Source organism: Streptomyces sp. NBC_01092 (assembly GCF_045039535.1).
In the GTDB taxonomy this organism is placed as follows: Bacteria; Actinomycetota; Actinomycetes; order Streptomycetales; family Streptomycetaceae; genus Streptomyces.
Window position 1 is genome coordinate 2624496 of record NZ_CP108659.1, and the last position, 56842, is coordinate 2681337.

Annotated in this window: 52 protein-coding genes and 2 pseudogenes (2 of these 54 only partly in view); 32 read left to right on the plus strand and 22 right to left on the minus strand. The window is 71.1% G+C overall.

The genetic code is table 11. The annotated features are described in order from the left end of the window. The 11 genes from cobN to cobC form a co-directional block, all read left to right on the plus strand. A protein-coding gene (cobN, locus tag OG254_RS11585; RefSeq protein WP_405580267.1) for a cobaltochelatase subunit CobN crosses the window boundary here: on the plus strand, positions 1–1552 show its final stretch. It extends 2105 nt beyond the left edge of the window; 1552 of the gene's 3657 nt are visible here — the last part of the coding sequence; its start codon lies beyond the left edge, outside the window; it ends in the stop codon at positions 1550–1552. Beyond that, entirely contained in the window at positions 1549–3534 is a 1986-nt protein-coding gene (locus OG254_RS11590) for a putative cobaltochelatase (protein WP_405580270.1), read from the plus strand. Before cobN ends, OG254_RS11590 begins: the two co-directional genes overlap by 4 nt. Continuing rightward, positions 3534–4133, plus strand: coding sequence for a cob(I)yrinic acid a,c-diamide adenosyltransferase (gene cobO, locus OG254_RS11595; RefSeq protein ID WP_280852287.1), 600 nt, complete (start codon positions 3534–3536; stop codon positions 4131–4133). The genes OG254_RS11590 and cobO overlap by 1 nt, the downstream gene beginning before the upstream one ends. Then, the gene (locus OG254_RS11600; protein ID WP_405580272.1) at positions 4130–5620 is read left to right on the plus strand and encodes a cobyrinate a,c-diamide synthase; all 1491 of its coding nucleotides are present in this window, start codon (positions 4130–4132) and stop codon (positions 5618–5620) included. The genes cobO and OG254_RS11600 overlap by 4 nt, the downstream gene beginning before the upstream one ends. Further along, positions 5605–6351, plus strand: a complete 747-nt coding sequence (cobI, locus tag OG254_RS11605; RefSeq protein WP_405580275.1) for a precorrin-2 C(20)-methyltransferase — start codon at positions 5605–5607, stop codon at positions 6349–6351. Before OG254_RS11600 ends, cobI begins: the two co-directional genes overlap by 16 nt. Positions 6352–6416: 65 nt before the next feature. Next, positions 6417–7235, plus strand: coding sequence for a precorrin-4 C(11)-methyltransferase (gene cobM, locus OG254_RS11610; protein ID WP_405580277.1), 819 nt, complete (start codon positions 6417–6419; stop codon positions 7233–7235). Next, positions 7232–8470: a precorrin-6y C5,15-methyltransferase (decarboxylating) subunit CbiE gene (gene cbiE, locus OG254_RS11615; protein WP_405580280.1), complete on the plus strand. Its 1239-nt coding sequence runs from the start codon at positions 7232–7234 to the stop codon at positions 8468–8470. The genes cobM and cbiE overlap by 4 nt, the downstream gene beginning before the upstream one ends. Then, positions 8467–10167 carry a precorrin-3B C(17)-methyltransferase gene (gene cobJ, locus OG254_RS11620; protein ID WP_405580284.1) on the plus strand — a complete coding sequence of 567 codons (1701 nt, stop codon included), beginning with the start codon at positions 8467–8469 and terminating at the stop codon, positions 10165–10167. Before cbiE ends, cobJ begins: the two co-directional genes overlap by 4 nt. Then, positions 10164–10778: a precorrin-8X methylmutase gene (locus tag OG254_RS11625; RefSeq protein ID WP_405580287.1), complete on the plus strand. Its 615-nt coding sequence runs from the start codon at positions 10164–10166 to the stop codon at positions 10776–10778. Before cobJ ends, OG254_RS11625 begins: the two co-directional genes overlap by 4 nt. Further along, positions 10775–11716: a sirohydrochlorin chelatase gene (locus tag OG254_RS11630; RefSeq protein WP_405580289.1), complete on the plus strand. Its 942-nt coding sequence runs from the start codon at positions 10775–10777 to the stop codon at positions 11714–11716. The genes OG254_RS11625 and OG254_RS11630 overlap by 4 nt, the downstream gene beginning before the upstream one ends. Beyond that, positions 11706–12764 carry an Rv2231c family pyridoxal phosphate-dependent protein CobC gene (cobC, locus tag OG254_RS11635; RefSeq protein ID WP_405580292.1) on the plus strand — a complete coding sequence of 353 codons (1059 nt, stop codon included), beginning with the start codon at positions 11706–11708 and terminating at the stop codon, positions 12762–12764. The genes OG254_RS11630 and cobC overlap by 11 nt, the downstream gene beginning before the upstream one ends. 33 nt (positions 12765–12797) lie before the next feature. Here the strand turns inward: cobC and OG254_RS11640 are convergent, their stop codons facing one another. After that, the gene (locus tag OG254_RS11640; protein WP_405580294.1) at positions 12798–13706 is read right to left on the minus strand and encodes an SCO1860 family LAETG-anchored protein; all 909 of its coding nucleotides are present in this window, start codon (positions 13704–13706) and stop codon (positions 12798–12800) included. 273 nt (positions 13707–13979) lie between these two features. Here OG254_RS11640 and OG254_RS11645 point away from each other — a divergent pair, with 273 nt between their 5' ends. Then, positions 13980–14384 carry a carboxymuconolactone decarboxylase family protein gene (locus tag OG254_RS11645; protein ID WP_405580296.1) on the plus strand — a complete coding sequence of 135 codons (405 nt, stop codon included), beginning with the start codon at positions 13980–13982 and terminating at the stop codon, positions 14382–14384. On the opposite strand, the gene OG254_RS11650 is transcribed toward OG254_RS11645, so the two are convergent. Genes OG254_RS11650 through OG254_RS11665 form a run of 4 tightly spaced genes read right to left on the minus strand, consistent with a single transcriptional unit; the run spans position 14381 to position 17986 of the window. Continuing rightward, positions 14381–15472 carry an amidohydrolase family protein gene (locus OG254_RS11650; RefSeq protein ID WP_405580298.1) on the minus strand — a complete coding sequence of 364 codons (1092 nt, stop codon included), beginning with the start codon at positions 15470–15472 and terminating at the stop codon, positions 14381–14383. The genes OG254_RS11645 and OG254_RS11650 overlap by 4 nt on opposite strands. 21 nt (positions 15473–15493) lie before the next feature. Beyond that, on the minus strand, positions 15494–16303 hold the full coding sequence (locus tag OG254_RS11655; RefSeq protein ID WP_405580300.1) for an amino acid ABC transporter ATP-binding protein: 810 nt from the start codon (positions 16301–16303) through the stop codon (positions 15494–15496). Beyond that, on the minus strand, positions 16300–17133 hold the full coding sequence (locus OG254_RS11660) for an amino acid ABC transporter permease (protein WP_405580302.1): 834 nt from the start codon (positions 17131–17133) through the stop codon (positions 16300–16302). Before OG254_RS11660 ends, OG254_RS11655 begins: the two co-directional genes overlap by 4 nt. Positions 17134–17137: 4 nt before the next feature. Beyond that, positions 17138–17986, minus strand: a complete 849-nt coding sequence (locus tag OG254_RS11665) for a transporter substrate-binding domain-containing protein (protein ID WP_405580305.1) — start codon at positions 17984–17986, stop codon at positions 17138–17140. Between the two features lie 137 nt (positions 17987–18123). On the opposite strand from OG254_RS11665, the gene OG254_RS11670 reads away from it, so the two are divergent. The 5 genes from OG254_RS11670 (at position 18124) to thpD (ending at position 22742) form a co-directional block, all read left to right on the plus strand. Further along, the gene (locus OG254_RS11670) at positions 18124–19227 is read left to right on the plus strand and encodes a pyridoxal-phosphate-dependent aminotransferase family protein (protein ID WP_405580308.1); all 1104 of its coding nucleotides are present in this window, start codon (positions 18124–18126) and stop codon (positions 19225–19227) included. A 355-nt stretch (positions 19228–19582) separates the two neighbouring features. Further along, on the plus strand, positions 19583–20089 hold the full coding sequence (ectA, locus tag OG254_RS11675; RefSeq protein ID WP_147996784.1) for a diaminobutyrate acetyltransferase: 507 nt from the start codon (positions 19583–19585) through the stop codon (positions 20087–20089). 31 nt (positions 20090–20120) lie between these two features. Then, positions 20121–21392: a diaminobutyrate--2-oxoglutarate transaminase gene (ectB, locus tag OG254_RS11680; RefSeq protein WP_351195060.1), complete on the plus strand. Its 1272-nt coding sequence runs from the start codon at positions 20121–20123 to the stop codon at positions 21390–21392. A gap of 51 nt (positions 21393–21443) precedes the next feature. Then, positions 21444–21848: an ectoine synthase gene (locus tag OG254_RS11685; RefSeq protein WP_351195061.1), complete on the plus strand. Its 405-nt coding sequence runs from the start codon at positions 21444–21446 to the stop codon at positions 21846–21848. Between the two features lie 15 nt (positions 21849–21863). Continuing rightward, entirely contained in the window at positions 21864–22742 is an 879-nt protein-coding gene (gene thpD, locus OG254_RS11690) for an ectoine hydroxylase (protein WP_405594948.1), read from the plus strand. Between the two features lie 3 nt (positions 22743–22745). On the opposite strand, the gene OG254_RS11695 is transcribed toward thpD, so the two are convergent. Then, entirely contained in the window at positions 22746–23747 is a 1002-nt protein-coding gene (locus OG254_RS11695) for a maleylpyruvate isomerase family mycothiol-dependent enzyme (protein ID WP_405580313.1), read from the minus strand. A 102-nt stretch (positions 23748–23849) separates the two neighbouring features. Then, positions 23850–24455 (minus strand): RNA polymerase sigma factor, encoded by a 606-nt coding sequence (locus OG254_RS11700; RefSeq protein ID WP_405580316.1) that lies wholly within the window; start codon positions 24453–24455, stop codon positions 23850–23852. Between the two features lie 58 nt (positions 24456–24513). Between OG254_RS11700 and OG254_RS11705 the strand changes: the two genes are divergently transcribed. Next, on the plus strand, positions 24514–25857 hold the full coding sequence (locus OG254_RS11705; RefSeq protein WP_405580318.1) for an IS630 family transposase: 1344 nt from the start codon (positions 24514–24516) through the stop codon (positions 25855–25857). Positions 25858–25913: 56 nt separating this feature from the next. Here OG254_RS11705 and OG254_RS11710 read toward each other — a convergent pair whose 3' ends face one another. The 4 genes from OG254_RS11710 to OG254_RS11725 form a co-directional block, all read right to left on the minus strand. Next, positions 25914–26963 carry an aminotransferase class V-fold PLP-dependent enzyme gene (locus OG254_RS11710; protein ID WP_405580321.1) on the minus strand — a complete coding sequence of 350 codons (1050 nt, stop codon included), beginning with the start codon at positions 26961–26963 and terminating at the stop codon, positions 25914–25916. Between the two features lie 96 nt (positions 26964–27059). Beyond that, positions 27060–27776: a DsbA family oxidoreductase gene (locus tag OG254_RS11715; protein ID WP_405580324.1), complete on the minus strand. Its 717-nt coding sequence runs from the start codon at positions 27774–27776 to the stop codon at positions 27060–27062. A gap of 75 nt (positions 27777–27851) precedes the next feature. Continuing rightward, on the minus strand, positions 27852–28355 hold the full coding sequence (locus tag OG254_RS11720) for a GNAT family N-acetyltransferase (RefSeq protein WP_405580327.1): 504 nt from the start codon (positions 28353–28355) through the stop codon (positions 27852–27854). Then, positions 28352–29347: a GlxA family transcriptional regulator gene (locus OG254_RS11725; protein WP_405580329.1), complete on the minus strand. Its 996-nt coding sequence runs from the start codon at positions 29345–29347 to the stop codon at positions 28352–28354. The genes OG254_RS11720 and OG254_RS11725 overlap by 4 nt, the downstream gene beginning before the upstream one ends. A 70-nt stretch (positions 29348–29417) precedes the next feature. On the opposite strand from OG254_RS11725, the gene OG254_RS11730 reads away from it, so the two are divergent. Then, a complete protein-coding gene (locus OG254_RS11730) occupies positions 29418–30821 on the plus strand; it encodes an MFS transporter (protein WP_405580332.1) in 1404 nt (467 codons plus the stop codon). Here OG254_RS11730 and OG254_RS11735 read toward each other — a convergent pair. Both OG254_RS11735 and OG254_RS11740 read right to left on the minus strand, forming a co-directional pair. Beyond that, entirely contained in the window at positions 30781–31392 is a 612-nt protein-coding gene (locus OG254_RS11735) for a DUF1349 domain-containing protein (protein WP_351195071.1), read from the minus strand. The two genes, OG254_RS11730 and OG254_RS11735, sit on opposite strands and share 41 nt — an antisense overlap. 53 nt (positions 31393–31445) lie before the next feature. Beyond that, complete coding sequence (locus OG254_RS11740; RefSeq protein ID WP_405580334.1) at positions 31446–32042, minus strand: hypothetical protein; 597 nt, start codon at positions 32040–32042, stop codon at positions 31446–31448. Between the two features lie 219 nt (positions 32043–32261). Between OG254_RS11740 and OG254_RS11745 the strand changes: the two genes are divergently transcribed. Together OG254_RS11745 and OG254_RS11750 are read left to right on the plus strand one after the other, a co-directional pair. Next, complete coding sequence (locus OG254_RS11745) at positions 32262–33986, plus strand: sensor histidine kinase (protein ID WP_405580337.1); 1725 nt, start codon at positions 32262–32264, stop codon at positions 33984–33986. Between the two features lie 92 nt (positions 33987–34078). Continuing rightward, a complete protein-coding gene (locus OG254_RS11750; RefSeq protein WP_405580340.1) occupies positions 34079–34741 on the plus strand; it encodes a response regulator in 663 nt (220 codons plus the stop codon). Between the two features lie 6 nt (positions 34742–34747). Here OG254_RS11750 and OG254_RS11755 read toward each other — a convergent pair whose 3' ends face one another. Beyond that, on the minus strand, positions 34748–36277 hold the full coding sequence (locus tag OG254_RS11755; RefSeq protein WP_405580342.1) for an aldehyde dehydrogenase (NADP(+)): 1530 nt from the start codon (positions 36275–36277) through the stop codon (positions 34748–34750). A gap of 131 nt (positions 36278–36408) precedes the next feature. Here OG254_RS11755 and OG254_RS11760 point away from each other — a divergent pair, with 131 nt between their 5' ends. The 6 genes from OG254_RS11760 to OG254_RS11785 all read left to right on the plus strand — a co-directional run bounded on the left by OG254_RS11760 (position 36409) and on the right by OG254_RS11785 (position 42185). Beyond that, positions 36409–37182, plus strand: coding sequence for an IclR family transcriptional regulator (locus OG254_RS11760; protein ID WP_030956770.1), 774 nt, complete (start codon positions 36409–36411; stop codon positions 37180–37182). A gap of 4 nt (positions 37183–37186) precedes the next feature. After that, positions 37187–37657, plus strand: a complete 471-nt coding sequence (locus OG254_RS11765) for a GNAT family N-acetyltransferase (RefSeq protein WP_405580346.1) — start codon at positions 37187–37189, stop codon at positions 37655–37657. 80 nt (positions 37658–37737) lie between these two features. Beyond that, the gene (locus OG254_RS11770) at positions 37738–38739 is read left to right on the plus strand and encodes a hypothetical protein (protein ID WP_405580349.1); all 1002 of its coding nucleotides are present in this window, start codon (positions 37738–37740) and stop codon (positions 38737–38739) included. Continuing rightward, a complete protein-coding gene (locus OG254_RS11775; RefSeq protein ID WP_405580351.1) occupies positions 38736–40025 on the plus strand; it encodes a sensor histidine kinase in 1290 nt (429 codons plus the stop codon). Before OG254_RS11770 ends, OG254_RS11775 begins: the two co-directional genes overlap by 4 nt. Next, entirely contained in the window at positions 40022–40684 is a 663-nt protein-coding gene (locus tag OG254_RS11780) for a response regulator (protein WP_405580354.1), read from the plus strand. Before OG254_RS11775 ends, OG254_RS11780 begins: the two co-directional genes overlap by 4 nt. A gap of 55 nt (positions 40685–40739) precedes the next feature. After that, a complete protein-coding gene (locus OG254_RS11785; protein ID WP_405580357.1) occupies positions 40740–42185 on the plus strand; it encodes a peptidoglycan D,D-transpeptidase FtsI family protein in 1446 nt (481 codons plus the stop codon). 4 nt (positions 42186–42189) lie between these two features. Here OG254_RS11785 and OG254_RS11790 read toward each other — a convergent pair whose 3' ends face one another. Beyond that, complete coding sequence (locus OG254_RS11790; RefSeq protein ID WP_405580360.1) at positions 42190–43641, minus strand: NCS2 family permease; 1452 nt, start codon at positions 43639–43641, stop codon at positions 42190–42192. A 258-nt stretch (positions 43642–43899) separates the two neighbouring features. Here OG254_RS11790 and OG254_RS11795 point away from each other — a divergent pair, with 258 nt between their 5' ends. The 3 genes from OG254_RS11795 to OG254_RS11805 all read left to right on the plus strand — a co-directional run bounded on the left by OG254_RS11795 (position 43900) and on the right by OG254_RS11805 (position 46251). Beyond that, entirely contained in the window at positions 43900–44469 is a 570-nt protein-coding gene (locus OG254_RS11795; protein WP_405580363.1) for a SigE family RNA polymerase sigma factor, read from the plus strand. Further along, a complete protein-coding gene (locus OG254_RS11800; RefSeq protein ID WP_405580365.1) occupies positions 44466–45323 on the plus strand; it encodes a hypothetical protein in 858 nt (285 codons plus the stop codon). The genes OG254_RS11795 and OG254_RS11800 overlap by 4 nt, the downstream gene beginning before the upstream one ends. A 97-nt stretch (positions 45324–45420) precedes the next feature. Beyond that, positions 45421–46251, plus strand: a complete 831-nt coding sequence (locus tag OG254_RS11805) for a pectate lyase (protein ID WP_405580367.1) — start codon at positions 45421–45423, stop codon at positions 46249–46251. A 113-nt stretch (positions 46252–46364) separates the two neighbouring features. Here OG254_RS11805 and OG254_RS11810 read toward each other — a convergent pair whose 3' ends face one another. Then, on the minus strand, positions 46365–47519 hold the full coding sequence (locus OG254_RS11810; RefSeq protein ID WP_405580370.1) for a right-handed parallel beta-helix repeat-containing protein: 1155 nt from the start codon (positions 47517–47519) through the stop codon (positions 46365–46367). A gap of 330 nt (positions 47520–47849) precedes the next feature. Here OG254_RS11810 and OG254_RS11815 point away from each other — a divergent pair, with 330 nt between their 5' ends. Both OG254_RS11815 and OG254_RS11820 read left to right on the plus strand, forming a co-directional pair. Next, positions 47850–48470 carry an ABC transporter ATP-binding protein gene (locus OG254_RS11815; RefSeq protein ID WP_405580373.1) on the plus strand — a complete coding sequence of 207 codons (621 nt, stop codon included), beginning with the start codon at positions 47850–47852 and terminating at the stop codon, positions 48468–48470. Beyond that, on the plus strand, positions 48467–50734 hold the full coding sequence (locus OG254_RS11820; protein ID WP_405580375.1) for an ABC transporter permease: 2268 nt from the start codon (positions 48467–48469) through the stop codon (positions 50732–50734). The genes OG254_RS11815 and OG254_RS11820 overlap by 4 nt, the downstream gene beginning before the upstream one ends. A gap of 162 nt (positions 50735–50896) precedes the next feature. Here OG254_RS11820 and OG254_RS11825 read toward each other — a convergent pair. The 6 genes and pseudogenes from OG254_RS11825 to OG254_RS11850 form a co-directional block, all read right to left on the minus strand. After that, positions 50897–51370: pseudogene (locus tag OG254_RS11825) on the minus strand (pectin esterase); the annotation flags it as partial. A 1-nt stretch (position 51371) separates the two neighbouring features. Next, a complete protein-coding gene (locus tag OG254_RS11830; RefSeq protein ID WP_405580378.1) occupies positions 51372–52511 on the minus strand; it encodes a pectinesterase family protein in 1140 nt (379 codons plus the stop codon). Between the two features lie 86 nt (positions 52512–52597). Continuing rightward, the gene (locus tag OG254_RS11835; RefSeq protein ID WP_405580380.1) at positions 52598–53911 is read right to left on the minus strand and encodes a polysaccharide lyase family 1 protein; all 1314 of its coding nucleotides are present in this window, start codon (positions 53909–53911) and stop codon (positions 52598–52600) included. Positions 53912–53941: 30 nt separating this feature from the next. Next, entirely contained in the window at positions 53942–54742 is an 801-nt protein-coding gene (locus tag OG254_RS11840) for a rhamnogalacturonan acetylesterase (protein WP_405594950.1), read from the minus strand. A 29-nt stretch (positions 54743–54771) separates the two neighbouring features. Further along, a complete protein-coding gene (locus OG254_RS11845) occupies positions 54772–56121 on the minus strand; it encodes an ABC transporter substrate-binding protein (protein WP_405580383.1) in 1350 nt (449 codons plus the stop codon). A 123-nt stretch (positions 56122–56244) separates the two neighbouring features. Next, a pseudogene (locus tag OG254_RS11850) lies at positions 56245–56842 on the minus strand (pectinesterase family protein) (its annotated part continues 692 nt past the right edge of the window); the annotation flags it as partial.

The window sequence follows — 56842 nt, forward strand, 5'->3', positions numbered from 1 at the left end:
GTTGCTCGCCGAGCCGGGTGCGCCGCTGAAGGTGCCGGTCGAGCTGAGCGACCTGGTCGAGGGCCCGTCCCGGACGGCCGCCGACGCGATCGACCTGCTGGAGCAGCTGTGCCGGCGGATCGCGGAGGGGATGGAGTCCCGTGCCTGGGCGGCCGACGACAGCCGTGCTCTCATCCGTGACGTCCTCGGCTTCGAACTCCCCGAAGCGGTGGCCGTGTTGGAGTTCGCCTGCAACGAGGTCGTGCCGCGGCTCGCGCGGACCACCGACGAGATCGGCCACATCCTCAAGGCACTCGACGGCGGTTACGTTCCGGCGGGCCCGTCCGGGTCGCCGACCCGCGGACTGGTGAACGTTCTCCCCACCGGCCGGAACTTCTACTCCGTCGACCCCAAGGCCATCCCGTCCCGGCTGAGCTGGGAGGTCGGGCAGTCGCTCGCCGACTCGCTGGTGCAGCGGTACCTCCAGGACACGGGTGAGTACCCGAAGTCCGTCGGCCTCACCGTCTGGGGTACGTCCGCGATGCGCACCCAGGGCGACGACATCGCCGAGATCCTCGCGCTGCTGGGCTGCCGCCCGGTGTGGGACGACGCCTCGCGCCGGGTGACCGGCTTCGAGATCATCGGCCTGGAAGAGCTCGGGCGCCCGCGCATCGACGTCACCGTCCGTATCTCCGGCTTCTTCCGGGACGCGTTCCCGCATGTCGTCGGCCTGATCGACGACGCCGTGCGCAAGGTCGCCGAGCTGGACGAGCCCGCCGAGCAGAACTTCGTGAAGGCCCACGCCGACGCGGACACCGCCGAGCACGGTGACCGGCGGCGCGCGACGGCCCGTATCTTCGGCTCCAAGCCGGGCGCGTACGGCGCCGGTCTGCTGCCGCTGATCGACGCCCGCAACTGGCGCTCGGACGCCGACTTGGCCGAGGTGTACGCCGTCTGGGGCGGCTACGCCTACGGGCGCGGGCTCGACGGGCGGGCGGCGCGCGGGGACATGGAGACGGCGTTCAAGCGGATCGCGGTCGCCGCGAAGAACGTCGACACGCGCGAGCACGACCTCGTCGACGCCGACGACTACTTCCAGTACCACGGCGGCATGGTCGCCATGGTGCGGCACCTGACCGGCACCAACCCCGAGGCGTACGTGGGTGACTCCGCCGTACCGGACCAGGTGAAGACCCGCACGCTTGGCGAGGAGACGCACCGCGTGTTCCGCGCCCGGGTGGTCAACCCGCGCTGGATGGCGGCCATGCGCCGGCACGGCTACAAGGGCGCTTTCGAGATGGCGGCGACCGTGGACTACCTGTTCGGGTACGACGCCACGGCGGGCGTGGTCGACGACTGGATGTACGAGAAGCTCAGCGCCGAGTACGTCTTCGACCCGGAGAACCGGGACTTCATGAAGAAGTCCAATCCATGGGCGCTGCGCGGCGTCACCGAGCGGCTCCTGGAGGCCGCCGACCGCGGGCTGTGGGCCGAGCCGGACGCCGACACGCTGGAGCGGCTGCGCGCCACGTACCTGGAGCTGGAAGGCGACTTGGAGGGCGACGACAAGTGACAACTCCCTTCCCTTTTACGGCCGTTGTCGGCCAGGACGACCTGCGGCTCGCGCTGCTGCTGAACGCCGTGTCACCGGCGGTCGGCGGTGTGCTGGTGCGCGGCGAGAAGGGCACGGCCAAGTCGACGGCCGTACGGGCGCTGTCGGCGCTGATGCCCCAGGTCCCTGTGGTCGCCGGATGCCGCTTCTCCTGTGACCCCGCCTCTCCCGACCCCGCGTGCCCGGACGGGCCGCACGAGTCCGGGCCGGGCACGGCACGCCCCGCCCGCATGGTCGAACTCCCCGTCGGTGCCTCCGAGGACCGGTTGGTCGGCGCCCTGGACATCGAGCGCGCGCTCGCCGAGGGCGTCAAGGCCTTCGAGCCGGGACTGCTCGCCGACGCCCACCGCGGGATCCTCTACGTCGACGAGGTCAACCTCCTCCACGACCACCTGGTCGACCTGCTGCTGGACGCGGCGGCGATGGGCGCGTCGTATGTGGAGCGCGAGGGTGTGTCGGTCCGGCACGCCGCCCGCTTCCTGCTCGTCGGGACGATGAACCCCGAGGAGGGCGAGCTGCGGCCGCAGTTGCTCGACCGGTTCGGGCTGACCGTCGAGGTCGCGGCCTCGCGGGAGCCCGACCAGCGGGTGGAGGTCGTGCGGCGGCGGCTCGCGTACGACGACGATCCGGGCGCCTTCGCCGCGCGGTGGGCGGACGAGGAAGCCGCCGTACGTGCGCGGATCGTGGCGGCGCGGGAGCTGTTGCCGTCGGTGCGGCTCGGTGACGGGGCGCTGCGGCAGATCGCGGCGACCTGCGCCGCCTTCGAGGTGGACGGGATGCGGGCCGACATCGTGATGGCCCGTACGGCCACCGCGCTGGCCGCGTGGGCCGGGCGGACGGATGTGCTCGCCGAGGACGTGCGGCAGGCGGCCCTGCTCGCGCTGCCGCACCGCAGGCGCCGCAATCCCTTCGACGCGCCGGGTCTGGACGAGGACAAGCTCGACGAGACGCTGGAGGAGTTCAGCGGCGAGGGCGACGAGGATCCCGACCCGGACGGGCCCGGTGGAGGTGGCGGGCAGCCGCCGTCCGACGGGCCGGACAGCAGTGGTGGTGGATCCGGTGCGCGTCCGGAGGCCGGCGAGGACGGGGAGCCGCAGGCTTCCGGGGCCGGGGAGCAGACTCCCGTACGGGCCGCCGAACCTTTCCGGACGAAGGTGCTGAGCGTGCCGGGTATCGGTGAGGGTGCCGCCGGGCGGCGTTCGCGGGCGCGGACCGAGCACGGTCGGACGACGGGCGCGCGGCGGCCCCGGGGGGCGCTCACCAAGCTGCACCTGGCGGCCACCGTGCAGGCGGCGGCGCCGCATCAGCGGGCCCGGGGGCGGTCGGGGCGCGGCCTTGTGGTGCGCCGGGACGATCTGCGGCAGGCGGTGCGGGAGGGGCGCGAGGGCAATCTCGTGCTGTTCGTCGTGGACGCCTCCGGGTCGATGGCGGCCCGGCAGCGGATGAGCGCCGTGAAGGGGGCCGTGCTGTCGCTGCTGCTGGACGCGTATCAGCGGCGGGACAAGGTGGGCCTGGTGACGTTCCGGGGGTCGGCCGCCGATGTGGCGCTGCCGCCGACGTCGTCGGTGGATGCGGCGGCGGCTCGGCTGGAGTCACTGCCGACCGGGGGGCGTACGCCGCTCGCGGCCGGGCTGTTGAAGGCCCATGAGGTGCTGCGGGTCGAGCGGCTCCGGGATCCGGCTCGGCGGGCCCTGGTGGTGCTGGTGACCGACGGGCGGGCCACGGGTGGGCCCGAGCCGGTGGCGCTCGCGGGGCGGGCGGCTCGGTTGTTCGCGGCCGAGGAGGTCGCCTCCGTGGTCGTGGACTGCGAGTCCGGGCCCGTGCGGCTGGGGCTGGCCGGGCAGCTCGCGGGTGAGCTCGGGGGTACGGCTGTGACGTTGGACGAGTTGCGGGCGGACTCGATTGCCGGGCTGGTGAAGGACGTACAGAGGAGGGCCGCGTAATGCCTCAGGGGCAGCCGAGTGTGGTGCCGGACGATGGGCTGACGACTCGTCAGCGGCGTAATCGGCCTCTGGTGGTCGTGCACACGGGGATCGGCAAGGGCAAGTCGACCGCCGCGTTCGGGCTTGCGCTGAGGGCCTGGAATCAGGGCTGGCCCATCGGGGTGTTCCAGTTCGTGAAGTCGGCCAAGTGGAAGGTCGGCGAGGAGAACGCGCTGCGGGTGCTCGGGGCCAGTGGTGAGGGCGGGTCCGTCGACTGGCACAAGATGGGTGAGGGGTGGTCCTGGGTCCAGCGGGATGCCCAGATGGACAACGAGGAGAAGGCTCGCGAGGGCTGGGAGCAGGTCAAGCGGGATCTGGCGGCCGAGACGTACAAGCTGTATGTGCTCGATGAGTTCGCCTATCCGATGCACTGGGGGTGGGTGGACACCGATGAGGTCGTCGACGTGTTGCGGAATCGGCCGGGGACGCAGCATGTCGTGATCACCGGGCGGAACGCGCCCGAGAAGCTTGTCGACCTCGCCGATCTCGTGACCGACATGTCCAAGGTCAAGCACCCGATGGATGCCGGTCAGAAGGGCCAGAGAGGCATCGAGTGGTGAGTGCTTCCGTCCCTCGGCTGGTCATTGCCGCGCCCTCGTCGGGGAGCGGCAAGACCACCGTTGCCACGGGGTTGATGGCCGCGTTCGCCGCGCGGGGGCTTGCCGTGTCTCCGCACAAGGTCGGGCCGGACTACATCGATCCCGGGTATCACGCGCTCGCGAGCGGGCGGGTGGGGCGGAATCTCGACGCGTATCTGTGTGGGCCGGAGCTGATCGGGCCGTTGTTCTCGCACGGGGCTCGTGGGTGCGACATCGCCGTCGTCGAAGGTGTCATGGGGATGTACGACGGGGCTGCGGGGGAAGGTGAACTGGCTTCCACCGCTCACGTGGCGAAGTTGCTGCGGGCGCCGGTGGTGTTGGTGGTCGATGCCTCGTCGCAGTCGCGGTCTGTGGCTGCGCTGGTGCACGGGTTCGCGTCCTGGGATCCGGAGGTGCGGGTCGGTGGCGTGATCCTGAACAAGGTCGCGTCCGATCGGCATGAGGAGTTGCTGCGGGAGGCGTTGGACTCGGCCGGGGTGCCTGTGCTGGGGGTCCTGCGGCGGGTGGCTCAGGTGGATACGCCGTCTCGGCATCTGGGGTTGGTGCCGGTTGCGGAGCGGCACGCTGCCGCTGTCGAGGCCGTGGCGGCGATGAGGGCGCAGGTCGAGGCCGGGTGTGATCTGGAGGGGTTGCTGGGGCTGGCGCGGAGTGCGGGTGTGGTGTCGGGTGCGGCTTGGGATGTGGCTGAGGTCTTGGCTCCCGCGGCGGAGCCGCTGATGGATGCAGCGCCCCCGCCGCCCCTTCCCGTCCCGACCCTGGGGGCTGCGCCCCCAGACCCCCGCTTTCGGCCCGAAGGGCCTCGTCCTCAAACTCCCCCAGAGGGGGGACCCCCAGACGGGCTGGATGGTGTGAGAGTTGCTGTCGCCGGCGGGCCCGCCTTCACCTTCTCCTACGCCGAGCACTCCGAGCTGCTTGCCGCCGCCGGTGCCGAGGTCGTCGTCTTTGATCCGCTTCGGGACGAGCAACTGCCCGACGGTACGAGCGGGTTGGTCATCGGGGGCGGTTTCCCCGAGGTGTACGCGTCCGAACTGTCCGCCAACGAACCCCTGCGCAAGGCCGTCGCCGCCCTCGCGGAGAGCGGGGCTCCCGTCGCCGCCGAGTGTGCGGGGCTGCTGTATCTGTGCCGGGAGCTGGACGGGCAGCCCATGTGCGGAGTGCTCGACGCGAGCGCGCGGATGAGCGAACGGCTCACGCTCGGGTACCGGGACGCGGTCGCCGTCAGCGACAGTTCCCTCGCCGCCGCCGGAACGCGGATGCGCGGACACGAGTTTCATCGGACCGTCGTCGAGCCGGGCTCGGGGGCGGCGCCTGCCTGGGGTGTGCGTACGCCCCCTCGGCGGGTCGAAGGTTTTGTACAGCAGGGCGTGCACGCGAGTTATCTGCATACGCACTGGGCCTCGGAGCCCGGTGTCGCCCGTCGGTTCGTCGAGAGGTGCCGGACGTCATGAGCAGCAGCAGGTTGATCGGAGTCGGGGTCGGTCCCGGCGATCCGGAGCTGGTGACCGTCAAGGGCGTCAATGCTCTGCGGGCCGCCGATGTCGTGGTCGTGCCGGTCATGGACACCGGAGAGCGCGGGCGGGCCGAGGCGACCGTGCTGCACTACGTGCCCGCGGAGAAGGTCGTACGGATCGTGTTCGCGCTCAATGAGCGCACCGACCGTGCTCGGCGCGAGGCCGCCTGGGACGCGGCGGGTGAGCGGGTCGCCCAGCTGCTGGAGGTGCATGACGTCGTCGCCTTCGCCACCATCGGTGACCCCAACGTGTACTCCACCTTCACGTATCTTGCGCAGACCATCGGCGAGTCGGCTCCCGGCACCCTCGTGGAGACCGTCCCGGGCATCACCGCCATGCAGGACCTCGCCGCCCGTTCGGGGGCCGTGCTCACCGAGGGGACCGAGCCGCTCACGCTCGTGCCCGTCACCGCCGGATCGGCCGTGCTCAAGGACGCGCTCGCCGGGCCCGGCACGGTCGTCGCCTACAAGTTCGGGCGGCAGGCGGCCGAGGTCGCCGAGGCGTTGCGGGAGACCGGGCGGATCGGCGACGCGGTGTGGGGGTCGGCGCTGGGGCTGGCGGAGGAGTCCATCCGGCCTGCCTCCGAGCTCGACGACGCCCCCCTGCCGTACCTCTCGACGCTCATCGCACCCGCCCGGCGTGAGGGCGGACGTGGCGGCAAGCTCTGACGCCTGCCCGCCCCACGCCCGGACACCAACCCCCGCTCGCCCCCTGTAGGAGAGGACCGATCCCCATGGCCGAAGCCCCCACCGGCAAAGTGACGTTCGTCGGTGCCGGCCCCGGCGCCGCCGATCTGCTGACGTTCCGTGCCGCGCGTGCCATCGCCGAGGCCGACGTCGTGATCTGGGCGGCCAGCCTGGTCCAGGCGGAGGTCCTCCAGCACGCCCGCGAGGACGCCGAGATCCTCGACTCGGCGACCATGTCCCTGGAGGACGTCGTGGCCGTCTACGAGCGAGCCCGCGATGAAGGGCGCAGTGTCGCCCGTATCCACTCCGGTGACCCCGCCCTCTGGGGCGGCACCCAGGAGCAGCTCGACCGGTGTGCCTCGATCGGCATCGAGACCGAGATCGTGCCCGGTGTCTCCGCCTTCTCCGCGGTCGCCGCGCTCGCCCAGCGGGAGCTGACCATCCCCGAGGTCGCCCAGTCGGTCGTGCTCACCCGGCTCGGTGGCGGCAAGACGCCGATGCCGCCCGGCGAGGAGGTGCGGGAGTTCGCCAAGCACGGGACGACCATGGCAATCTTCCTGTCGGCGGCCCGCAGCGGACAGCTCGTGCGGGAGCTGCTGGAGGGCGGGTATCCGACGTCCACACCGGTCGTCGTCGCCTACCAGGCGACCTGGCCGGAGGAGCTCGTGGTGCGGTGCACCATCGAGACCCTGGAGGAGACCGTCAAGGAGCACAAGCTCTGGAAGCACACCCTGTTCCTGGTCGGCCCGGCCCTCGACGCCCACGGCACGCGTTCGCACCTGTACCACCCCGGCCACTTCCACGGGTACCGCAAGGCCGACCCCGAGGCGCGCAAGGCCCTGCGGGAGCGGGGGGCCAGTACGTGATCACCGTCGTCGGTACGGGCACGGGGGCGCCGCTGCCCGAGGACGTCCTCGCCGGGGCCGAGCTGGTCGTCGGCGGGCGGCGGCATCTGGACGCCGTACGGCCGGCCGAGGGCGTGGAGCAGGTTGTGCTCGGGGCGCTGGCTCCCGCCCTCGACACCATCGCGGAGTACGTCGAGAAGGACCGGCGCGTGGTCGTGCTGGCCTCCGGCGACCCGGGGTTCTTCGGGATCGTGCGGGTGCTGGCCGAGCGGTTCGGGTCGGAGCGGCTCCAGGTGCGGCCGGGGGTGTCCTCCGTCGCCTCCGCGTTCGCGCGGATCGGGCTGCCGTGGGACGACGCGGTCGTCGTCAGCGCGCACGGGCGGGAGCTGCGTACTGCGGTGAACGTCTGCCGGGCGCGGCCGAAGGTGGCGGTGCTGACCGGGCCGGGTGCCGGGCCCGCCGAGCTGGGCGCCGCGCTCGCCCGCAAGGCGGACGCGCGGGTGCTCGTCGTCGCCTCCGCGCTGGGCTCGGAGGATGAGCGGCTGGAGCGGGTCACGCCCGCGGAGGCCGCCGCCCGTGACTGGGGTCCGTCCGTGAACGTGGTGCTGTGCCTGGACCCGGCGCGGGCGCTCGGTGGTGTGCGTACGGTCGCCGGGGTGGGCGTCGGGCCCGCCGCGTGGGCACTGGACGAGGGCGAGTTCGCCCACCGCGACTCGATGATCACCAAGTTCGAGGTACGGGCGCTCGCGCTGGCCCGTCTCGGGCCGCGGCTGGGCGAGCTCGTCTGGGACGTCGGCGCGGGCTCCGGGTCCGTGGCCGTGGAGTGCGCGCGGCTCGGTGCCGCCGTCACCGCGGTCGAGAAGACCCGGGACGGAGTCGAGCGGATCCGTGCCAACGCCGTCGCGCACGGCGTCGATGTGCGCGTCGTGCACGGGGCGGCGCCCACCGTCCTGTCCGACCTCGACGATCCGGACGCCGTGTTCATCGGGGGCGGCGGGCGCGAGCTGCCGGCCATCGTCACCGCGTGCGCGCGGCGCGCCCGGCGTGCGGTCGTCATCGCCATGGCGGCGCTGGACCGGGTGCCGGCCGCCCGCGAGGCGCTCATCGGCGCCGGGTTCGAGTGCGACGGCGTGCTGCTGCACTCGTCGCGGCTCGCGCCGCTGCCGGGGGATGTGACGCGGCTCGCGTCGACGAATCCGGTGTTCCTGTTGTGGGGTGTCAGAAAGCCCCTGGACCGTGAGGGAGTTGCTCAGTGATCGGCCTCATTTCCGCCACCTCTGCGGGGGCGGCGGCGCGGGACCGGCTGGCCGCGGCGTGGCCGGAGCGCGTGCGCGTGTACGACGGGCCCGTCGGGGACGCCGTACGGCGGGCGTTCGCGGAGTGCGAGCAGCTCGTGTGCTTCCTGGCGACGGGGGCCGTCGTACGGCTCGTCGCACCGCTGCTGGGCGACAAGACGTCCGACCCGGGTGTGGTGTGCGTCGACGAGGGCGGGCGGTTCGCCGTGTCGCTGGTCGGCGGGCACGGCGGCGGGGCCAATGAACTCGCCCGGGAGGTCGGGGAGTTGCTGGGCGCCGCGCCCGTGGTGACGACGGCGACCGATGCCGTGGGGGTGCCCGGTCTGGACACGCTCGGGTTTCCCGTGGCGGGCGACGTGGCCGGGGTCTCGCGGGCGCTGCTGGATGGTGAGCCGGTGGCGCTCAGGGCGGAGCTCGACTGGCCCTTGCCGCCCCTGCGGGTCGGCGCCGAGGGGGCGTACACGATCCGCCTGACGGACCGGCTGGTCGAGCCCGCCGAGCGTGAGGTCGTCCTGCGTCCGCCGTCGCTCGTCGTCGGTGTCGGGGCGTCCAAGGGCGCGCCGGTCGAGGAGGTGCTCACGCTCGTCACGGAGGCCCTCCGCGACGCCGGCCTCTCCCCCGAGTCCCTCGCCGAACTCGCCACCGTCGACGCCAAGGCCGACGAGCCCGGCATCGTCGAGGCCGCCGAGCGCCTGGGCGTGCCTCTTGTGACGCACTCAGCCGACGCGTTGGCCGCCGTGGAGGTCCCCAACCCCTCCGACGCGCCCCTCGCCGCCGTGGGCACCCCCTCGGTCGCCGAGGCCGCGGCGCTCGTCGGCGGTGGTGAACTCCTCGTACCGAAGCGGAAGTCGCAGCGCGCCGACGGGCAGCCGGCGATGGTGACCTGTGCCGTCGTACGGCGGCCCGGGCGCGGGCGGCTCGCGGTCGTCGGGCTCGGGCCCGGTGCCCGTGACCTGCTGACGCCGCGCGCGAAGGCGGAGCTGCGGCGGGCCTCCGTGCTGGTCGGGCTCGATCAGTACGTCGACCAGATCCGCGATCTGCTGCGGCCCGGCACCCGGGTCCTGGAGTCGGGGCTCGGCGCCGAGGAGGAGCGGGCGCGCACGGCCGTGGCGGAGGCCCGCAAGGGTCAGGCCGTCGCGCTGATCGGCAGCGGGGACGCGGGCGTGTACGCCATGGCCTCCCCCGCGCTCGCCGAGGCGTCCGACGACATCGACGTGATCGGAGTGCCCGGTGTGACGGCCGCCCTCGCGGCCGCCGCCATCCTGGGTGCGCCGCTCGGGCACGACCATGTGTCGATCAGCCTCTCCGACCTGCACACTCCGTGGGAGGTCATCGAGCGGCGGGTGCGGGCGGCGGCCGAGGCGGACATCGTGGTCACCTTCTACAACCCGCGTTCGCGGGGCCGCGACTGGCAGCTGCCGAAGGCGCTCGCGATCCTCGCCGAGCACCGGCAGCCCTCGACGCCGGTCGGTGTCGTCCGCAACGCGTCGCGGCCGGACGAGTCCAGTCGGCTCACGACTCTGGGTGCCCTGGACCCGGCGACGGTCGACATGATGACGGTCGTGACGGTCGGCAACACCGCGACCCGGGACATCGCCGGGCGCATGGTGACGCCGCGCGGCTACCGGTGGCAGGCATCGCAGGAGGACGCGAAGTGAACCGAGTCGTCCATCCGATCGAGGAGGAGTCCTACCGGCGGCTGCGCGCCCGGCTGGACACCTCGCACTTCCCGCCGCTGACCCGGGCGGTCGTGGAGCGGGTCATCCACTCGGCCGCCGACCTCGACTACGCCACCGACCTCGTCATGGAGGAGGGTTCCCTCCAGAAGGCGCACGCGGCGCTGCACTCCGGGGCGCCCGTGGTCGTCGACGTCGAGATGGTGGCCGCCGGGATCACCCGGCGCGAGACCGTCTGCCGGCTGAAGGACGCCGTGGCCGGCCCGGGGCTGACCCGGTCGGCGCACGCGATCCGGCTCGCGTACGAGCAGGTCGGCCCGGGTGCCCTGTGGGTGATCGGCAACGCGCCGACCGCGCTGGAGGAACTGCTGACCCTGGACGCCGCTCCCACCCTCGTCATCGGCCTGCCGGTCGGCTTCGTCGGTGCGGTCGAGTCCAAGGCCGCGTTGCGCGAGAGCGGGCTGCCCGCCGTGAGCAACGTGTCCGAGAAGGGCGGTTCGGCGGTCGCCTCCGCCGCGCTCAACGCCCTGCTGTACCACCCCCTTTCGCACCCTGTTCCACACCCTGATCTGCATTCCGAGGAGAAATCGTGACCACCCCGCCGCCCGCCCTGCTCATCGCCGGTCATGGCACCCGGGACGAGGCCGGAGCCGAGGCGTTCCGCGACTTCGTACGGGAGTTGGGGCGCCGCCACCCCGAACTGCCCGTCGCGGGCGGCTTCATCGAGCTCTCCCCGCCGCCGCTGGGCGAGGCCGTCACCGAGCTGGTCGACAAGGGCGTGCGGCGGTTCGCCGCGGTGCCGCTGATGCTGGTGTCCGCCGGGCACGCCAAGGGCGACATCCCGGCCGCGCTGGCCCGCGAGAAGGAGCGCCACCCCGGGGTCTCCTACACCTACGGCCGTCCGCTGGGCCCGCATCCGTCGCTGCTGTCCGTCCTGGAGCGGCGGCTCGACGAGGCCCTCGGCGCGCAAGGCAAGCGCACGCCCGGGGACCGGGCCGATGTGACCGTCCTGCTGGTCGGGCGCGGCTCGACCGACCCGGACGCCAACGCCGAGGTGCACAAGGCGGCCCGGCTGCTGTGGGAGGGGCGTGGTTACGCGGGCGTGGAGACGGCGTTCGTGTCGCTGGCGGCGCCGGACGTGCCGAGCGGCCTGGACCGGTGCGTGAAGCTGGGGGCGCGCAGGATCGTCGTCCTCCCCTACTTCCTGTTCACCGGCATCCTGCCGGATCGCGTACGCCAGCAGACGGAGGGCTGGGCGGCCGCGCACCCGGAGATCGACGTGCGCTCGGCGGACGTCATCGGTCCGGAGCCGGAGCTGCTCGATCTGGTGATGGAGCGCTACGAGGAGGCCGTGAAGGGCGATCTGCGGATGAACTGCGACTCGTGCGTGTACCGCATCGCGCTGCCCGGCTTCGAGGACAAGGTCGGCCTGCCGCAGCAGCCGCACTTCCACCCGGACGACGACGACCATCACCACGGACACGGCCACGGCCACGGCCACCACCATGGCGCCCATTCCCATGCACACTGAGGCGCACGACCTTCGCCACCACGGCGACGCCGAGGTCCGTGACGACGGCTCGGCGCTCGTCGACCTCGCCGTGAACGTCCGCGCGGACACTCCGCCCGTGTGGCTGCGCGAGCGCATCGCCGGGTCGCTGGGCTCGCTCGCGGCCTACCCGGACGGGCGGGCCGCGCGGGCGGCGGTGGCGGCGCGGCACGGGCTGCCGGCGGAGCGGGTGCTGCTGACGGCCGGAGCGGCGGAGGCGTTCGTGCTGCTGGCCCGCGCGCTGAAGGTGCTCCGGCCGGTCGTCGTGCACCCGCAGTTCACGGAGCCGGAGGCGGCGCTGCGGGACGCCGGGCACACCGTCGACCGGGTGCTGCTGCGGGAGGAGGACGGCTTCCGGCTCGACCCGGCGGCCGTCCCGGAGGACGCCGACCTGGTGGTGATCGGCAACCCGACGAATCCCACCTCGGTGCTGCACCCGGCCGCGTCCCTCGCCGAACTGGCCCGTCCTGGGCGGACGTTGGTCGTGGACGAGGCCTTCATGGACGCGGTGCCGGGCGAGCGGGAGGCGCTGGCCGGGCGGACGGACGTGCCGGGCCTGGTGGTGCTGCGCAGCCTGACGAAGACCTGGGGTCTGGCCGGGCTGCGGATCGGCTACGTCCTGGCCGCCCCGGAGACCGTGGCCGACCTGGAGCGCGCCCAGCCCCTGTGGCCGGTCTCCACGCCGGCGCTGGCCGCCGCCGAGGCCTGCGTGTCCTCCCAGGCGCTGGCGGAGGCGGCTCACGCGGCTCACCGCATCGCCGCGGACCGGGCCCATCTCGTCGCCGGGCTGGGCGCGTTCGCCTCGGCCGGGCTCCGGGTCGTCGGGCCGGCCGAGGGGCCGTTCGTCCTCGTACGGCTGCCGGAGGCGACCGCGGTGCGCCGGCGCCTGCGCGACCTCGGGTACGCGGTCCGGCGCGGGGACACCTTCCCCGGCCTTGGCGAGGAGTGGCTGCGGCTGGCGGTGCGGGACCGGGGGACGGTCAGCGGGTTCCTGCGGGCGCTGGAGCGGGCGGTGGAACCGGCGGGCTGAGCCGGCCCCGCCGGTCCCGGGGCGCGTCCGCGATCAGCTCCTGCGACGCCGCGCCAGCGCCACCGCGCCGCCGCCCGCGACGAGCAGGGCCACCGCGCCGCCCGCGATGTACGGCGTCATGGAGTTGCCGCCGGTCTCGGCGAGGCCTTCGTCGGCGGGCTCGCCCTGGGGCTTCACGTCGCCGACCGGTTCCGTGCTCGGCTCGGCCTGCTGGGCGGGCTCGGCCGGAGTCTCACAGGTCGCCTTCGCCAGGGTCAGGGTGCCCTCGACCTCGGCGACGTTCAGCTTCAACGGGTTGACGGAGACCTTGAGTTCGAGGGCGGTGGCGGCGGCCGTACGCGAGGTCTGCTCCGTCTTGGAGTAGTCGAGGCGCACCTCACCCACGCCCGGCACGTCGACGTTCGTGGTCCCGCCGGCGGTCAGCGTGACCTTCTTGCCCAGTACGGTGACATCGCCGAGCAGGTTGGACGAGGCGGTGGGCTCCTTGCCGGCCTCGCAGGTCGCCTTGGAGGTGACCTTGCCGACCTCGATGAGCGACAGCAGCGGCAGGCCGGGGATGTGGACCTTGGCGTGGGCGAGGTTGGTGTACCCCTCGGCCTTGCCGCCTTCGACCGTCGCCTTCGACGTGGCGACCTCGGCGTTCAGGACGCTGAAGGGCTGTCCGCCGTCGACACCGTTCAACTGCGCCGTCAGCGTGGCCTTCTCGGCGCTCTGCGGCGCCTGTACCTCGTTCAGGGAGACCGCGAGCGGGACGTTCACGGTCTTGTTGAGCAGGGAGACGTCGAGCCCGGTGCGCAGCACGACCGCGCTCGCGCGACCCTCGTCGCCGGTCGCGTGCGCGGGGCCGGCGGCGGACAGCAGCGCGGGACCCGCGGTCAGTGCGGTGGCCGTCGCGACGGTGGCGAGACGGCGTGCGGGCATACGGAATTTCTTGCCGTTCAAGGTGGGGACCCCCAGAGGAGACTTGCTCGGGACCCGGCAAGAATTGCGCACTGAGAGTGAACAGTCAGCATTCCGGTGCGACTTCACTCCAACGTGAGTTTCCCGTGAACCTTTTCGAATTACCGGGCACGGATGTTCCTCGAAGTCACCGCTGTACCCCCTCCTGTGCGAGCGCGCACGTGGAGGCGTCGGCGCGCACGAGGGGGGCGGGCAACGATACGGGTTCCCCCGCGGTTACGCTGCGTCAACCGGCTGCCCGACGCGAGGGGAAGCATGATGACCGACCACGACGAAGAGCGGGACTACAGCGCGGCGCTGCGCACGGCCGAGGAGCTGCTCGGCATGCCGCTGGAGCGGTTCCTGGAGCCCGGCGCCGGGGAACCCGCCAACGGGGCGGACTTCAAGCGGCTCGCCACGGTGCACACCTTCGGTGACGCGTGGCCGCGCACCGACGTCCTCGACACCCGTACCCGGGCCCTGGTGTCCGTGACGATCGCCGCGACCCTGGGCACCCTCGAACCGCTGCGCGGCCAGCTGCGCATCGCGCTGAACAACGGGGTCACCCCGGAGGAGATCGTGGAGACGTTCATCCACATCGAGGCGTACGCCGGTGCCGCGCGCGCCTTCGACAGCTACCAGGTCGCCCTGCAGGTGTTCGCGGAGCGGGCGGGCGGTTAGCCGACGATCCGCCCGTTGAGCACGATCCGGCGGGGCGCCGCCAGGACGCGGACGTCCGTGCGCGGGTCGGACTCGTACACCACGAGGTCCGCCGCGGCTCCCTCCTCAAGTCCCGGGCGGCCGAGCCAGGTCCGGGCCGCCCAGGTCGCCGCCGCGAGGGCGTCGAGGGCGGGGATGCCGGCGGTGACCAGTTCCGCCACCTCGGCCGCCGCGAGGCCGTGCGGCAGGGTGCCGCCCGCGTCGGTGCCGACGAAGACCGGGATGCCGGCGTCGTAGGCGGAGCGGACCGTGTCGTAGCGGCGTTCGTGGAGCCGGCGCATATGGGCCGACCAGCGGGGGTACTTCTCCTCGCCGCCGTCGGCCAGCTTCGGGAAGGTCGCGATGTTCACGAGGGTGGGGACGATCGCCACGCCGCGCTCGGCGAACAGGGGGATCAGGTCGTCGTTGAGGCCCGTGGCGTGCTCGATGCAGTCGATGCCGGCCTCGACCAGGTCCTTCAGGGAGTCCTCGGCGAAGCAGTGCGCGGTGACGCGGGCGCCCAGGCGGTGGGCCTCCGCGATGCCCGCCTCGACCGCCTCGCGCGGCCAGGTGGGCGCCAGGTCCCCGAGGTCGCGGTCGATCCAGTCGCCGACGAGCTTGACCCAGCCGTCGCCGCGCCGGGCCTCCTGGGCGACGTAGGCGACGAGGTCCTCCGGTTCGATCTCGTGCGCGTAGCCGCGGATGTAGCGCCGGGTGCGGGCGATGTGGCGGCCCGCCCTGATGATCTTCGGCAGGTCCTCGCGGTCGTCGACCCAGCGGGTGTCGGAGGGTGACCCGGCGTCACGGATCAGCAGGGTGCCGATGTCGCGGTCGGCCAGCGCCTGCTTCTCCGCGACGTCGTCGCCGACCGGGCCGTGCGCGCCGAGGCCGACATGGCAGTGCGCGTCCACGAGGCCGGGCAGGGCCCAGCCCTCCACGGTGCGGACGTCGTGGGCGCCGACGGGGCGGTCGTAGGAGATCCGTCCGCCGACGACCCACAGTTCGTCCCGGACGTCGTCCGGTCCGACGAGGACCCGGCCCTTCACGTGCAGCACCGCGCGTTCGCTCATGCCCTGCACCTTAGTGAGGGGCTAGTCGCCCTTGCCCAGCTGGTCGGAGGTCTCCTCCTCGACTTCGGCCATCGCGGGGTCCAGGAGCCGGGAGAGGAAGTGGCGGGTCCGGTCGTGGGCCGGGTTGCCGATGACCTGGTCGGGGGTGCCGTCCTCGACGATCACTCCGCCGTCCATGAAGACGACCCGGTCGGCGACCTCACGCGCGAAGGTCATCTCGTGCGTGACGACCATCATGGTCATGCCTTCGTTGGCGAGCATGCGCATGACTGCCAGGACATCCCCCACCAGCTCGGGGTCGAGCGCGGAGGTCGGCTCGTCGAAGAGCATCACCTGCGGGCCCATGGCGAGGGCGCGGGCGATGGCGACGCGCTGCTGCTGGCCGCCGGAGAGGGAGGCCGGGTATGCCGTCGCCTTCTCCGACAGCCCGACCCGCTCCAGGTTCTCGGCGGCGATCTTCGCGGCCGTCGCCTTGTCGCGCCGCAGGACCCGGCGCTGCGGCAGGCTGAGGTTCTCGGTCACCGTGAGGTGCGGGAACAGGTTGAACTGCTGGAAGACCATGCCGATACCGCGGCGTACGGCGTCGATGTCGACGTCCGGGTCGGTGAGCTCCGCGCCGCCGACGAAGACCTGGCCCTTGGTGGGCTCTTCGAGCAGGTTCACACAGCGCAGCAGCGTCGACTTGCCCGAGCCGGACGGGCCGATGACGCACACGACCTCGCCCTGGTTGATCCGCAGGTCGATGCCGCGCAGCACCTCGTTGTCGCCGAAGGACTTGTGCAGGCCGCGGACTTCGATCTCCGGGCCGGCCTTGAGATGGCTCTCGCTCATTTCACGGCCTCCTGGGCCTTCGCCTCCATACGGCGTACGACGAAGCCGAGCGGGATCGTGACCAGCAGATAGCACAGGCCGGCGACGAGGATCGGCGTGGAGTTGGCGGTCGTGCTGGCCAGGTCGCGGCCGTACTTGGACAGTTCGCGCTCCTCAAGGGTGACACCGAGGAGCAGCACCAGCGAGGAGTCCTTGAAGAGGATCACGAACTCGTTGGTCAGCGGAGGGAGGATGATCCGGAACGCCTGCGGGATGATGATCGAGATCATGGCCCTGGCGGGCGAGAAGCCGAGCGAGCGTGCCGCCTCCATCTGCCCCTTGGGTACCGCCTGGATGCCGGCGCGGAAGGTCTCCGCCAGGTACGCGGCCCCGACCAGGCCCAGTGCGATGGCGGCCTTGCCGTACGTCCCACCGACGATCTCCGTGCCGGGGAAGGCCAGCGGAACGGCCACACCGATGAAGATGAAGATCAGCAGGGCGGGCAGACCGCGGAAGATCTCGATGTAGACGCCGGCGACCCAGCGGTACGGGGCGACGGACGACAGCCGCATCAGCGCGACCACCAGACCGAGCACCAGGGCGAAGACGAACCCGGACACGGTGTACAGCACGGTGTTCTTCAGCGCGAGGGTGATGACGTCCGGGAACATCTCCCGGGCGATCTCCCACTGCGCGAACTGGTTCTTCAGCCGGCCCCAGTCGGCCGCGACCGCGAAGGCGATCACGGCCGCGACGAAGACGACGTACTGGATGCCGCGCGACAGACGGCGCTTCTGGCGCCGGGTCAGGCCCTTTTTCTTCGGCTGGAGTTGTACGTCCGTGTCGGCCATGGGATCAGGCGGCGGGCGACGCAGAGGCGGCGGACTCGTCGTACGGGCCGATCCACTGCTCGTACAGCTTCTTGTACGTGCCGTCGGCCTTCGCGTCCTTGATCGCCTTGTTGATGGCCTCGCGGAGCTTGTCGTTGCCCTTCTTCACCGTGACGCCGTACTGCTCACCGGTGTTGACCTGCTCGGCGACCTCGAAGGCGGCCGCGTTGGCCTTGTCCTTCAGCCAGCCCTGGACGACCGGGTAGTCGATCACGACGGCCTCGACCTGGCCGGTGCGCAGGCCGTTGAGGACGGCGTCGGAGGACTCGAAGGAGACCGGGTCCAGGCCCTTGCTCTTGGCGTAGTCCTCGCCGGTGGTCTGCGCCTGGGCGCCGACCTTCTTGCCCTTGAGGTCCGCGAAGGAGGAGATGCCGCTCTTCTTGTCGACCAGGACGGCCTGGGTGGCCTCGAAGTACGGGTCGGAGAAGTCGACGTTCTTCTTGCGCTCGTCGGTGATGGTCATGCCGGCGGCGGCGAGGTCGCACTCACCGGCGTTGAGGAAGGCGCCCGTCTTGAAGTTCTCGAAGGGCGTGTCGAGGATCTCCTGCTTCACGCCCAGGTCCTTGGCGACCAGGTCGATCAGGGAGACGTCGAAGCCCTGCACCTTGCCGTCGATCTCCGACTGGAAGGGCGGGTACGGCAGGTGGGTGCAGGTGGTGAGCTGGCCCGCCTTGACGAGCTCGACACCGCCGGCCGCCGTCTTCGTACCGCTGCCGCCGTCGTCGTCGGAGGAGCAGCCGGCCACGAGCACCAGCCCGGCCGTCGCGGTGGTGGCGGCCAGAATGCGGGTCCGGCGACCGAGGGTCGTCTTCACGGGGAGCCTCCTGTGCGGGAACTTTGAGTTCCGATTATAAGGATGAGTTTGAGCTACCCAAACCAAACCGATGGCTGTGGGGTCCCTCAACCTAAGATCGGCGGAGTAGACCTCCACAGAATGAAGCGAGCACGCCCATGACGCACCCCTTCCTGGACCTGGCCCCGCTGAGCGCCGCCCGATTCGCCGCCATCGAGGACCGTGTGGCACGGCTGCTCGGCACCCGGCAGGACGTCGTGATCATGCAGGGTGAGGCGCTGTTGCCGCTGGAGGGGGCGATCCGGGGGACGGCCGGGCCCGGCACGACCGCGCTGAACGTGATCACCGGCCCGTACGGGCAGACCTTCGGGGACTGGCTGCGGGACTGCGGGGCGCGGGTGATCGATCTGGCGGTGCCCTTCCATACGGCGGTCACGGCGGACCAGATCCGGGAGGCCTTCGCCGAGCATCCGGAGATCGACTTCGTGTCCCTGGTGCATGCCGAGGCGGCCACCGGCAACACCAATCCCGTTGCGGAGATCGGCGAGGTCGTGCGGGAGCACGGGGCGCTGTTCTACCTGGACGCGGTGGCGTCGATCGGGGCCGAGCCGGTGCTGCCGGACGCGTGGGGCGTGGACCTGTGCGTCATCGGGGCGCAGAAAGCGATGGGCGGGCCGGCCGGGGTGTCGGCGGTGTCGGTGAGCGCGCGGGCGTGGGCCCGGATGGCGGCGAATCCGCGGGCGCCGCGACGGTCGTATCTGTCGCTCCTCGACTGGAAGGAGCGGTGGATCGACGGCGGGCGGGGGGCGCTGCTGCATGCGCCCGCGCAGCTGGAGATGCTGGCGCTGGAGGCCTGCGTGGAGCGGATCGAGGCGGACGGGCCGGAGGCGGTGATGGACCGCCATCGAGCCGCCGCGCTCGCCACTCGGGCCGCCGCGGTGGCACTGGGCGCGGGGCTTGAGCCGTACGTGCACGACGTCCGGGACGCGGCGCCGGTCGCCACGACGCTGAGGGTGCCGGCGGGGGTGGTGGCGTCGGAGGTCGTGGCGCGTGCACTGACGTCGGATCCGGCGTTGCCGCTGGCCGCGGGGGGCGGGGCGTTGGCCAAGGAGATGGTCCGGGTCAATCACTACGGGGCGGATGCGACCGTGGGGGCCGTGCGGGGGTCTCTTGCCGCGCTGGGTTCCGCGCTGGCGGAGCAGGGGCTGGATGTGGATGTGGAGGCGGCGTTGCGGGCGGTGGACGGTGGTGGCATGCGGTAGGGGTCCCGATATCTCTGCGAGAGCACATCGGCAGCGTTACCGGAGCTTGAATTCGGCGTAATTCTGGAATTCATTCCGAGGGCAGCTTCCCCCAGTCTTCTGCCCGCTTTCTTCGAACCTAAACGCAAAGATTCCGCGAACACCAACCAGACTAATTCGGGCAGGTCTCGTGAGAGTTACATGGCTGTGACGCGTTCCACATCACGTCCGGTTTGTGTGGTATTAAGGGGGCAAATGGGGTGTTTCGCAGGGCCTCAACCGCTTTCCTCACGCCCGCGTGATAACACGTCCCGGCCCTACACGTAACCCCTGACGGCCATGCAATTTCGAATTTCCCTCGGTAAATTCAATTCGCATGACTGCCGCACAAGCAGACCTGCAAATCGACCGTCCGGCGGTGGCCGACGGGGCCGCGCTGTGGCGGATTGCCAGAGACTCCAAAGCCCTCGACCTCAACTCGTCGTACAGCTATCTGCTGTGGTGCCGCGACTTCGCCGGCACGTCGGCCGTCGCCCGCGACGAGCGCGGGGAGCCGGTCGGCTTCGTCACCGGATACGTCCGGCCGGACCGCCCGCGCACCCTGCTCGTCTGGCAGGTCGCCGTGGACGACGCCTACCGCGGCCGCGGCATCGCCGCCGCGCTGCTCGACGGGCTCGTCGCACGAGTCGGCGGCGAGTACGGCATCACAAGCGTCGAGACCACCATCACCCCCGGCAACACCGCATCCGATCGGCTGTTCGACTCCTTCGCCGAGCGGCACGGGGCCGCGCTGGAGCGCGAGGTGCTCTTCCCCACCAGCCTGTTCCCGGACGGGCCGCACGACCCCGAGGTCCTGTACCGCATCGGCCCCCTGTCCGTCTGACTTCCCCCCACGCAACGAGGAGCGATTCGTCGTGACCATCACCCAGCCCGACCTCAGCGTCTTCGAGACCCTGGAGTCCGAGGTGCGCAGCTACTGCCGCGGCTGGCCCACCGTCTTCGACCGTGCCCGGGGCAGCCGCATGTACGACGAGGACGGCCACGAGTATCTGGACTTCTTCGCCGGCGCCGGTTCGCTGAACTACGGGCACAACAACCCCGTCCTCAAACGGGCGTTGATCGACTACCTGGAGCGCGACGGCGTCACCCACGGGCTCGACATGTCCACGGGTGCCAAGCGTGCCTTCCTCCAGACCTTCCAGGACCTGGTGCTGCGGCCGCGCGACCTGCCGTACAAGGTCATGTTCCCTGGGCCCACCGGCACGAACGCCGTGGAGTCGGCGCTGAAGCTGGCCCGGAAGGTGAAGGGGCGCGAGGCCATCGTGTCCTTCACCAACGCCTTCCACGGGATGTCCCTGGGGTCGCTGGCCGTCACCGGCAACGCCTTCAAGCGCGCCGGCGCCGGCATCCCGCTGGTGCACGGCACGCCCATGCCGTTCGACAACTACTTCGACGGCACCGTCGAGGACTTCCTGTGGTTCGAGCGGCTCCTGGAGGACCAGGGCTCCGGGCTCAACAAGCCGGCCGCCGTGATCGTGGAGACCGTGCAGGGCGAGGGCGGCATCAACGTCGCCCGCCCGGAGTGGCTGCGCGCGCTCGCCGAGCTGTGCGAGCGCCAGGACATGCTGCTCATCGTCGACGACATCCAGATGGGCTGCGGCCGTACCGGTGCCTTCTTCTCCTTCGAGGAGGCGGGCATCACCCCGGACATCGTCACCGTGTCCAAGTCCATCAGCGGCTACGGACTGCCCATGTCGCTGTGCCTGTTCAAGCCCGAGCTGGACATCTGGGAGCCGGGCGAGCACAACGGCACGTTCCGCGGCAACAACCCCGCCTTCGTCACGGCGACCGCCGCGCTGGAGATGTACTGGGCCGACGGCAGCGCGATGGAGAAGCAGACCCGGGCGCGCGGCGAGCAGGTCGAGCAGGGGCTGATCGCCATCTGCGAGGAGAACCTCGCCGACGTCAAGGAGTACCGGGGCCGCGGCCTGGTGTGGGGCATGGAGTTCCACGACAAGGAGCGGGCCGGCCGGGTCGCGGCGCGCGCCTTCGAGCTCGGGCTGCTCGTGGAGACGTCCGGCCCGGAGAGCGAGGTCATCAAGCTGCTCCCCGCCCTCACCATCACCCCGGAAGAGCTCGACGAGGGACTGCGCGTCCTGGCCCGCGCCGTCACCGAGACCGCCTGACCGGCGCGGCCAGATCCCTGAACACCCCCACCTAGGAGGCATCGCAACACCGTGATCGTCCGTTCGTTCAAGGACATCGAAGGCACCGACCGCCATGTGAAATCGGCGTCCGGCACCTGGGAGAGCAAGCGCATCGTCCTCGCGAAGGAGAAGGTCGGCTTCTCGCTGCACGAGACGGTCCTGTACGCGGGTACGGAGACGTCGATGTGGTACGCCAACCACATCGAGGCCGTCGTCTGCGTCGAGGGCGAGGCCGAGTTGACCGACCACGAGACCGGGCGGACGCACACGATCACGCCCGGGACCATGTACCTCCTGGACGGCCACGAGAGGCACACGCTGCGGATCAAGAAGGACTTCCGCTGCATCTGTGTCTTCAACCCGCCCGTGACCGGCCGCGAGGACCACGACGAGAACGGGGTGTACCCGCTGCTCACCGAGCCCGAGGAGGTGTGAGACATCGTGACCACGATGACTGACCTGTACCCCAGCCGCGGCGCCACCGAGGTGTCGACCCCGCGCCAGGACCCCGTTGTGTGGGGCTCCCCCGACACGCCGGGCCCGATCCCGGCCGGCGACCTCCAGTCGTTCGAGCGCGACGGCTTCCTGGCCATCGACCAGCTCATCGCCCCGGACGAAGTGGCCGTCTACCACCGGGAGTTGGAGCGGCTCGTCACCGATCCGGCGATCCGAGCCGACGAGCGGTCGATCATCGAGCCGAAGTCCAAGGAGATCCGCTCCGTCTTCGAAGTGCACAGGATCAGCGAGGTGTTCGCTGCTCTGGTGCGCGACGAGCGGGTCGTCGGCCGGGCGCGGCAGATCCTCGGCTCGGACGTGTACGTCCACCAGTCGCGGATCAACGTCAAGCCGGGCTTCGGGGCGAGCGGCTTCTACTGGCACTCGGACTTCGAGACCTGGCACGCCGAGGACGGGCTGCCGAACATGCGGACGGTGTCCGTCTCGATCGCGCTGACCGAGAACCACGACACCAACGGCGGGCTGATGATCATGCCCGGCTCGCACCGCACCTTCCTCGGATGTGCGGGGGCCACGCCGAAGGACAACTACAAGCAGTCCCTCCAGATGCAGGACGCGGGCACGCCGTCCGACGAGGCGCTGACGAAGATGGCGTCCGAGTACGGCATCAAGCTCTTCACGGGCAAGGCCGGTTCGGCGACCTGGTTCGACTGCAACTGCATGCACGGCTCCGGCGACAACATCACGCCGTTCCCGCGCAGCAACGTGTTCATCGTGTTCAACAGCGTGGAGAACGCGGCCGTGGAGCCCTTCGCGGCTCCGATACGGCGGCCGGAGTTCATCGGCGCACGGGACTTCACTCCTGTGAAGTGACCCTCACAGCCACGCCAGCGACGCGGCCCGCTCCAGTACGTTCCGTACGGCGGCCGCGTCGCCCGTGGCGCCCCTGGGCACCGTCCGGGGGGTGTACCGCCCGCCGACCAGCAGACAGAAGTCGTAGGGATCGAGGCTGAGTTCGGCCCGTACGGGCTCGGCCTCGGAGCCCAGCACCCATTCCTCGCCCCCGGTGACCGAGAACAGCACCGGGGGCGCGGTCGGTCCCAGGGCCAGGCCGAGGATGCGGACGGCGAGGCGGACCAGCCGGTCCAGGTGCTCCGGCGGCGGCAGCGGGACGGCGAGGCCGAGGGCGCGGCCGATGTCGTCGGTGTGGATCCACGTCTCGAAGCCGCGCACCAGGAAGTGGTCGGCGACGGGCAGCCGCAGCCCCATCAACATCACGGCCCGCGCGGCGAGTTCGGCGTCCCGGGCCTCGGTCGTCGCGAGCAGCGCGTCCGCCTGCGCGGCCCAGTCGGCCACGGTCTCCTCGGGCGTACGGCCGTGCTCATGGGCGATGACGTCGGCGCTACGGCGGTTCCAGGCGTCCTCCCAGTGCGCGCCCTGCTCGATCCGCGAGGGCGGTACGCGCGCGTCGACGCCGAGCCGGCCGGCCAGGTGCTCGTCGGCGGCGAGGAGGTGGGCGACGGTGGCGTGCGCGTCCCAGTCGTGCACGACCGGTGTGGTCCAGCGGCCGGCGAGCTCGGGCAGCAGCGCCTTGAGCCCGGCGACGGCGGCGGCGTAGGGGGCGGCGTGCCCGGCGACGCGGGAGGCGGCCGGCCGGGTGCGCAGGGCGAGGGAGAGCACACCGTCGGCCGAGCCTGCGGGAGCGTGGAGCGGCGGCCCGTCGAGCAGCCGTACCGTTTCCTTCAGTCTGGCCGCCTCGGCGGCGCAGCTCTCGCACCGGGCCAGGTGCGCCCGGACCGTCTTCTCCTCGGCCGGGTCGAGGGCGCCGAAGGCCCAGGCGGCCAGCAGGTCACGTACGGCCTCGTGCCCGTCGGTCATCGCGCACCTCCTCTGCGTGCCCGCTCTCTGCGTGCCTGCTCTGTGCGTGCCTGCTCTCTGCGGACACTTTTCCCGCCTGACCGGCGAGTACCCCTCTCGCCATCATGCGCCCCTTTCGAGCGCCGGGTCCGGCGGGTCGGCCAAAGTTTCCGCCAAGGAGCGCAGGGCGCTGCGCAGCCGGGTCTTGGCCGTGCCCTCCGGTATCCCCAGTTCCACGGCGGCCTGCCGATAGGTGCGGCCGGCGAAGTAGGCGAGGTGCACGACCTCGCGTTGCGGCTGCGGGAGTTCGGCGAGGGCGGAGTGCAGCAGCAGGGAGCGCTCGCGGTCGACGACCGTCTCGTCGGGGCCGGGACCGGCGTCCGGGATGGCCTGGAGCGTGGTGTCGTCGGCGCCGGCGGCCTTGCGGTGCCGGGCCTCGCTGCGCACCCAGTCCACGGCGCGCCGGTGGGCGACCACGGACAGCCAGGTGCGCAGCGAGCCACGGCGCGCGTCGTAGGTGTACGGCCGGCTCCACAGCTGCGCGAAGACCTCCTGCGCCACGTCCTCGGCGGCGGCCGGTGAGCGCGTGACCCGCACGGCCACCCGCCGCACCAGCCCGCCGTACGTCGCGTACACCTCGGCCAGCGCCGACTCGTCGCCGTACACCAGCCGTCGGTGCACCTCCGCGTCGGCAGGCGGCGGTGCGGAGGTACCGCCCGTGGACTCCACGTGACCTTCCTAGTGTGATGCGCCAGAAATCCTGAGGTTAAGTCGCTAGCCTGATTTCATGTCGCCGGGTCCTCCAGCTGTTGAAGTCACTCTGTCCGCTCAGGAGCGGGCGGAGTTGTCCCGTTGGGTAAGTGGGGTGGTGGCGCCGCGTTTTGTGGAGCGGGCGCGCATTGTGCTGGCGTGCGCGGACGGTGCGCCGAATGCTCGTGTGGCGGCAGAGGTCGGCGTGACGGTGGCGACGGTGAGGAAGTGGCGCGGGAAGTTCGCCGCTGAGCGGCTGGCCGGGCTTGAGGATGCCGCTCGTATCGGTCGGCCGAAGGCTGACCTGGTCCTGAGTAGGGCTGAGCGGGATCAGCTCACCCGGTGGGCGAGGCGGGCGAAGACCGCCCAGTATCTGGCGTTGCGCGCAAAGATCGTGCTGCGCTGCGCGGAGGGCGGGACCAACAGGCAGGCCGCGATCGACCTCGGTGTTGACGAGTCGACGGTGGAACGCTGGCGGGCCAGGTTCGTCGCGAAACGCCTCGACGGCTTGTCCGACGAACCCCGGGTGGGAAGGCCGCCCTCGATCCTGCTCGAACAGGTCGAGGACGTCATCGTGGCGACATTGGAGTCCAGTCCGGGCAAGGACACGCACTGGTCGCGGGCCTCGATGGCCGAGCGGACCGGCCTGTCGAAATCGACGATCGGGCGGATCTGGAAGCGGTTTGACCTCAAGCCACACCTTCAGGATTCCTTCAAGCTCTCCACCGATCCGCAGTTCGTCGCCAAGGTCGTCGATGTCGTCGGCCTGTATCACCACCCGCCTGAGAAGGCGGTGGTGTTGTGCGTGGACGAGAAGTCCCAGATTCAGGCTCTGGACCGGTCACAGCTGGTGCTGCCCATAATGCCCGGCATGCCCGAGCGGCGTACCCACGACTACTACCGGCACGGCATCACCAGCCTGTTCGCGGCCTTCAACATCGCCGACGGCACGGTCATATCGGCACTGCACCGCCGCCACCGGGCCATCGAGTTCAAGAAGTTCCTGGTCACGATCGACAAAGCGGTGCCGGCCGAACTCGACGTCCATCTGGTCTGTGACAACTACGCCACCCACAACACCGCCGAGATCAAGACGTGGCTGGGCAAGCACCCCCGCTTCCACGTCCACTTCACCCCGACCGGCTCCTCCTGGATGAACCAAGTCGAGCGGTGGTTCGGCCTGTTGACCGACAAGCTCATCCGACGGGGCGTCCACACATCGGTCAAGGCCCTGGAGGACGACATCACCGCGTGGATCGACACCTGGAACGAGAACCCACGGCCCTTCACCTGGACCAAGACCGCCGACGAAATCCTCCACTCCCTCGCCGACTACCTCACCAAGGTCGGAACCGGCAGCCAGAAAACAGAGCATAACTAACCCTCAGGATTTCTGGCGCATCACACTAGCGTCCCGGCAGGGCCGGCGCCAGTGGTTCAGACAGAGAGGACGTCGAGCAGGCGGTCGACATCGGCGGGCGTGTTGTACAGGTGGAAGGCCGCGCGCAGGTTGCCCGCCCGGTCGGAGACCTCCACCGAGGCGCTGCTCAGCTCGGCCTGGCGGCGGCCGAGTCCGGGCACGGAGACGATCGGCGAGCCGGGGGACGGGACGGCCTCGTGGCCGAGGGAGGCCAGGCCCGCGCGGAAGCGGTCGGCGAGGGCCAGGTCGTGGGCGCGCACGGCGTCCAGGCCGAGCTCCTCCAGTAGTTCGAGGGAGCGGCGGGCGCCGGCGTAGGAGAAGAGGGCGGGACTCTCGTCGAACCGCCGTGCGGAGTGGGCGAGTTCGTCGATCGGGCCGTAGCACGCGTCCCACGGGCGCTCCCCCGCCACCCAGCCGGCGAACAGCGGGGTGAGCCCGCCGAGGTCCTCCGGGACGACCAGGAAGGCCACGCCCCGCGGGCAGACGAGCCACTTGAAGGCGACGCAGGCGCTGTAGTCATAGGCGTCCGCATCGAAGTCCAGCCATCCGGCGGCCTGGGACGCGTCGATGTACGTACGCGCCCCGTGCTCGCGCGCTGCCTCCCGGATCGCGGGCAGGTCGGCCACCCGGCCGTCCGCGGACTGGGCCGCGCTGACCGCGACCAGGGCGGTGCCGGGCCGCACCGACTCGGCGACCCGCTCCAGCGGCACGCTGCGCACCTTGAGGTCGGAGCGGACGTGGAAGGGGTTCACGACGGAGCTGAAGTCGCCCTCGGCGGTGAGGACTTCGGCGCCCTCCGGGAGGGAGGCGGCGATCAGGCCGCTGTAGACCGCGACGGAGGCGCCGGCCGCCACCCGGCGCTCGGGCACGCCGACGAGCCGCGCGAAGCAGGCGCGGCTCGCCTCCACATCCGCGAACATGTCGGTCGGCCGGCCGGCGGCCGCGGCCTCGACGGCGGTCCTCAGGGCGGCGACGGTGCGGGCCGGTACCAGGCCGGTACTGGCTGTGTTCAGGTAGGTGTTCTTCGGCGCGAACTCCGTGCGGACGAGGCTCTCGAAGGTCTCCATGGCTCCACTGTGGGCCCCGGAGAACTCGTAGTCCATTGACTATTTCTGCGTGGTTTCGCAAAGCAACGCTTATAGGTCCGCCGCCACCTGCGCCTTTTACCTCTGCGGCACCGCGCACCCGTCGGGACCGCACGCGTCCGCGTCACCCTGGTCGATGAGCCGAAGCGGCGAACGCTCGCCCCACGCCTGCGTGAGCGCCTGCTCGAAGACGTCGGCGGGCTGGGCGCCGGAGACGCCGTACTTACGGTCGAGGACGAAGAACGGCACGCCGTTCGCGCCGAGCTCGGCGGCCTCGCGCTCGTCGGCGCGCACGTCGTCGGCGTAGGCGGCCGGGTCGGCGAGGACCTTCCGGGCGTCGTCGGCGTCGAGTCCCGCGGCGACGGCCAGCTCCACGAGGCGCTCGTCGCCCTCGGAGAAGACGGACCGCTCCTCGGCGAAGTTCGCCTTGTAGAGGACCTGGATCAGCTCGTCCTGCCTGCCCTGCTCCTTGGCGAGGTGCAGGAGGCGGTGCATGTCGAAGGTGTTGCCGTGGTCGCGGCCCTCGGTGCGGTACGCGAGGCCCTCCGCGGCGGCCTGCGCGCCGAGGTTCTCCTCACCTGCCTGTGCCTGCGCCGCGCTCATGCCGTACTTCTTCGTGAGCATGGTGATCACGGGCTGGATGTCGCCCTTGGCGCGTCCGGGGTCCAGCTCGAACGAGCGGTGCACGACCTCGACCTGGTCGCGGTGCGGGAAGGCTTCGAGCGCCTTCTCGAAGCGGGCCTTGCCCACGTAGCACCAGGGGCAGGCGATGTCGCTCCAGATCTCGACGCGCATGTCTTCGGCTCTCTCCAGGTCGGACGGATACGGAGACACCCTCCGCAGACTGGATGAACCTTCAAGCAGCCGGGTTCATTCCCCGGTCACGGAGAACCGCAGGTTCAGGTGGTGATCGCCCTCGGTGGGCGGGTCGTCGGGGTCGGGCAGCCAGCCCCGGCCGGCGTAGAAGCTCTGCGCCCGCCGGTTGTCCACGTGCACGTCGAGCACGGCCGTGCGCTTGCCGTCCGCCTGCCACTCCTCCACACAGGCCGCGTGCAGCGCGGTGCCGACGCCACGGCCCCAGCGGTCGGGGTCGACATGGAACTGGAACAGCCTGACCGTGTCCGCGGGGGCGCCCTCGGGGGTGCGGAAGGACGCGAGGCCGACGATCCGGCCCTGCTCGACCACGCACAGCACATGGCCCTCGGGCCGCTCGATGGCGGCGGACCATGCGGCGGACCAGTCGGTGCCGTCGTCCGGGATGCCGTCCGGGTAGTACGTCGCCCGTGCTCGCGCGTGCAAGGCGGCGACGGTCTCCGCCTCGGCGGGCAGGACGGTGCGGATCACCCGGGTCGCGGTCACTTTGTCACCGATCATGCAACGGAGGACGTGGCCCCGGCCGCCCCGGTTCCGAGCCGGCTGAACTGCGCCCGGTAGGCGCTGGGCGTCAGTCCCGTACGGCGGACCAGATGCCCGCGCAGCGAGTCGGCCGTGCCCAGGCCGCCGGCGCGGGCCACCTGGTCCATGGGCAGGTCCGTGGTCTCCAGCAGTTCCTTGGCGCGCTCGATGCGCTGATGGAGCAGCCACTGCAGCGGGCTCACCCCGCTCTCGGCGTGGAAGCGGCGGGTGAGGGTGCGCACGCTGACCCCGGCGTGGCGGGCCAGGTCGGTGAGGGTGAGCGGCTTGTCGAGGTTGCGCATGGCCCAGCCGCGGGTGTCGCCACAGGCGTTGCCGCGCTCGGGCGGCAGCGGGGTCTGGGTGAACTGGGTCTGGCCGCCGGGCCGTACGGGCGCGACCAGTGCGCGCCGGGCGACCTCGTTGGCGACGGCGGCGCCGTAGTCGGTGCGGATGATGTGCAGGCACAGGTCGATGCCGGCGGCGTAGCCGGACGAGGTGACGTAGGGCCCGTCCTGGACGTACAGCACGTCGCCGCGCAGGTCGACGTGCGGGTAGCGGCGGCGCAGCTCCTCGGCGTGGGCCCAGTACGTGGTGGCCCTGCGCCCGTGCAGCAGGCCGGCCTCGGCGAGCTGGAAGGCGCCGGTGCACAGGGAGGCGATCCGCTTGCCGTCGGCGGCCGCCTCGCGCACCGCGGCCACGATCCGCGCGTCCGGCTCGAAGGGTTCACCGGTCCCGGCGACGAGCAGCGTGTCCGCCGTCCGTACGGCGTCGAGTCCGTGCCGTACGTACAGGTCGAGCCCGCCGCTGGTGGGCACCGGTCCCGGCTCGGCCGCGCAGATGACCACCTCGTAGCCGGGCCGCCCGTCGACTTCGACCTTGCCGAACAGCATCTCGGGGATGGCGAGGTTGAACATCGACACGGGCGAGGGCGCCACGACGGCGATGCGGTGCGGGGTGGGCGACTGGGTCATGGCCAGAACCTCCGGCTGCATGGCATTTTGGCCACTACTGTACGACGGCGCGGATCCGCAGCATGGAGGCATGTCGACGAACGTGACACGCAATGGCACCCAACTCACCTCCACTCAGGGCGAGTTGGGGTCGAGGCCCAAGGAACCCAAGACCCCCTCCGCCGCTCTCACCCTCACCGCCGGTCTTCTCGGCTTCGCGCTGGTCTGCCTCGACGCGTCCATCGTGAACGTGGCCCTGCCCGCGATGGGTTCCTCCCTCGGCGGCGGGATGTCGGGCCTTCAGTGGGTGGTGGACGCCTACACGCTGGCCTTCGCCGCGCTGATGCTGTCCACCGGGGCGTTCTCGGACCGGGCCGGGGCGACCAGGGCGTACGCGCTGGGCGCCGGTGTCTTCACGCTCGCCTCGGCGGCCTGCGGCCTGGCGCCGAACCTGCCCGCCCTGATCGGCGCGCGGGTCGTGCAGGGCGTCGCGGCGGCCATCGTGCTGCCCGCCTCGCTGGCGCTGGTGCGGCAGGCGTACGCCGATCCGGCGCGCCGGGCCCGCGCGGTGGCCGTGTGGGCGGCGGGCGGTTCGGCGGCGGTGGCGCTGGGTCCGGTGGCGGGCGGTGCGCTGACCACGGCCTGGGACTGGCGCGGGATCTTCTTCGTCAACCTTCCCGTGGGCGCCCTGATCCTCGTACTGCTGGTGCGGGCCCCGCGCTCGCAGCGCCGTCCGGCTCCGCTGGACCTGCCCGGTCAGGTGACGGCGGTGGTGGCGCTCACCGCGCTGACGTTCGCGGTGATCGAGGGTGGTGCGGCGGGCTGGGCGGGGCTGGCGGTGGCCGTGGTGGCGGCCGGCGCGTTCCTCCGGATCGAGGCACGCCGACCGCACCCGGTCGTCCCGCTCGGCCTGTTCCGCGACCGGACCGTCGCGGTGACGGTGGCCGCCGGAGCGGCGGTCAGCGTCGCCTTCTACAGCATGGTGTTCGTCTTCTCGCTCTTCTTCCAGCAGGTCCAGGGCCGTTCGGCGCTCCAGGCCGGGCTGATGTTCCTGCCGATGACGGGCCTGATCGCGGTGACCAACGTGGTGGCGGGCAAGCTCGCCGGACGCCACGGCGCCCGGCTGCCCATGGTGGTGGGCCAGGGCCTCGCCGTCGCGGGACTGCTCATGATGCTGTTCGTCGACGCGGACACGCCCCCGGTCGTGGTGGCGCTGCTCCTCGTCCCGATGGCGCTGGGCTGCGCGCTGACGGTGCCGCCGCTGACGGCGGCGATGATGGACGCCGTGCCCGCCGAACGGGCGGGGCTCGCGGCCGGCGTCCTCAACGCGGCGCGGCAGATGGCGGGGGCGCTGGGCATCGCCGTCTTCGGGGCGCTGATCTCCGACGGCTTCGTGTCGGGGATGCGGCTGAGCCTGGTGATCAGCGCGGCACTGCTCGCGGTGACCGGGCTGCTCAGCTTCCGTCTCGCAGGTCCTTCGGCCAGTTCGGCCTGAATTCCAGGTGGTCGTAGGTCACCACGCACCCCTCCCCCATCGGCGACTGCGTCATGAACCCGATCAGGGCGGCGTCCGCCTCCTTCTCCTCCCCCAGCGTGAACAGCCGGACGAAGGTCCAGCGCTCGCCGTCGCGGGAGGCGTGGAAGGCGAAGGCACGCCCGGTGCGGCTCACCCGCAGCCACACCGAACTGCCCTCCACGGAGAAGGAGTTGGCGTCGTCGGAGTGCCCCCGGGTGACCACCGTGCACACGGTCGGCACGTCCGGGGAGTACTCCAGGCACAGCTTGGCCCAGGCCCGCTCCCCGACATGGACGTAGAGCACCCCGGCGTCGAAGGCGGCGGCGAACCCGACGGTGACACGGGCGATCAGCTGGAAGTCGCCCTCGGGCGCGCCGAGCAGCCGGGGCGCGTCGGAGGCGGCGTCCAGGGCCTCGCCGGTGGGCGGCACGAAACGGTCCTGCCGGGGGCCGGCCCATCCGGAGAGGATGCCGTCGTCCTCGTAGGACCAGTGGCCGTCGGGGCCGTAGGTGCGCAGCGGGAAGGGGAGTTCGGGGATTTCCAGGTCCATGGCGGGATTCTTCCAGGCCGTCCCCCGTACCGCGCGCCCGAGGGGGGTCCCGGTCAGCGGGACTGGAGGGCGTCCAGGGCGACGGCCTGGGCGATGGCGAGGCGCAGGTCGAGATCGGGCGAGGCCACGTCGAGCAGGTAGCGGTCGCGCAGCCCTATCTTCTTGTCGACCTTCATCACCGGCTTGTCGCCCGAGGTGAAGTCGAAGTGGTACGGCCACGCGAACGGCACGAAGTCGAGCGGGAGCAGCTCCCAGACCCGGCGCACCACGGCCACGAGCCGGTTGCGCTCGGTCCCGACGGCGGTGACGGAGCCCGGCTGCTCCAGTTCCCATGTCGAGCGCAGCAGGGAGGCGGCGAACTTCTTGCGGAACGTGCCGACGGGGTTGCCGACCGCGTCGCGCACGTCGTAGGCGGCGCCGACGTCGAGGATCTGGCGGGCCTTGGCGGTGAACAGGACGCGGTCCTTCGACTCGTCGGTGTAGAAGGTCATCTGCTCCTTGAGCGCCATCCGCTTCTGCTCGGCGAAGGCGACGACCTTGCCGTCGGAGCCGTCGGGCAGCGTCTCGGTCACGACGTAGCGGTTGATCATGAACGTGGTCTTCTGCCTGATGGTGAATCGCTCGTTCACCTGCGGTCGCGCGCTGTCCACGGTTTCGCTCCCCGAGCCGGTGGTGGTCCCTGCGCCGGCGCCCTCGTCCGGCGGATCCATCCTCAGGGCGCGCCCCGGCCCGGGGCAGTCTCCGTAAGTCGACGTCCGCAACGACCAAAGATGACGGATCCGGTGGTGGCAGGGCGTCGACTTTCGTCGTTCGGGGCCGCACCGAAGGGCGGATGCGGGCGCCCGCGGGTGGCTGACTATCGTCTGCGCGTGGACGTAGCACAGACACCCCGCACCGACCGGTCGCTCCGGTCCCGGCTCGCCGCCGCCTCCCCCTGGCCCCGTAAGCGGATCATCGGGGAGAGCGTGCTCACCGTGGTGGTCGCCGGATCGGCGGGACTTTTCGACGGGAATGCCGGATACGTCGCCTGGTCCGCCGTCATCACGCTGGCCGTAGCCGTACTGGTGCTGGCCCGCCGCTCGTTGCCGGTGACCGTGCTGCTCATCTCGTCGGCCATGGCCGGGATGGTGGCCGGCACGCTGCCGCTGCTGGTGTACGCGAGCTGGTCGGCGGGCAGCCGGATCATGCGCCCCGGGCGGGCGCTGGCCGCGTACGCCGCCGCGTTCGTGCTCTACCTCGTCGTCGGCGTTCGCGAGGCGGCCGACGAGGAGATCGAGATGTCGATGCTCCTGACGGCCGGGCTGGCGGCGGGATCGTTCCTGGCCCTGGTGATCGTGCCGGGCCTCGCCTCCCGCTACCGCGCCCAGCGCCACGCACTGCTCGACGCCCTGCGGCGGCACAACGCCCAACTGGTGCGCGAGCAGGCGATGGTGGCGGGGCAGGCCCGGCTCCTGGAGCGGCAGCGCATCGCCCAGGACATGCACGACAGCCTCGGACACCAGCTCGCCCTGATCACCGTGCACGCCGGGGCGCTGGAAGTGGACCCGGATCTGAGCGACCGCCAGCGGGAAGGGGTGGGCATCCTCCGGGAGGCCTCCAGGTCCGCGATGCGGGAGCTGCGCGAGGCGGTGGGCATCCTGCGGGACGGCGTCGCGGCGCCCGACGGCGAGCGGCCCGGCCCGGCCGACGGCGAGCCCCCGACGGCCCGCGGGGCGGCCACCGTCGCCGACCTCGTCGAGTCGTCGCAGGCTGCGGGCGCGGCCGTGGAGCTGCACCGCTCCGGCACCGTACGTCCCCTCGCGCCCGCCGCCGACCACGCGGCGTACCGCATCGCCCAGGAGGGCCTGACCAACGCGCACAAGCACGCGCCGGGCGCCCCGATCACAGTGGCGCTGCGCTATGAACCCGACAGCCTGGTGGTCGAGGTGGCCAACGGGCCCGTGCCGGCCGGGGCGCCCACGTCCCCGCCCGCGATCAGCGGCGGCCAGGGGCTGGCGGGCCTGCAGGAGCGGGCCCGGCTGGTCGGGGGCATGGTGCACACCGGCGCCACGCCCGACGGCGGCTTCCGGCTCGCCGGTGTGCTGCCGTACGGCGGTGGCGAGACCCTGCCCCGCCCGAAAGGCGCGACCTCCGTCGCCGCGGGCGACGACTTTCGAGGGCAGATCGGCGGGGGCGCGGCGGGCGACGGTGGAGCGGTCATCGACCGTTCCGATCCGCAAGGGGAGTTCGCCGCCATCATGAGCAGCAAGAAGAAGGTCGCCCTCGGTTGTGTCGTCACCTCCGTCGTCCTCGTCGTGGGCGTTCTCGGCCTGGGGGCCTGGGGGCTGACGGCGCTGTTCGACGAGGTCGAGAGCGGCACCATATCGCCGAGCGTGTACAAGTCCGCGAAGGTCGGCGATGCCGAGAAGGACGTGAAGGCCAAGCTGCCGGAGGGCAGTTCCCTGCTCACCGACGGCCAGGAGAAGCAAGGCCCGCCGCTGCCGGAGGGCGCGAAGTGCCGTCACTACCTGGACGTCGACGACGACATCGTCTACCGGTTCTGCTTCCGCGACGGGAAGCTGATCGCGAAGGAGTCCTTCAAGGACAAGATCTGAACGGGGCGACGAGGTCGCACAGGTGACCGGATCGGGCATGATGGCGGGGCTTTGCCATCCGTCCACCGCACCGACACCGCGCAGGAGGCCGTGTGATCCGGGTCCTCGTCGCCGACGACGAGCCGCTCATCAGGGCCGGCATCAGGATGATCCTCACCTCGGCCGACGACATCGACGTCGTCGCGGAGGCGGCGGACGGCCGGGAAGCGGTGGAGACCGCCCGGAGCACCGCGGTCGACGTGGCCCTGCTGGACATCCAGATGCCGGTGATGGACGGGCTGACGGCGCTGGCCGAGATGGGCCGGGCCGCACCAGGTGTGCGGGTGCTGATCCTGACCACGTTCGGGGAACGCGAGAACGTGCTGCGGGCCCTCGGCCACGGCGGCGCGGGCTTCCTGCTGAAGGACTCCGCGCCGCAGGAGCTGATCCACGCGGTCCGTGCGGCGGCGGCCGGCAACGCCTATCTCTCCCCGGCCGCCACCCGGCACGTCGTGGACACCCTCGCCTCCCCCGCCGCCACCGCGCGCGGCGAGGAGGCCCGCCGCCGGCTGGCCGGCCTGACGGCCCGCGAACGCGAGGTGCTGGCCCTGCTGGGCGAGGGCCTGTCCAACGCGGACGCGGGCGCCCGCCTGCATATGAGCGAGGCCACGGTGAAGACGTACGTCAGCCGCATCCTGACCAAGCTCGACTGCGACAACAGGGTGCAGGCGGCACTCCTGGCCCGGGACGCGGGCCTGGAGTCACACAAAGGCTGACGAAACTCAGCGTTCCAGCGTGCCGTTGAACCTGCGCGGCAGCCCCAGCGGATTGTCATCCCGAAGCTCCGCCGGAAGCAGTGCCTCGGGCGCCCCCTGGTAGGCCACCGGCCGCAGCCACCGCTCGATGGCCGTGCCGCCCACCGAGGTGGAGGTCGAGGTCGTCGCCGGGTAGGGACCACCGTGATGCTGGGCCGGTGCCACGGCCACACCCGTCGGCCAGCCGTTGACCAGCACGCGTCCGGCCAGCGGCGTCAGCTCCGCGAGGATCTCGGCGCCGCGCCCCTCACCGGCCGCCTCCTCGGCCGACAGGTGAACCGTCGCGGTGAGGTTGCCGGGCAGCCGGGACAGCACGGCCTGCGCCTGCGCGTCGTCGTCGTAGCGGGCGACCACCGTGACCGGGCCGAAGCACTCCTCCAGGAGAAGGTCGTACGCGCCCTCGCTCGCCAGCTTCTCGGCAGCGACCGTCAGGAACCCGGCGCTGACCGTGTGCTCGCTGCCCGCCCCCGGCGTCACCGGGGACTCCACGTCCGGCAGCTCGGTGCGCTCGGCGACCCCGGCGATGAAGTTGTCCCGCATCCGGTGGTCGAGCAGGACGCCGGCGTCGGTGTCGCTGACCGCGTCCGTGAGGGACTTGAGCAGGCCGTCGCCCGCCGCTCCGGACGGCACCAGCACCAGGCCCGGCTTCACACAGAACTGCCCGACGCCCAGCGTCATGGACCCGGCGAGGCCCGTGCCGATCGCCTCGCCGCGCTCGGTGGCGGCCGCCTCGGTGACGACGACCGGGTTCAGGGAGCCCAGCTCGCCATGGAAGGGGATCGGGACCGGACGGGCGGCGGCCGCGTCGAAGAGGGCGCGCCCGCCCCGTACGGAGCCGGTGAAGCCGGCCGCGGCGACCAGCGGGTGCCTGATCAGTTCGATGCCGGCCTCGAAGCCGTGCACCAGACCGACCACGCCCGCGGGGATGCCGTGCGCGGCGGCGGCCGTCCGCAGCACCTTGGCGACCAGCTCCGAGAGCGCCGGGTGGTCGGGGTGGGCCTTGACGACGACGGGGCAGCCCGCGGCGAGCGCGCTCGCGGTGTCGCCGCCGGCGACGGAGAAGGCGAAGGGGAAGTTGGACGCCGAGTAGACGGCGACGACGCCGAGGGGCACCTTGTAGCGGCGCAGGTCCGGGATCGGCGGGGTGGCGGCGGCGTCGGGGTGGTTGATGACGACGTCCAGGAAGGCGCCCTCGTCGACGATGTCCGCGAACGCCCTCAACTGGTAGCAGGTGCGGGCGAGTTCGCCGGTGAGGCGGACCGGGCCGAGCGCGGACTCCGCGTCGGCGGCCTCGACGAGCTGGTCCTTGGCCGCCTGCAGCCGGTCGGCGGCCGTGCGCAGGAAGGCCGAGCGGACCGTACGGTCGGCGAGCGAACCGCGCGCTTCGTGCGCGGCGCGGACGGCGGCGTCCACCTCCTGGGCTGTGGCCTCCACCGCAACCTGTTCACGCTGCTTCCCGGTACGGGGGTCGACACTCCAGACTGGTGCTGCTGCCACCGCAGGTCCCTCCACATGTAATGCCGCAGTACTGGGTCATCCACCAGGGGTGTTCGATATACTGAACACTGTCTCTGATGATGAATACGCTGTCGGAGACTATTTCCCGTCGAACGAAGGGGTCAAGGGCGATGTCGGCAGGCGAGACGGGCGGCGGAGCGCAGGTCAAGTCCGCGGTACGGACGGTTGAACTGCTCGAATACTTCGCCGGACGCCCCGGCATGCACTCCCTCGCGGCGGTCCAGGAGGCCGTCGGATACCCCAAGTCCAGCCTCTACATGCTGCTGCGCACGCTGGTCGAACTGGGCTGGGTGGAGACGGACGCGACGGGCACCCGGTACGGCATCGGCGTCCGGGCGCTGCTGGTCGGCACGTCGTACATCGACGGCGACGAGGTGGTCGCGGCGGCGCGCCCGACGCTGGACCGGCTGTCCGACGACACGACCGAGACGATCCACCTGGCCCGTCTCGACGGCACGAACGTCGTCTATCTCGCCACCCGCCAGTCCCAGCACTACCTGCGCCCCTTCACCCGGGTCGGCCGGCGCCTGCCCGCGCACTCGACGTCCCTCGGCAAGGCGCTGCTGAGCACCTACTCGGACGAGCAGGTCCGCAAGATGCTCCCCGAGACGCTGCCCGCGCTGACCGAGAACACGATCACCGACCGTGAGAAGCTCATCGAGGAGCTCCACCAGGTCCGCGAGCAGGGCTTCGCCGTGGACCGCGAGGAGAACACCCTCGGCCTGCGCTGCTTCGGCGTGGCGATCCCGTACCGCACCCCGGCCCGCGACGCGATCAGCTGCTCGGTCCCGGTGGCCCGGCTGACGCCCGCGCACGAACAGATGGTGAAGGACGCGTTGTTCGACGCGCGGGACCGGCTGACGCTGGCCACTCGTAGGCTCTGACTCCATGGATGTGGAACTGCGTGAGGTGCACGACAGCGATCTGCCGGTCTTCTACCGGCAGATGAACGACCCGGAGGCCCTGCGCATGGCGGCCTTCACCCCCAAGGACCCGGCGGACCGGGACGCGTTCGACGCGCACTGGAGCCGGATCCGGTCCTCCTCGCATGTGCTGCGCACGATCCTGGCCGACGGTGACGTGGTGGGGAGCGCGGCGGTGTACGGGGAGCCAGGCGAGCGAGAGGTGACCTACTGGGTCGACCGCGCGTACTGGGGCCGGGGTGTGGCCACGGCCGCCCTGCGCGGGCTGCTCGCCGAGGTGCCCGAACGCCCGCTGTACGCACGGGCGGCTGCGGACAACGGCGGCTCGCTGCGGGTGCTGACGAAGTGCGGCTTCCGGGTGACCGCACAGGCCAGGGGCTTCGCGAACGCGCGGGGCGAGGAGATCGACGAGGTCGTGCTGCACCTGGAGGGCTGAGAGCCTCTCCCCCGTCAGGCGGAGACGGATCATCGCCGGGCAGGAGGTGCCGGCCGGCGCCCTCGCGGGAGCGTGGCCCTATGACGCAGACACTCGCTCATGCCCCGCAGACCGACGACGCCGTCGGTCTCGGCAGGGCCCGTCGCGCCCTGCGGGCCGTCGCCATCGTCTCCTGCATGCCGTATCTCTCGCTCAAGGTCGCGTGGCTCGCGGGGAGTCGGATCGGCATCCCGGACGGCAGCTCGCTGCTGGAGCACCGGGCGAGCATGGCCGTCGCCAACAGCGTCACCGTGCTCATGGACGCGGCCGTCATCGTGCTCGCGCTGGTGCTGACCCGGCCGTGGGGGCTGCGGGTGCCCGCGTGGCTGCTCGTCCTGCCCGCGTGGGTGGCCACCGGGCTGCTCGCGCCGATCATGGCCGGGTTTCCGATCCAGCTCGTCGTCGACGCGCTCGGCGGGGCCACGAACACCACGGCCGCCGGTGGTGAACCGTTCCTGGACGCCTGGGTCTTCGGGGTCGTCTACAGCGGGTTCATCGTGCAGGGACTCACTCTCGGCGCCCTGCTCGTGCTGTACGCCCGCGACCGCTGGGGCCGGCTGTGGCAGGGGCGGGTGTGGGAGCTTCCGGTCGGCTTCATCGGGGCGGCCCAGCGTGCCGTCGCCGTCGCGGCGGCCGGATGCGCGCTGCCGCCGCTGATCGCCCACCTGTTGTGGGCGTGCGGTGGCACCGCCGGGCTCGGCGAGAGCCGCGTCACCGACCGGGCCGGTGGCTTCTACGTCATGGAGGCGCTGTCGGCGGTGTTCCTCGCCATGGCCGTCACCGGCGGCCTCCTCCTCGCGTTCCGGCGCGGCCGTGCCCTGCCCGTCGGGCTGCCCCTCGCGCTGGCCTGGGTCGGCTCCGCGGCGACGGTCTGCTGGGCGGGCTGGCTGTCGCTGGCCCCGCTCACCGACGTGGCCGACGGCCCCACACCTGTGCTGAGCCTCACCTACGCTGGCCAGATGATCGTCGGCATCCTCGTCGCCTGCCTCGGGATCCACTTCCTCGCGGAGCGCTCCGCGAGCCGGAAGTGTCGTACGGCGTGAGCCGGTTCGCGGGGTTCCTGTTCGGACGGCGGGCGCGTCGGCGCTGGATCCACCTCATCCTCGGCGGCGCGCTCGCCATGCCGTACGTCTTCGTCGGCCAGCTCGTCGTCGGCCCCGCCACCAACTCCCGGTACGTCTTCAACGACCTGCCGCTCCAACTCCTGTCCTTCGCCGTCGGGTTGCCCCTGGCCGCCCTCACCGCGGCCCTGTTCCCGCTGACCCGTTCGCTGGAGGCGGGTGCGGTGCGGTCGCTGTGCGGGGTGGACGCGGGGCTGCTCGCCTACGGGCCCGCACGGACGCGGGTGGAGAAGGGGCGAGTGGCGGCCTGGTTCACGCTGCATCTCGGGTTCGGCGGGATCATCTCGGGGATGTCGCTGGCGGTACCGCCGTTCGCCGGCTTCCTCACCGCGCTGCCACTGCTCGTGTGGCTGGGCGGGGCCTCGCTCGTCGACCTGCCCGAAGCTCTCGACCAGACCTGGGTGCTGGCGCTCGCGCCGGTCGCGGGCGTCGCGACGCTCGTCGCGCTCGCCGCCTGCGCGGCCCTCAGCGGCACGCTCCTGGCCCGCTGGGCACCCGCGTTGCTGGGCCCCACGCCCGAGGACCGGCTCGCGGCGGCCGAGGCGCGCGCCGCGGACCTCGCCGTGCGGGGCCGGCTCGCGCGCGAACTGCACGACTCCGTCGGCCACGCCCTGAGTGCCGTCACCCTGCAGGCGAGCGCCGCCCGCCGGGTCCTCGACACCGACCCGGAGTTCGTCCGCGAGGCCCTCGCCGCGATCGAGGACACGACCCGGCGTACGGTCGGCGAACTCGATGCCGTCCTGGGCGTGTTGAGGGACGGCGACACGCCCGGTACGGCACCTGCGCCCACCCTCGCCGCCGATCTGGACGGCCTGCTGCGCCGCACCCGTGCGGGCGGGCTGCGCGTGGCCGCCAAGGTCGACGCCGATACGGAGGCCGTGGCGCCCGTCCTGTCCCGCGAGGCGTACCGCATCGTGCAGGAGGGGTTGAGCAACGCCCTGAAGCACGCCGGGGAACGGGTGAGCGTGAGCCTGCGGATCGTGGTCGCCGACGGGCAGCTGGAGATCACCGTGGAGAACCCCCTGACCCACGCCCCCTCCTGCCGCCCCGGCGGCGGCCATGGCCTGCGCGGCATCGCCGACCGCGCCCGGCTGCTGGGCGGGACGGTGGAGGCGGGGCCGAGTGAAGGGGATGCGGCGCAGCGCGTCTGGAGACTGCGCGTGCGGCTGCCGATGAACTGCCCACCGACCCCGAGGGAACGCCCATGACGCCCCGCCCCGCGATCCGTGTCGTCCTCGCCGACGACGAGCGCATGGTCCGCAGCGCCCTGCGCGCCATCCTCTCCGCCGAGCCGGACCTGGAGGTCGTCGGCGAGGCGTCGACCGGGGCCGAGGCCGTGTCCGTCGTGCGGGAGAAGCGGCCCGACGTCGTCCTCATGGACGTACGCATGCCGGAGATCGACGGCATCCGGGCCACCGAGCAGATCCTGGCCACGCTCGACGATCCGCCCCGGATTGTCGTCGTCACCACCTTCGAGAACGACTCCTATGTGTACGACGCCCTGCGTGTCGGGGCCGCCGGGTTCCTGCTGAAGCGGGCGGAGGCCGACGCGCTCGTCCAGGCCGTACGGCTGGTCTCGCACACGGACACGCTGCTGTTCCCGTCGGCCGTCCGCGCCCTCGCGGCCGAGCACGCGCGCGCGTACCCGACGCCGCCGCCCTGGGTGGCGCGGCTCACAGGCCGTGAGAGCGATGTGCTGCGGCTGATGGCGCAGGGCCTGACCAACGCGGAGATCGCGCGGCGGATGGACGTGGGTCCGGCCACGGTGAAGTCGCACGTGGCGGCGGTCCTGGCGAAGACCGGCACCCGGGACCGCACCCAGGCGGTGATCGCCGCGTACGAGGCGGGCTTCATGAACGCTCGATGAGAAAACGAGGCGCAAGGGAACGATTGACCGCATCCTGGTCGTCCTCTCGAGTGGGATGAACAAGACGATCAGGCGGGCGTCCGTCTTCGCGCTGCTCCTGGTGTTCGCTCTGCTGGTCAGGGCGACCTGGGTGCAGTTCTACGAAGGCCAGGCCCTCGCGGACGACAAGGACAACCGGCGGAACACGATCGCGCTGTACAGCGAGCCGCTCGGCAACATCATCGTGGGCGGCGAGGCGATCACCGGCTCGGCGCGCACGAAGAGCGGCGACCTCGCCTACAAGCGCACGTACACGGACGGCTCGCTGTACTCGGCCGTGACCGGCTACAGCTCGCAGGCGTTCGGCGCCACCCAGCTGGAGGGCATCTACCGGGACCTGCTCGACGGGACCGACAACCGGCTGAAGAGCGTGCTGGACACGGTCACCAACAAGCGGTCCGACCCGGGCAACGTGGTCACGACGATCGACCCGGCCGTGCAGAAGGCGGCGTACGAAGCGCTCGGCGACAAGAAGGGCGCCGCCGTCGCGATCGACCCCACCACGGGGAAGATCCTCGCGGTCGTGTCCACTCCGTCGTACGACCCGACGCGGATCACCACGGGCGACTCGGACGCCTGGAAGCAGCTGACCAAGGACTCCGACAAGCCGATGACGAACCGCGCGCTGCGCCAGCCGCTGCCGCCGGGTTCGACGTTCAAGCTGGTCGTGGCGGCGGCCGCGCTGGAGGACGGGCTGTACTCGTCGGTGGACGACAAGACGGTCAGCCCGGACCCGTACCCGCTGCCGGACACCAACCGGGACCTGGGCAACGAGAACCCGAGCGCCCCCTGCGAGGACGCCACGATCCGGGTCGCGCTGCAGTACTCCTGCAACAACGTCTTCGGGAAGATGGCCGTCGACCTGGGCCAGGACAAGGTCCGCGAGATGGCCGAGAAGTTCGGCTTCAACGACGAGCAGCAGGACGTGCCGGTGCGGGCGTACGAGAGCGTGTACCCCTCCGACATGGACAAGCCGCAGACCGCCCTGTCCGGCATCGGCCAGTTCGACGTCACCGCGACCCCGCTGCAGATGGCCATGGTGTCCGCTGCCATAGCCAACGGCGGCAAGCTGGTCTCGCCGCACATGGTGTCGCAGATCACCGATGGCAGCGGGGATGTGTTGGAGAACTACGACGACGGGGCCGACTCGAAGGACATCGTCAGCTCCGACACCGCCGAGCAGCTCCAGTCGGCGATGCAGACGGTCGTCGAGGACGGCACGGGCACGAACGCGCAGATCTCCGGCGCGACGGTGGGCGGCAAGACGGGCACGGCCCAGCACGGCGAGAACAACAGCAAGACGCCGTACGCCTGGTTCACGTCCTACGGGAAGGCCGACGGCAAGGAGGTCGCCGTGGCGGTGATCGTCGAGCAGTCGGATGCGTCCCGCTCGGAGGTGAGCGGCAACGGGCTGGCCGCCCCCGTGGCCAAGAAGGTCATGGAGGCGGCACTCAAGAACTAGCGGGTCACTTGACGCCGAGGATCTGCTCGATCGGGTTGATGGCGAAGTACACCAGGAACAGCACCGAGGTCCCCCACATCAGCCAGTGGATGTCCTTCGCCTTGCCCAGCACCACCTTGATGACGACGTAGGCGACGAACCCGGCGCCGATGCCATTGGTTATCGAGTAGGTGAAGGGCATGACGGCGATGGTGAGGAACGCCGGGATGGCGATCTCGTACTTCTCCCAGTCGATGTGCTTGACCTGGGTCATCATCAGGAAGCCGACGGCGACCAGGGCGGGGGCGGCGGCCTGCAGGGGGACGATGGTGAGCAGCGGGGTCAGGAAGAGGGCCAGGGCGAACAGGCCACCGGTGATCAGGTTGGAGAAGCCGGTGCGCGCGCCCTCGCCGACGCCGGCCGCCGACTCGATGTAGGAGGTCGCGGAGGATGACGAGGCCGCACCGCCGGCGGCCGCGGCGGCACCGTCGATCAGCAGCACGCGGCCGAGGTTCGGCACCTTGCCCTGCTCGTCGAGGAGACCGGCCTCCGCGCTGACGCCGACGACGGTGCCCATGGTGTCGAAGAAGTCCGACAGCACCAGCGTGAAGATCAGCAGGACGACGGTGATGGCGGTGGTCTCACCGAACGCACCGAACAGGCTGAAGTCGCCGATGAGTCCGAAGTCGGGGGTGTCGACCACCTTGTCGGGCCAGGCGGGCGTGGTCAGGCCCCAGGCCTTTATGTCGGCGATCGAGTTGATGATCATCGCGACGACCGTCATGGTCACGATGCTGATCAGGATCGCGCCCTTCACCTTGCGGGCGAGCAGCGCGATCGTCAGCAGAACTCCGAGGCAGAACACGAGGATCGGCCACCCGGTGAGCTGACCGGTGCCGCCCAGCTGAACCGGCACGGTGGTGTTCGCGGCGTCCGGGATCCGGCTGACGAACCCGGCGTCGACAAAGCCGATGAAGGCGATGAACAGGCCGATGCCCACGCTGATCGCCTGCTTCAGCGGTTGCGGGATGGCGTGCATGACGGCCTCGCGCAGCCCGGTCACCACCAGCACACAGATCAGCAGGCCTTCGAGGACGATCAGGCCCATCGCGTCGTCCCACGCCATGAGCGGGGCGATCTGGAAGGCGACGACGGCGTTCAGGCCGAGGCCGGCGGCGAGTGCGAGGGGCAGGTTGCCGCCGACGCCCATGATGACCGTCATGACGGCTGCCACCAGGGCGGTGGCGGTGGTGAGTTGGACCGCGTCCAGCTGGTGGCCGAACTTGTCCTTCGCGCTGCCGAGGATGATGGGATTCAGGACAAGGATGTAGGCCATCGTGAAGAACGTGGCGAAGCCGCCCCGTATCTCACGGGCGAAGGTGGACCCCCGTTCGGAGATCTTGAAGTACCGGTCGACGCTGTTCACGCCTGGCGGTGGGGCACTTGACCGGTCGGCCACCTTCTGGGACTCGGACATGGCGGTAACTCCTTGTTGCCTGATGGATCGATGCGCGGATGCTGGCTGGATTGTTCCCACGTTGAACGCGTTTCAGGTTTTCTCCGTGTTACGGAATCAGAGCTGCTCACGTGCGATGTACCACACGGCGTTCGACCCCTCGTACGAATCGGGCGTTCCACCACTGCTACGCTTCCGCACCTCGACTGGTTGATCGCGAAACGATCGCCGGACAACCACACCTCGTTCACATGACTGCGCAGGCTGGAGGGGTCGCCCGTGGGCACCGTCGTCGACGACGCCGCCTCCGTGGAGTTCCATGCCTTCTTCGAGCGCCACTACGCCGAACTCTCGCGCCTGGCCCATCTGTTGACGGGTGAGGCGGACGCCGCCGACGACCTCGCGGCGGACGCGCTGCTGGCGCTGTGGCACCGCTGGGACCGGGTGCGCGCGGCCGACCATCCGGTGGCTTACGCCCGCGGGGTCGTGGCCAACCTGGCCCGCACCAGGATCCGCAGCGCGGTCCGGGAGCGCCGCCGGGTCGCCCTGTTCTGGTCGCAGCGCGAGGAGAAGACGGAGAACCCGGACATCGCGGGCGTCGTCGACGTCCAGGAGGTGTTGCGTAGACTTCCGTTCCGCAAACGCGCCTGTGTGGTGCTGCGGCACGCGTTCGACCTGTCCGAGAAGGACACCGCGCTCGCCCTGGGCATATCGGTCGGTACGGTGAAGAGCCAGACCTCGAAGGGAATGGCCGAGCTGCAACGCCTGCTCGGGACGCAGGGCGCTCCCCTCAAGGTGCATGCGGCGGCGATGGCCCGCACCGGGGACGCCGGAGGAAGGAACCGATGATGCGGCGGGACGTGCACGACGAACTCCGTGCCCGGCTGCACGAGGCGGCCGAGGCGCACGAGCCCGACCGCGAGCGGATCCTGGCCCGCGTCGAGCGCGGCATGGCCGAGCAGACCCGCCCCGACCACCGGGCGACCCGCCCGCCGGTGTACGGCTGGGTCCGGGTGGTGACCGCCACGGCCACGGTCGCCGGCGTTCTCGCGGTCGGCGGTTACGCGGTGGCGTCCGCCGTGAAGGAGGACCGCCCTCAGCAGACGGTGGCCACGTCACCGACGCCCGCCCCGTCCCCCGACGGCACCAGCCGCGCCCCGGTCCCGCCCGCGCCATCGGCCGACCGGACGCCGGAGCGGACGCCGGATTCCCGCGAGACGACCGAGGCGCCGACCCGGCAGCCGACGGCCACGCCCGAGGCGCCCGCCGCCAAGGGCGAGCAGGACGGCCCGCTGTGGTCGGACGGCTCGGTGGACCCGCACAGCAACGACTTCTGGGCGCAGAGCAATCTGACCCTGCGGACCAGCGAGCAACTCACCGCGCTCACCGTCCGGTTGAAGGTGGCGCAGACCGGCTCCGTCACCTCGACCGGCGCCTGGCGGGCACTGCCGGAGGACGACTTCACGCTGACGGTCGAGGAGAACGACGGCTTGCTCGTCTACACCTGGGTGCTCAAGGAGGGCCGTACGGTCCGCGCCGGCGAGTGGGTGTTCGCGGGGCAGTACGACCACGAGCGCGGGGGCCGCGACGCGAAGGACGACACCTATGCGGTGACGGCCACCGCGGGCGGCGAACAGCTGTCCGTGACGGGCGACTTCACGGCGCACGACGACAACGACTCGGCAGCCGACGGAGATTCGTAAGGTTCGTAAAGAAAGTCCGCAGGACCGGCAACCCTTTCCGTACGCGTGGCGACCAGGAGACGCAAGGATCCCCTCCACGCAAGGAAGAAACCGGTTCATGACTGCACAGGCTGAACAGCGCGTCCGGCACCGTCGCAGGGCGACCAAGCGGCGGGCCCTGATCGCCGGCGTCTGCGCCCTCGGCGTCACGGGTGCGGCCGTCGTCACCACGACGCTCCTGTCCTCGGCGGGCGCGGCCACGTCCTGGCCGACGGAGAAGGGCAGCAAGCCCGTCTCGTCGACGATCAAGGTGTCGGGCACCTACGACGGCAAGCTGACGAGGTTCTACGGCTCGGGCGACCTGGGCGGCAGCGGCCAGGAGGAGGGCCAGGACCCGATCTTCGAGCTGGCCGACGGCGCGGTCCTGAAGAACGTCATCATCGGCACCCCGGCCGCGGACGGCGTCCACTGCAAGGGCTCCTGCACGATGCAGAACGTGTGGTGGCTGGACGTCGGCGAGGACGCGGCCACCTTCAAGGGCAAGTCGTCGTCGGCCGTGTACACGGTCCACGGCGGCGGCGCGAAGAACGCCGACGACAAGGTCCTGCAGTTCAACGGCGCGGGCAAGCTGGTCGTGACCAAGTTCCAGGTCTCGAACTTCGGCAAGCTGGTGCGCAGTTGCGGCAACTGCTCCACGCAGTACAAGCGCACGATCATCATCAACGACGTGGATGTCACCGCGCCGGGCAAGTCGATCGTCGGCATCAACTCCAACTACGGCGACACGGCCGCCCTGCGCAAGATCCGTATCCACGGCGACAGCGGCAAGAAGGTCAAGACCTGCACCCGCTTCGAGGGCAACAGCAGCGGCAAGGAGCCGAAGGAAATCGGCACCGGCCCGGACGGAACCTCCTGCAGGTTCTCGGCATCTGACATCACGTACCAGTGAGCACGTCGGCCACAGACCTGCTGGCCTGAGCCCCCCTCGGTCAGCAGAACAGAACGCCCCGCCGGTGACGACCGGCGGGGCGTTCGACCTTGCGGGCTTCGTGCCGGCGAAGGTCAGTTCATGGTCGAGCCGATGACCGTGGAGCCCGTCGTCAGGAAGGTGGTGGCGGGCAGCGATCCGTCCGCCTTACGGGTGTTGTAGGCCGTCGTGGCATCGGTCGAACGGAAGGAGGGGGTGGTGACGCCGCCGTCCCAGTTGTTCGCCGCCGACACGGTCGACGCGCCCAGCTCGGACAGCCCCTTCCTGTTGCCGACGGCGAGATTGCGGGCCGCCCGGGCCTTGCCGGTGGCGAAGTAGAACCCGGTCTCGGCGTTGGCGTACGCGGTGTTGCGGTTGAGCGCGATCGCCCCGGTGTTGGAGTTCTCGGTGAAGCCGTGCAGCGTGTTGTCCCAGGCCGCGTTGTTGTTGACGACATGCGCGACCGAGGCGCCCCCGCCGCCCAGCTTGAACCCGTTCCCGTTGCCCTCGAAGGCCGAGTCGCCCCACCGGTTCCTGCCGTTGCCGAAGGCCCAGGTGTGCTCGATGGTGACCGGGGAGGAAAACTGCCACAGATCGAGCCCGTCGTCGGAGTTGTTGAACAGCCGCGCCCCGGTGATCCGGTTGCCGGTCCCGGAGCCGAACTTCACGGCGATCCCGTCGGCGTTCTGACCGTGCCCGGCCGGGTCATAGTTGCCGTGACTGTCCAGGTTCTGCACGAGGTTCCCGGTGGTGCCGTCCCCTCGGAGCGTGAACCCGGAGTCGCCGTTGTCCGCGGTGACGAGGTTCTTGAAGACACCGCCCACGGAGGAGGTGGCGACGAAGCCCTGAGCCGGGGAGTTGACGAAGGTCAGGTCCTGCACGGTCCAGTAATCACCGTAGATCCCGGCCAGCCAGGACCCTTCGGGCAGCTTCGCCCCGTCGATCCGCACCTTCTCACTGCCGTACGCCTGCAACGTGATCCGCGCGGAACCGGTGCCGTTCGCGGTCGACTTGAGGGTCGCCGACGGGGTGTACGTACCACCGCGGACCTGGATGGTCGTACCGGCGGAGGCATTCTTGACGGCCGACTCCAGCTGAGCGGTGCTGGACACGGTGACCGTCGCCGAGGCCGCCTCGGCGCCGCCGTCGGAGAGACCGAGGTAGACGCCGCCCGCCCCCGAGGCGACGGCGACCGCCGCGGCAAGCGAGAGGGTACGGGTCCTGCGATGACGGCCGGTGCTGTGCCGCACGGGGCGTTCCTTTCCTTGAGGACGGGACGCCCTGCTGTCGCCGCCGTGGCCGGGGAGGTTGCCGCGCCACGACGAAAACAACCGAAACTTCCGGGGATGCGAAAAGCGGACCGGGGTTCGCTCCACCCGGACAACTGCTCGGTGACGAAGAGCTATCACCGCCAGGAGAGACTGACGGGTGACCGTCGGTCATAGAACACCCCTTGGGCCCCGGTCTGACCCGCCGGGGCCCTCCGGCCTCCGGGGGACACGATCAGTACCAGTACGTCAGACACACCACACATCCTCTCCGCGAGCGGTGTCGAGCTCTCCTACGGCTCCACACCGGCCGTGCGCGACGCCCATCTGGCGCTCGCCCGGGGCGAGGTCGCGGCGATCACCGGGGCCAGCGGCTCCGGGAAGTCGTCGCTGCTCTACTGCCTGGCGGGGGTACTGCCTCCGTCGCGGGGCCGGATCAGCTTCGAGGGGCAGACGTTCGCCGACCTGGACGACGAGGAGATCAGCGCGCTGCGCCGGGAGCGGTTCGGGTTCGTCTTCCAGTACGGCGAGTTGCTGCCCGAGTTGACCATCGAGGAGAACACGGCCCTGCCGCTGCGCCTCGCCGGCCGGCGCAAGCGTCCCGCGCTCAAGGCCGCCGCCGAGGTGCTCGACCGGCTCGGGATCGGCGAGCTGCGCGAGCGGCGTCCCTCCCAGGTGTCCGGCGGACAGAGCCAGCGCGTCGCCGTCGCCCGGGCCCTGGTGCACAAGCCGGCCGTGGTCTTCGCCGACGAACCGACCGGTGCCCTGGACAGTGCCAACGCCGATGCTGTCCTCAAGGAGTTCCTGGACCTGGCCCGCTCGCAGGGGACCGCCGTGCTGCTGGTGACGCACGATTCGGCGGTGGCCGCCCGTGCCGACAGCCGCTACACCATGGCCGACGGGGTGCTCGCCCCCACGGGAGCGGCGGAATGAGGGAGTTCCTGCTCGGCCTGCGGCTGCTGTTCGGCTCCGGCCGGGGCAACCGCGCCCGTTTTCTGCTGATGACCCTGGGCGGGTCGCTCGGCGTGTGCTGTCTCGCCCTCGTCCTGACGATCCCGGCGATCCTCGACGCCCACGACGGGCGGGCGGCCGACCGTGACCCTCAGGTCTACGCAGGCGCGCCGACCGGTCAGCGGAGCCTGGTGCAGGAGTTCCGGGATCCGCACGGCTCCAGGCCGTTCGGCCGCGTCTTCATCGCCCTGGGCACACAGGACACGCCCGCGCCGCCACCCGGCCTGAGTGCGCTGCCCGGCCCGGGCGAGGTGTACGTCTCCCCCGCCCTGCACGACCAACTCCAGCGCGAGCCCGGCCTCAAGGGTCTGCTGCCCGGCACTGAGAAGGGCCTGATCGGTGCGGCCGGTCTGACCGACCCCGACGAGCTGTACGCCTACGTCGGCACCACCCGTACCCAACTCGGCGACAGCGGCCGGGCGTTGAAGAGCTTCGGCAGTGCGTACCCGCCCACCTGGGCCGTCGACCCCTCCACCTTGGAGATCCTTCGCTTCACCCTGGCCACCCTGGTCCTGCTGCCCCTCGGCGTCTTCCTGTCGGTGTGCGCCAAGCTGTCCGCGGCCAGCCGGAACCGACGGCTCGCGGCGCTGCGTCTGCTCGGCCTCAGCGCCAAGGGCACCCAGCGGGTCAACGCCGCCGAGACCGTCGTGGCGGCCCTGCTCGGTGCGGCCCTCGGCCTCGCCGAGTTCTGGCTGCTCAACCGGATCGTCGCCCGGACGGGCCTGCCCGGCCTGAAGTGGTACGCCGCCGACGGCGCGGTGTCGGGACAGACGATGGCCATCTGTCTGCTCGGCTGCCCGGCGCTGGCCTGGTTCGTCGGCCGGGCGAGCGCCCGCGCGGCGGCCCGGAACCCGCTCGCCACCCGCCGTGCGGCAGCTCCCAGGGCACCCCGCGTCTGGGGTGGGCTGCTGCTCGTCACCGGCCTGGGGATCATCAGCGGCTTCAGCGCCACCGGCCTGACCGACCGCCCCGCGCGCAGTGACGGGATCAACGCCCTGCTGGTGCCGGCCGGGGTGCTGCTGACCGGCCTCGGCCTGGTCCTGACGCTGCCGTTGCTGTCGTACCTGCTGGCCAAGCGACTCGCCCGTTCCGGCAACCTCGCACTCAACCTGGCCATGCGCCGCAACGAGGTCGAACCGGGCAGCGCGATGCGCGTGGTCACCGGCCTGGTCCTGCTGGTGTTCTCGGCGTCCCTCGCCCAGGGCGTCCTGGTCGAGCTGAGCCAGGTCTCGCGCAACACCTCGCCGACCCAGGAGTACGGTCTTCAGCTGTCCCAGCTGAGCCGGGGCCAGCAGCAGCGGCTGCGCGAGATTCCCGGCGTGGAGGTGTCCGCCGTCCTCATGGACTTCGACAACGACCTCCAGAGCGACACCGACGACGACCAGGCCAGTGCCCTGATCGCCACCTGCGCCCAGCTCGCCGCGCTGACCCGACGGGTCGAGGGCTGTGTGGACGGCAAGGTGATGCGCCTGTCGGACCCGAACACCGGGGACGAGCCCTTCAAGACCTCCAGGTACCTGCTGGAGAAGGACGGCAGGCGCATGACCCTGCGCGTCCCGGTGCCGAAGGACACCGTGCTGTACGCGGGGCAGGGAGTGACGAACCTGACCAGCGCCCACCTCCTCGTCCCACCCGGCAAGCTGCCGCCCGGCGCCGTCCCGGTGTCCGCCACGCTGATCCTCGCCTCCTCGTCCGACCAGGCGACGGTGCGCGCGGTCCTGGACGGGATCGGCGCGATCGCACCGACGGCGGACGTGGATCCGACGGGCATCAACGTCGAGGCCCTGCAACAGCTCACGGTGATCCAGACGCTCCTCGTGCTGGGCATGGTGATGGGCTTGGTCATCGGCGTCGCCGCGTTCCTCGTGTCGGTCACCGACCGGGCCGTGGAACGCCGGTCCCAGGTCACCGCCCTCGCTCTCATCGGAGCCCGGGCCGGCACCCTGCGCGCCGTGCAGTGTCTCCAGGTCGTCCTGCCACTCGCGATCGGCCTGCTGCTGGCCCTGGTCTCGGGCAAGTTGGCCGAGACCGCCTATCTGGTCACGGGCGGCGGCGAGATCTTCTGGGACAGCGCGGGCGTACCCGTACTGCTGGCCTCCGCCCTCGGCGTCGTCGCCATGGCGATCGCGGGCACCCTCCCCCTGGTGGGCCGCCGCATCGACCCCGAATTGATCCGCCGGGACTGACGGGACGTACCGGGCCGGAGGACACGAGGATCCTCCGGCCCGCTCCCCGTGTCACTGCAGGTCAGTCCATCGTCGCCCCGATGGTCGTGCTGCCCGTCGTCAGGAACGTGGTCGCGGGCAGGGTGCCGCTGGAACTACGGGCGTTGTACGCGCTCGACGCGTCCGGACGTTCCCGAAGGACGAGCGGTCACCGGTGACGTGCGCCGCCACGGCCTGTGTCCCGGTGATCTCGGGGTGCTCGGCGCGCAGCCAGTCGTTGGCCAGGGTCAGATCACGGACGGTCAGTCCGGCCGCCGAAGAGCTGAAGGTGGCGGAACCCGCGGTGCCGTAGGTGCCCGAACCGTCGGGCTTCTGGGTGCCGTTCGCGTTGTCGTACACGATGACGGCGTCGCGGGGGTTCGCGGTGGCACCGCGCAGGGTCGGCTTCTCCTTCTCCGCCCGGATGTTGACCACCTCGCGATACGTCCCCGGGTGCACGACGATCGTCCAGCCGGGCCCGGTCACGGCGTCCATGGCCGCCTGCACGGAGTCGCCGGGGCGGACGTGCATTACCCTGCGCCGACCACCGGCGAAGGCAGGGGAGGTGGCCACCGGCCCCCCGGCGATCCCGGCGGCGAGAAGAGTGCGTCTGCGCATCTCAGCAGCCCTCCTTCCACGGCGTCCAGTCGCCCAGGTACGCCTCCCTCGTCGCCGACGCGGCCTGCCCGGCGGTGAGTTGGGGCCGGTTCGCGGGGACGGTGACGACCGCGCCGGTGCCGGTGTTGCGGTACTCGGCGAAGCGCTGGTTCTGCCACGGGAAGCTGTCCGACATGTTGGTGTAGGGCGCGACCGCGTCGATGCCGGGGCCGAGGTGGGTGTCGCGGACGGTGAGCGACGGGTGGGCTGTGGGGTCGGAGCTCGGCACCCAGGGGCGGGCCAACTTGTAGTGGGCGTCCGGGGCCTCGCTGGTGACGCGGCCGAGGGTCACCAGGTAGCCGCGCGGGTTGGCGCCGGCCGTCGAGGGGGCGAAGACGAAGCCGTACGGGGCCGAGGACAGATCGGCCCGGGTCAGGGTCCGGAAGTGGCAGTGCTCGTAGACGGCGGTGGCCCGGCCGAAGACGAAGTCGACGTCGCCCTCGACGTAGCAGCGCGCGAAGTACTGCCGGGCGATGACGCCCAGGGCCATGGAGTCGGCGTACAGGGTGTCCTGGTGGCCGAGGAACCGGCAGTGATGGAACGCGGACCGGTCGCCCTGCACCTTGATCGCGACGGCCTGGGTGCCGCTGGTGCCGGGGTGGTCGGCGCGCAGCCAGTCGTTGGCGAAGGTCAGGTCGCGGGCGGTGAAGCCGTCTGCCTGGACGAGGGTGGTGGCGGAGCCGGTGGTGCCGTAGGTGCCACCGCCGGGCTTGGGGGTGCCGGCGGCGTTGTCGTACACGATGACGACGTCACGCGGGTCGCCACTGGCGCCCACCCAGGTCATCCCGGTCCGGGTCACGTCGACGGCGACCGTCTCCCGGTACGTCCCCGGCGCGATGACCAGCGTCCAGCCGCTGCCGTCCGTCGAGGTCACGGCGGCCTGCACGGACGTGAAGTCGCCCTGGCCGGAGGGGTGGACGTACAGGGTCCGCGGGGTCGGGCGGGCGGCCGGTGAACCGTGGCGGCCGAAGGGACGGCGGGGCCTGGCGTGGCCGACGGCCCGGGCGGGGGTCGGCGCGAGGGCGAGCGCGGCGGCGGAGCCGGCGCTCGCGAGCAGGAATCCCCTTCTGGACAGGGGGAGTCGGAGGTGGGGCGAGGGCATGCGGGTGCTCCTTCGCAGGGGGTCGTGCGGGGGTTGCCGGGGAGGGGCGGGTGGTGCCTGCCGTGCACCCCTCCCCGTCGGATGGGTCAGCGCAGCCGGCCGGCGCCCGCGCAGTGGTCGACGATCCCGGGGACGGCCTTGGGGTGGTCGACCTTCGTCCGCAGGGTCGGCGTCCACCCGGCACCGGACTGGAGGATCTCGCCGGGGATCTCGGCGTTGTGGACGGCGATGAGGTCCGTCGGCCTGCCGTTGACGTAGTTGTTCTCGGCGGTGAGCGGTGCCTCGTTCCACTTCTTCAGCGCCTTGCCGACGCCGACGCCGGCGGCCAGCGTCAGGGCGTTGTGCGTGGCGTACAGCTGCGAGGAGGCGCCGACGCCGAAGACGTACGCGAAGTTCTGGCCCTTGGTGACGACGAAGTGGTTGTTGTACGAGTCGACCTGCCCGAACCGTACGCGCGGCGCCCGCTCGACGATCCCCTCGAAGCGGTTGTGGTGCAGGGTGACCTTGAGCTTGCCGGTGTCGGTCGAGCCCGCGCTGTCGCTGTTGCCGATCAGCATGGTCTTGTCGTGGTCCTCGAAGGAGTTCCAGGACACGGTCACGAGGTTCGCGCCGCGCACGACGTCGAGGAGCCCGTCGTGCTGCTGGTAGACCTTGCCGAAGTACGACGGCAGGGAGCTGTCGGGGTAGCGGCCGTCGGTGAGTGTGTTGTGGTCGATCCACACATGGGTGGAGCCGTACACCACCACACCGTCGTACTCGGAGTTCCAGGCGCCGGTCTTGTTGTCGTCGGTCGGGTCCCACTGCGGGAAGCAGTCGATGGGGGCCTCGATGGTGAGGTTGCGCAGGATGACGTTGTCGACGCCCTTGATCTGGAGGCTGCCGCCGAGGATGCCGGAGCCCTTGCCGACCCCGACGATGGTGGTGTTGGCGGGGACGTTCGCCTTGATGGCCTGATCCTGGGCGGCGGCGGACGCGGCCCGTAGGTCCTCCTGCTCACCGCTGACGGGGTTGTCGTGTCCCCACACGGCCGGGTCGTAGTCGGCGAGGTACCGCTGGAAGTCGTACCCCTCGGCCGCGAAGGCGTCGCACCCCTCCGACACGGCGTCGATCATGCCCTTGACCTTGATGATCCTGGGTGCGCTGCCGCCGTCGGCGAGCGCCTGCCGGAACTGCGCCCAGGTCGTGACGGTGTAGACGTGCGCGGCGTCGGCGGCCGACCCGCCGGTCGTGCCCGCGCCCTGCGAGCCCCAGCCGTCACCGGCGGCGAGGACGTCACGCCCGAGGTCACGGCTTCCGGCCTGCGCCGGCCCGGTCCCGGTGAGGCCGAGCACCAGCGCGGTGCAGCCGACGAGGACTGCAGCCCTCGCTATGGCATGCCCATGCCATACATGTCTGTTCATTGTGCGGCTCTCTCTTCCACGGTCGGGGGGTTATGCGGTGGCGGTGGCCTGCGGCCAGGTGATCCACGACTCCGGGATCTCGTCGTCCAGCCGGCACACGTCCCGCGGGGCCAGCACACGCGTGCGCAGCATCTCCCGCGCGACGAGCCGCGCCACGGCGATGGCGCCGGGCGGATTGAAGTGCGTGTTGTCCTGCTCGGTGGCGGTCCAGTTGAAGTACGTCTTCGTCGCCTCGACCCCGAGCTCCTGCCACAACGCGAGCGACAGCGCCTGGATGTCGAGCAGCGCGACACGCTCCTCCCGGGCGAGCGCGCGCATCGCCGCCGGGTAGTCGCCGTGGCTCGGCAGGGCGTTGCCGCCCGCGTCGAAACGGCGCCGCTCGACGGCGGTGGCCAGCACGGGCCGGGCACCCCGGGTACGGGCGCCGTCGATGTACAGCCGTAGATAGTCCTGGTACGTCGTCCAGGGCTCGGTGTACCGGGTCGGGTCGGTGTCCTTCTCGTCGTTGTGCGCGAACTGGATCAGCAGGACGTCACCGGGGCGGACGGCGGCCAGTACGACATCCAGCCGCCCTTCGTCCACAAAGCTCTTCGAACTGCGCCCGTTCACCGCGTGATTGGAAACGGGGAGCTGATCGCGCAGAAAGAAAGGCAGCGCCATGCCCCACCCGGTCTCGGGAGCGGCGTCGGCGTATTTCTGGGCGGCGGTGGAATCACCGGCGATGCAGAGGGTGCGGTGGCGCTGACTTGCCCGGGCGGTGCCGATGCCCGAGAGGGCGAGAGGAACGGCGGCGACGGCCGCCGAACCGACTTGTCTGCGGGTGAGCGACACAAGGGTGCCTTTCAAGAGGGGGTGAGCTCTCAGCCGTTGCGTGACTTCCACTCGGCCTGAGCCTCATTCAGCTGACCGGCCACCGTGTCCAGAAACTCCTTCGCGCTCATGTCCCCGTTCAGCACCTTCTGGAAGTTCGGCTCGTTGTCGGCCTTGGAGATCGTGTTCCAGTCGGGCAGGTAGTACGGCAGTTGCACCATCGTCGTGGACCCGTCGGTCAACGCCGCCGCAGCCAACTTCGTCGGCTCGGCCTTCGAGATCCAGGCATCCTTGGCCGCGTCGTTGTTCGAAGGAACCTGCCCCGCCGCCTCGTTGAACTTCGAGTTCTCCGCCCGCGAGGTCGCGAACTCGATGAACTTCCAGGCGGCGTCCTTGTTCTCGGAGTTCTTGAACAGGCCCATCCCGTCAACGGGGTTGGACACCTGCACCCGCTTGCCACCTGCGCCGACCGGCTGCGGAATCCCCCGGAACTTCTCGGTTCCGAGCGCCTTCACATGGTCCTGGTACGACCCGAGATTGTGGTTCAGCATCCCGATCGTGCCGGAATCCCACTGGGCGACCATCTTGGTGAAATCGTTGTTGAGGTCGGCGGCCGGAGTGACCTTCTTGAAGAGCGCGGCGTATTTCTCCAGCGCGGCCACGTTCTTCGGGTCGTTGACGGTCGTCTTCGCACCGCTCGCGTCCCAGAAGGACGTGATCCCGGACTGCCCGTACATCGCGTCCAGCGCCTGCGCGATGGACCCGGCACCACCACGGATCGTGTACCCGAACTCGTTCTTCCCGCTGTTGGTCAGCTTCTGCGCGGCGGCGTAGAACTTGTCCCATGTCGTCGGCTCGTCCAGCCCGGCCTTCTTGAACAGATCGGTGCGGTAGTACAGCACACCGTTGTTCGCGGAGGTCGGAATCGAGTACAGCTTGCCGTCACCGCCGCCCGCGGCGGTCAGCGAGGTGACCATGTCCTCGTTGAGCTTGCCGTTCAGGGCGGACCCCGCAAGCCGGGCGTCCAGCGGCTCCAGCGCGTTCTGCGCGGCGAACCCGGCGAGCATGGCCGCGCCGACGCCGCCGACGTCCGGCAGGCCGCCGCCCTGGATGGCGGTGTCGACCTTGGACTGGTAGTCGGTGGACGGGATCCCGACGTACTCGACCTTGATGTCCGGGTTCGCCTTCTCGAAGTCGGCGATGATCTCCTTCCAGATGTCGGTGCGGACACCGCCGTTGTTGTCCCAGAAGACGATCTTTCCCTTGCCGCTGCCCTCGGCGCCCTTGTCGCCGCCCGCGCTGCTGCCGTCGTCGCCGCAGGCGGTGGCGGTCAGGGCGAGGACGGACCCCAGGACGACGGCCGTGGCGGCGCGCCTGCTTCTGCGGATGCTGATCTTCATTGGTCGGCTCTCTTCTTGTGGATCCGGCAAAGACATGCAGGTGTGGGGTCAGTGACGGGCGTACGGCGCCCAGCCGTCGGTGCCCTGGAGGGAGTCGGCGACGGTGTGGACCCGTGCCTCGTCGATGACGGTGTCGGACCGGTGCCGTCCGGTCCCCTTCAGGACGATGTTCGGCTTGCTCGCGGGAACGAACACCTTCTCGCGGTACGTCCCCGGTGCCACCGCGATCGTCACGGCGGAGGCATTCGCGTCGGGCACGGCGTCCACCGCCGCCTGCACCGTCGGGTACTCGCCCGGGACCCGCAGGGTCACACCGATCCGCGGCTGCGGCCCGGAGAAGCGCTTGACCAGGGCCGGCACGGCGGCCGCCGGATCCAGCCGGTAGTCGTAGAAATCCCTCGGCTCGAAGGCGGCACCCCACTCGTCGGTCCGCCCCGTCGTGTTCCTCAGGATCGACCCGCGCTCGACCAACTCGGCCGACGCGTCGGCCTGATAGGGATGCTGGACGCCGTCGTAGTAGCTGTTCTCGATGACCATCCGCGTCTTGCCGCGCGACCAGTTCCCGTACGTCCACACCGGGTCGCCGTCGGCCACCTGGGCGGACAGGTAGTTGTTGTACAGGTGCGCGTAGGCGCAGTTGTCGGCCGACGGATTGCGCTGCTTGGTGCCGGTGAACCAGTTGTGGTCGATGGTGATCTGTGTCCGGACGTTCGTCGTCCAG

Excerpts from the sequence above, each read along its gene's own strand:
- cobO (WP_280852287.1), top strand. The coding sequence starts at position 3,534 with ATGCCTCAGGGGCAGCCGAGTGTGGTGCCGGACGATGGGCTGACGACT.
- cobM (WP_405580277.1), top strand. The coding sequence starts at position 6,417 with ATGGCCGAAGCCCCCACCGGCAAAGTGACGTTCGTCGGTGCCGGCCCC.
- cobC (WP_405580292.1), top strand. The coding sequence starts at position 11,706 with ATGCACACTGAGGCGCACGACCTTCGCCACCACGGCGACGCCGAGGTC.
- OG254_RS11645 (WP_405580296.1), top strand. The coding sequence starts at position 13,980 with ATGATGACCGACCACGACGAAGAGCGGGACTACAGCGCGGCGCTGCGC.
- OG254_RS11650 (WP_405580298.1), bottom strand. The coding sequence starts at position 15,472 with ATGAGCGAACGCGCGGTGCTGCACGTGAAGGGCCGGGTCCTCGTCGGA.
- OG254_RS11655 (WP_405580300.1), bottom strand. The coding sequence starts at position 16,303 with ATGAGCGAGAGCCATCTCAAGGCCGGCCCGGAGATCGAAGTCCGCGGC.
- OG254_RS11660 (WP_405580302.1), bottom strand. The coding sequence starts at position 17,133 with ATGGCCGACACGGACGTACAACTCCAGCCGAAGAAAAAGGGCCTGACC.
- OG254_RS11670 (WP_405580308.1), top strand. The coding sequence starts at position 18,124 with ATGACGCACCCCTTCCTGGACCTGGCCCCGCTGAGCGCCGCCCGATTC.
- ectA (WP_147996784.1), top strand. The coding sequence starts at position 19,583 with ATGACTGCCGCACAAGCAGACCTGCAAATCGACCGTCCGGCGGTGGCC.
- thpD (WP_405594948.1), top strand. The coding sequence starts at position 21,864 with ATGACTGACCTGTACCCCAGCCGCGGCGCCACCGAGGTGTCGACCCCG.
- OG254_RS11695 (WP_405580313.1), bottom strand. The coding sequence starts at position 23,747 with ATGACCGACGGGCACGAGGCCGTACGTGACCTGCTGGCCGCCTGGGCC.
- OG254_RS11705 (WP_405580318.1), top strand. The coding sequence starts at position 24,514 with ATGTCGCCGGGTCCTCCAGCTGTTGAAGTCACTCTGTCCGCTCAGGAG.
- OG254_RS11710 (WP_405580321.1), bottom strand. The coding sequence starts at position 26,963 with ATGGAGACCTTCGAGAGCCTCGTCCGCACGGAGTTCGCGCCGAAGAAC.
- OG254_RS11715 (WP_405580324.1), bottom strand. The coding sequence starts at position 27,776 with ATGCGCGTCGAGATCTGGAGCGACATCGCCTGCCCCTGGTGCTACGTG.
- OG254_RS11720 (WP_405580327.1), bottom strand. The coding sequence starts at position 28,355 with ATGATCGGTGACAAAGTGACCGCGACCCGGGTGATCCGCACCGTCCTG.
- OG254_RS11725 (WP_405580329.1), bottom strand. The coding sequence starts at position 29,347 with ATGACCCAGTCGCCCACCCCGCACCGCATCGCCGTCGTGGCGCCCTCG.
- OG254_RS11730 (WP_405580332.1), top strand. The coding sequence starts at position 29,418 with ATGTCGACGAACGTGACACGCAATGGCACCCAACTCACCTCCACTCAG.
- OG254_RS11735 (WP_351195071.1), bottom strand. The coding sequence starts at position 31,392 with ATGGACCTGGAAATCCCCGAACTCCCCTTCCCGCTGCGCACCTACGGC.
- OG254_RS11760 (WP_030956770.1), top strand. The coding sequence starts at position 36,409 with ATGTCGGCAGGCGAGACGGGCGGCGGAGCGCAGGTCAAGTCCGCGGTA.
- OG254_RS11765 (WP_405580346.1), top strand. The coding sequence starts at position 37,187 with ATGGATGTGGAACTGCGTGAGGTGCACGACAGCGATCTGCCGGTCTTC.
- OG254_RS11770 (WP_405580349.1), top strand. The coding sequence starts at position 37,738 with ATGACGCAGACACTCGCTCATGCCCCGCAGACCGACGACGCCGTCGGT.
- OG254_RS11780 (WP_405580354.1), top strand. The coding sequence starts at position 40,022 with ATGACGCCCCGCCCCGCGATCCGTGTCGTCCTCGCCGACGACGAGCGC.
- OG254_RS11785 (WP_405580357.1), top strand. The coding sequence starts at position 40,740 with ATGAACAAGACGATCAGGCGGGCGTCCGTCTTCGCGCTGCTCCTGGTG.
- OG254_RS11790 (WP_405580360.1), bottom strand. The coding sequence starts at position 43,641 with ATGTCCGAGTCCCAGAAGGTGGCCGACCGGTCAAGTGCCCCACCGCCA.
- OG254_RS11800 (WP_405580365.1), top strand. The coding sequence starts at position 44,466 with ATGATGCGGCGGGACGTGCACGACGAACTCCGTGCCCGGCTGCACGAG.
- OG254_RS11805 (WP_405580367.1), top strand. The coding sequence starts at position 45,421 with ATGACTGCACAGGCTGAACAGCGCGTCCGGCACCGTCGCAGGGCGACC.
- OG254_RS11820 (WP_405580375.1), top strand. The coding sequence starts at position 48,467 with ATGAGGGAGTTCCTGCTCGGCCTGCGGCTGCTGTTCGGCTCCGGCCGG.
- OG254_RS11830 (WP_405580378.1), bottom strand. The coding sequence starts at position 52,511 with ATGCCCTCGCCCCACCTCCGACTCCCCCTGTCCAGAAGGGGATTCCTG.
- OG254_RS11835 (WP_405580380.1), bottom strand. The coding sequence starts at position 53,911 with ATGAACAGACATGTATGGCATGGGCATGCCATAGCGAGGGCTGCAGTC.
- OG254_RS11845 (WP_405580383.1), bottom strand. The coding sequence starts at position 56,121 with ATGAAGATCAGCATCCGCAGAAGCAGGCGCGCCGCCACGGCCGTCGTC.